This window comes from Mycoplasma sp. 1890, assembly GCF_053851615.1.
This window is the reverse complement of record NZ_JBSQAZ010000007.1, coordinates 1-41,147: the sequence shown is the minus strand read 5'-3', so window position 1 is coordinate 41,147 and position 41,147 is coordinate 1. Positions and strand designations below refer to the sequence as shown.

Annotated in this window: 23 protein-coding genes and 6 tRNA genes; 8 read left to right on the top strand and 21 right to left on the bottom strand. The window is 28.0% G+C overall.

The features are described 5' to 3' along the window. Window positions 1–660: 660 nt before the first annotated feature. The 5 genes from ACWXVO_RS01960 to ACWXVO_RS01940 all read right to left on the bottom strand — a co-directional run bounded on the left by ACWXVO_RS01960 (window position 661) and on the right by ACWXVO_RS01940 (window position 7,682). Entirely contained in the window at window positions 661–3,798 is a 3,138-nt protein-coding gene (locus ACWXVO_RS01960; RefSeq protein ID WP_456002259.1) for a hypothetical protein, read from the bottom strand. A gap of 269 nt (window positions 3,799–4,067) precedes the next feature. After that, complete coding sequence (gene ftsZ, locus ACWXVO_RS01955) at window positions 4,068–5,201, bottom strand: cell division protein FtsZ (protein ID WP_455966233.1); 1,134 nt, start codon at window positions 5,199–5,201, stop codon at window positions 4,068–4,070. Between the two features lie 67 nt (window positions 5,202–5,268). Continuing rightward, the gene (locus ACWXVO_RS01950; RefSeq protein ID WP_456002256.1) at window positions 5,269–6,330 is read right to left on the bottom strand and encodes a hypothetical protein; all 1,062 of its coding nucleotides are present in this window, start codon (window positions 6,328–6,330) and stop codon (window positions 5,269–5,271) included. A 3-nt stretch (window positions 6,331–6,333) separates the two neighbouring features. Further along, a complete protein-coding gene (rsmH, locus tag ACWXVO_RS01945; RefSeq protein WP_456002262.1) occupies window positions 6,334–7,245 on the bottom strand; it encodes a 16S rRNA (cytosine(1402)-N(4))-methyltransferase RsmH in 912 nt (303 codons plus the stop codon). Continuing rightward, entirely contained in the window at window positions 7,242–7,682 is a 441-nt protein-coding gene (locus ACWXVO_RS01940) for a division/cell wall cluster transcriptional repressor MraZ (RefSeq protein WP_456002253.1), read from the bottom strand. The genes rsmH and ACWXVO_RS01940 overlap by 4 nt, the downstream gene beginning before the upstream one ends. Before the next feature lie 171 nt (window positions 7,683–7,853). Here ACWXVO_RS01940 and ACWXVO_RS01935 point away from each other — a divergent pair. The 4 genes from ACWXVO_RS01935 (at window position 7,854) to ACWXVO_RS01920 (ending at window position 8,271) form a co-directional block, all read left to right on the top strand. Then, window positions 7,854–7,929 (top strand) — tRNA-Thr (locus ACWXVO_RS01935). 108 nt (window positions 7,930–8,037) lie between these two features. Next, a tRNA-Asn gene (locus ACWXVO_RS01930) sits at window positions 8,038–8,112 on the top strand. Between the two features lie 4 nt (window positions 8,113–8,116). Beyond that, window positions 8,117–8,192 (top strand) — tRNA-Glu (locus ACWXVO_RS01925). Between the two features lie 3 nt (window positions 8,193–8,195). Continuing rightward, window positions 8,196–8,271: transfer RNA gene (locus ACWXVO_RS01920), tRNA-Val, on the top strand. 67 nt (window positions 8,272–8,338) lie between these two features. Here the strand turns inward: ACWXVO_RS01920 and ACWXVO_RS01915 are convergent. The 3 genes from ACWXVO_RS01915 to ACWXVO_RS01905 form a co-directional block, all read right to left on the bottom strand. Then, complete coding sequence (locus ACWXVO_RS01915; protein ID WP_456002250.1) at window positions 8,339–8,560, bottom strand: hypothetical protein; 222 nt, start codon at window positions 8,558–8,560, stop codon at window positions 8,339–8,341. A 114-nt stretch (window positions 8,561–8,674) separates the two neighbouring features. Beyond that, window positions 8,675–8,758 (bottom strand) — tRNA-Leu (locus ACWXVO_RS01910). Between the two features lie 5 nt (window positions 8,759–8,763). After that, a tRNA-Thr gene (locus tag ACWXVO_RS01905) sits at window positions 8,764–8,839 on the bottom strand. A gap of 348 nt (window positions 8,840–9,187) precedes the next feature. On the opposite strand from ACWXVO_RS01905, the gene truB reads away from it, so the two are divergent. Genes truB through ACWXVO_RS01890 form a run of 3 tightly spaced genes read left to right on the top strand, consistent with a single transcriptional unit; the run spans window position 9,188 to window position 11,757 of the window. Further along, on the top strand, window positions 9,188–10,039 hold the full coding sequence (gene truB / locus ACWXVO_RS01900) for a tRNA pseudouridine(55) synthase TruB (RefSeq protein WP_456002247.1): 852 nt from the start codon (window positions 9,188–9,190) through the stop codon (window positions 10,037–10,039). Window positions 10,040–10,048: 9 nt separating this feature from the next. Beyond that, a complete protein-coding gene (locus tag ACWXVO_RS01895; protein ID WP_438340862.1) occupies window positions 10,049–10,855 on the top strand; it encodes a YcsE-related riboflavin metabolism phosphatase in 807 nt (268 codons plus the stop codon). Window positions 10,856–10,908: 53 nt separating this feature from the next. Then, window positions 10,909–11,757, top strand: coding sequence for an FAD synthase (locus ACWXVO_RS01890; protein ID WP_456002244.1), 849 nt, complete (start codon window positions 10,909–10,911; stop codon window positions 11,755–11,757). Between the two features lie 313 nt (window positions 11,758–12,070). Here the strand turns inward: ACWXVO_RS01890 and ACWXVO_RS01885 are convergent, their stop codons facing one another. From ACWXVO_RS01885 to ACWXVO_RS01825, 13 genes are all read right to left on the bottom strand, one after another. Beyond that, window positions 12,071–14,707, bottom strand: a complete 2,637-nt coding sequence (locus ACWXVO_RS01885) for a DEAD/DEAH box helicase family protein (RefSeq protein ID WP_456002241.1) — start codon at window positions 14,705–14,707, stop codon at window positions 12,071–12,073. After that, window positions 14,700–16,337 carry a DNA methyltransferase gene (locus ACWXVO_RS01880; protein ID WP_456002238.1) on the bottom strand — a complete coding sequence of 546 codons (1,638 nt, stop codon included), beginning with the start codon at window positions 16,335–16,337 and terminating at the stop codon, window positions 14,700–14,702. Before ACWXVO_RS01880 ends, ACWXVO_RS01885 begins: the two co-directional genes overlap by 8 nt. Window positions 16,338–16,831: 494 nt before the next feature. Next, complete coding sequence (locus ACWXVO_RS01875) at window positions 16,832–20,530, bottom strand: hypothetical protein (RefSeq protein WP_456002235.1); 3,699 nt, start codon at window positions 20,528–20,530, stop codon at window positions 16,832–16,834. A 193-nt stretch (window positions 20,531–20,723) separates the two neighbouring features. Then, on the bottom strand, window positions 20,724–24,320 hold the full coding sequence (locus tag ACWXVO_RS01870; RefSeq protein ID WP_456002232.1) for a hypothetical protein: 3,597 nt from the start codon (window positions 24,318–24,320) through the stop codon (window positions 20,724–20,726). 356 nt (window positions 24,321–24,676) lie between these two features. Then, a complete protein-coding gene (locus ACWXVO_RS01865) occupies window positions 24,677–28,432 on the bottom strand; it encodes a hypothetical protein (RefSeq protein ID WP_456002229.1) in 3,756 nt (1,251 codons plus the stop codon). A 384-nt stretch (window positions 28,433–28,816) separates the two neighbouring features. After that, window positions 28,817–29,545, bottom strand: coding sequence for a triose-phosphate isomerase (tpiA, locus tag ACWXVO_RS01860; protein ID WP_455966253.1), 729 nt, complete (start codon window positions 29,543–29,545; stop codon window positions 28,817–28,819). 45 nt (window positions 29,546–29,590) lie between these two features. Next, complete coding sequence (locus ACWXVO_RS01855; RefSeq protein ID WP_438340871.1) at window positions 29,591–30,097, bottom strand: hypothetical protein; 507 nt, start codon at window positions 30,095–30,097, stop codon at window positions 29,591–29,593. Window positions 30,098–30,193: 96 nt separating this feature from the next. Next, window positions 30,194–32,701 (bottom strand): ATP-binding cassette domain-containing protein, encoded by a 2,508-nt coding sequence (locus tag ACWXVO_RS01850; protein ID WP_456002226.1) that lies wholly within the window; start codon window positions 32,699–32,701, stop codon window positions 30,194–30,196. Beyond that, window positions 32,691–33,821, bottom strand: coding sequence for an oligopeptide/dipeptide ABC transporter ATP-binding protein (locus ACWXVO_RS01845; protein WP_438340873.1), 1,131 nt, complete (start codon window positions 33,819–33,821; stop codon window positions 32,691–32,693). Before ACWXVO_RS01845 ends, ACWXVO_RS01850 begins: the two co-directional genes overlap by 11 nt. Window positions 33,822–33,823: 2 nt before the next feature. Then, the gene (locus ACWXVO_RS01840) at window positions 33,824–35,125 is read right to left on the bottom strand and encodes an ABC transporter permease (protein ID WP_456002223.1); all 1,302 of its coding nucleotides are present in this window, start codon (window positions 35,123–35,125) and stop codon (window positions 33,824–33,826) included. Between the two features lie 25 nt (window positions 35,126–35,150). Beyond that, window positions 35,151–36,284 (bottom strand): ABC transporter permease subunit, encoded by a 1,134-nt coding sequence (locus tag ACWXVO_RS01835; RefSeq protein ID WP_438340875.1) that lies wholly within the window; start codon window positions 36,282–36,284, stop codon window positions 35,151–35,153. A gap of 8 nt (window positions 36,285–36,292) precedes the next feature. Further along, complete coding sequence (locus ACWXVO_RS01830) at window positions 36,293–39,094, bottom strand: OppA family ABC transporter substrate-binding lipoprotein (protein WP_456002220.1); 2,802 nt, start codon at window positions 39,092–39,094, stop codon at window positions 36,293–36,295. A 392-nt stretch (window positions 39,095–39,486) separates the two neighbouring features. Next, complete coding sequence (locus tag ACWXVO_RS01825) at window positions 39,487–39,684, bottom strand: hypothetical protein (protein ID WP_455994913.1); 198 nt, start codon at window positions 39,682–39,684, stop codon at window positions 39,487–39,489. A gap of 320 nt (window positions 39,685–40,004) precedes the next feature. On the opposite strand from ACWXVO_RS01825, the gene ACWXVO_RS01820 reads away from it, so the two are divergent. Continuing rightward, entirely contained in the window at window positions 40,005–40,553 is a 549-nt protein-coding gene (locus ACWXVO_RS01820) for a deoxycytidylate deaminase (protein ID WP_444705162.1), read from the top strand. Window positions 40,554–41,147: the final 594 nt, after the last annotated feature.

Sequence of the window (41,147 nt, the reverse complement as noted above, 5' to 3'; positions counted from 1 at the left end):
ATATAGTAAAATAATTATAGCTGACGCTAATATGCACCTTTAAATTTACAAGAACGTATGCCATAACATATTATTTTAGCTTTACTACGAATTTGCTATTATCAAAAACATATGCAAAAATAAAGGTATCATTATCATTAACTTGTTCGTCAAATAATTATATTTATGAGAATTTTACAATTAAAATTAACTTAAAAAATGAGATAATGTTGTTTCCAATTTAAGGCATCTCTTTAATCAGACTCAATTTCTCAGTAGACACAAATGATAAATAACAAAAAAATAACCAAACATCAGATACAAAAATTTTTTCAATTATTTTGTTGTTTGGTTATTTTTATATAATAAATTTAAATTTGCGTAATTACCATTCTCAAATCTCTTAATAAAAAGTAGGCTAGAAATTAATTTACACAAAAAATTCTTACACTTCCTTATTAAAAGGATTTAAATTATGTTCTTTATTTTTATACTTAAATGGAGGGCATAGGAAAGCAAGATTACTTATGCTACCTTTTTTATTTTTTTAAAAAATCAAGCTTTAAGTTAAAGTTTATTTATTTTTTTAAGCTAAACGGTACTTCTTAACTTCTGAAAAATTTATTAATCTAATAGCATTTAATATTCCTTAATGAATTCATGAAATGTTTATGCATTATTTTATTCCTTCTTTATTTTTTGAAGTTCTTTTTCTTTAACAGATACATTCTCTTCATCTGATTTTAATTCTTTTTCATTTTTTAGAATTTGTTTTTTTATATTATCACTTTCACTAAGAATATTTTTAATACTTAAATCAACATCGTTTATTGTTTTAATTATTTCTTGATTAAGACTATAAATATCATTAAATTTATTTTTTGCTTTCTCTAATTTTTGCTGTTTTAGATTAATTTCAATAGCTATTTTTTCTAATTCCTTTTGTGCTTCTTTGAGTTTATATTTTTCATTATTTAGTTTCAGTAAAGCAGCGTCATTTTTTTGCTTAGCATTTTCATATTCTTTTTGTTTTTTATTTGTTAAATTATTATTATTATTATTATTATTATTTGTTTTATTGATAGCTTTTTCAATATCTTGCAGTTTTTTTATTATTCGCTCTACTTCTTTAGTTTTTTGGCCTACATTTTCAAATAAACTTTGAACTTTATGATTAGCACTATTTAATTCATGCTGAACTTTTTGCAATTCTATATTATTCTTGTTAGCTTTTTGAACAGATTCATTTTTATTAGCAGCTAGCAGTTCATGTCTTTTATTTAAATCACTTAATTCGTTACTTTTTTGATTTAACACATCAGTTTTTAAAGAAATATCATTGTTAATACTTTCAAGCGCCTTCATTAATCTCTTATTATTCATAAAAGAATTTTGCTTTTGCACTTCAACATTACTTTTACTTTTCTCATTTTTAGCTACTTCTTTTTGCTTTTCATCCACAATTTTTTTTGCGTCCCTTAGGCTTTGTTCCAATGCAGCTAAAATATCATTAGAACTATTTAATGCATTATTAGCATCTTGAATCTCTTGATTTTTTGTTATTCATTTTTCCTTAGTTAATCTTAAATTGTTTTCTGCATCTTTTCTACGTTTTTTAGCTTCAGTGGCTTCTACTCTTGCCAATTGTAATAATTCAAACTTATCATTCTTTTGCTTCTCTTTGATTGCTACATTAGCATCAGCTTCTTTTAGTTTCTTTTCAGATTGGGCTTTTCTTTCAATATTTTCGTCTTTTTCTTTAGTTAACTCCAACAGTCTTTTCTCTGCTTGTAATATTTTTCCATCAAAATCTCAATATTCTTTTACTACTGGCACAATTTCCTTTTCGAGTTTTTTATTTTTTTCTTCCCATTCTGCCAATTCTTTTTGTGCCATTTTATAATCTTTCTCAATACTACTCTTTTCGGATTGAAGTCGATCAATTATCTCTCAAATTCTATCCTCCGCCGCAACTCCTCCATCACCAATACCAGTATCAGATCCATTGGCCTCAGCAATTCTATCTAATGTTTTATGATAATCACTTATATTTTTATTATATGAATCAATTAGTTTCTTATTTTTTTCAACCAATTCAGATACTTCTCCGATCTTGATTCTCATAGATGTACGATTATTTCCTAGTTCAACTAGGTTATTTTCTAATAATTTTTTTTGATTAGTAAATTCAGCTATATCTAATTTTTTTTGTTTTATTTCTTCTAAATTTTGCTTAATTCTTTTTTCGATATTTATAGAACTTTCAGCAGCACCATCTTTAAGATCATTTGCGAGTTTTAAATTTTGTTTCAAAATTTCATATTCAATGTTTAACTGGTTAGCATAACGATCTTTATCGATTTCATCATTTTTAATATCAGCAATTAATTTTTCTATTTTCTTAATGGTTCCATCAACTAATTTTATTTCATTACCTAGTTTATTAATCTCTTCATTTTTTTGCTTTTTATTTTTTTTAATTTCATCTAATTGTGTTTGTAAGTTATTTTGTGTATCTTGAGCCTGTTTCAATAATCTTTTTGATTCTTCCAATTCATTATTTATTTGATTAAAATTTTGCTCTTTTTCTTGATATTCACGTTTAGAATTTTCAATTTGTTTTAAGATGTTTTTTTGATTGTCCTTTGCTTTTACTAGATTATTATTTGCTTTCTCTAATTCTTTAAAAATACGACCTGCGTCAATGGAAATTTCTTCTTCAAGTCTACTTGCTTCTTGAACTTGATTGTTTAGTTCAATATTTGTAGAAATAAGACTATTCAGTTTTTGAGTTGTCTCACTTACTTCCTGCTTTGCATCATTAAGTTGTTTATTTGCTTGATCTAGTTGTTTTTGAGCATTATTTAATTCATTATTTATTCTATTTTTATCACTATTAAGAGCAATTATAGTATTATTAGCTTTTTCTGATTCTTTTTTAGCTTCTTCTAATTCCTTAGTTTTCTTTGCTAAATCATTATCTATATCAATAGCATTAGAAGTTGAAGATTCAACGCTTTCTTGAGCATTTTTAACCTTATTTTTAGCTTTTTCTAGTTTCCTATTTGCTTCATTTAATTCTTTGGTTAGTTTATCTAACTCATTATTCGCATAAATAACGCTATTTTCTAATTCTTGTTTATTTTGCTCCGCATCTTTTTTTGATTTTTCAAGCGCTTTTATTTTTTCTTTAATAAGTTGAAGTTGTTTTTCCAAAGCTTCCTTATTTTCCCTGGTTTTATTTAGTTTTTCATTAGCTTTGTTTAATTCTTCTGTCTTAGAAATTACATTTCTGTTTTTTAATAAATCATTTTGCTTTGCTTTCTCTAGTTCGCTGTTTGTTTTATCTAATTCATCTTGTGAATATTTTTGCTCAGCTTTTAAGGTTTTAAATTGATGAATAAAAACAATTTTATTATTATAAACCATCTGGAATTCATAATCAGTATTAGGAGATAACGGTTTCTCATTATTTAGCCCAAAATGCATATTTTCGCTATTTTTTCCGACTGTGTGAGACTTTCTAACTATTTCATATGGTGTTTTTTTGGCATAAAACAAAACTAAAAATGTTCTATCCATATTATCATTTTCATCAATATTTTTTAAATTAAACACTGCTGAGTTTGAAGCAATTTTCTGGTCCTTTATTTTTAAACCTTTAATATCATTTGCACCATTAACTCTATTTTTATTGGCATTTAAGAAATAATAAGCAACCAAAGCGCCTGTTGCAACAATTGATAACGAAAGGGATAAAGCTAAAATAATGTTGCCACGTCTTTTCTTTTTTTGTTTGTTTTCACTGGTATTTTCCATAAATTTATACTCTTTCTTTTTTTAAGCTATCGTTTTCAAATATTTTTCAATTTTTATAGGTTATATGTTACATTTTTTTTTTTTTTTTTTTCGCAAAGTTGCTTATTTTGTAAGGCTATCATTATTTATAATAATGATAAAATTTGTATATGTTTTAGTTTATTTATGCAATATATTCATGCTTTCTAACCCTGGGTAATAAAAAAGAGGCAACTGCCTCTCTCTAAAATAATTTACTTTTAAAACAGGAATTCTTACATCTTCTTACTTTAAAATTTATTGTAAATAATTTCATTGCTTTCATCATCATTTGAATATTTATTATTCAAATGGGATTTAGATTTAGATGAATCAAAACCTGAAATTGTCAAATATTCTTGTGTATCATCATCTGTATGATTTTCGATTTCACTATTTGTGAGTTTAAAATCATTTTCTTCTTTATTGTTGGTTCTATTTATTCCTGTAGCAATTACAGATACATAAATTTCACCAAGTTTTTCTGCTTCTTCATTAGCAGGAGAACCAACGCCAAATATAACATCAATATTTTCGCCAGCAACATTCTTTAAAACATCAATTGCGGCTTCAAAATCATTGATAGTACTATTTCTTGATGACGAAAAATAAACTATTGCTTTAGTGATACCTTTTATATTACTTTCTAAAATAGGACTGCTTATCGCATTATGCATTGCTTTCTGCGCCGCATTTTCACCAGTTGATTGTCCGATTCCTACAATGGTTTCACCACTGTTTTTAATTAACGTTTCTAGGTCGGCTAAGTCTAAATTAATCAAACCAGGTACAGCTATAATATCGACAACAGTTCTAATAAATTGCTTAACAATATTATCTGCAACCTTAAAAGCATCCTTAAAAGAAATTTCGCCAAAAGATTCTTTTAATTTATCATTTGAAATAATAATATAAGAATCTACATTTTTCTTTAATTCTTCAATCCCTTGGAGTGCAATCTGACTTCGCTTTTTTCCTTCAAATGAAAAGGGTGTAGTTACAATTGCTATTACCAAAGAATTTTGTTCTTTAGCTAATTTGGCAATCACGGGGGCTGCTCCAGTACCGGTGCCGCCACCCATCCCAGCAGTAATAACTACTAGGCTAGCATTTTTTATCTTTTCCTTTATTTCATGTGTTGAATGCTCGGCAGCTTGTCTTCCAATTTCTGGATTAGCACCAGCCCCGATACCTTTTTTATCACCTAATTGTAGTGTTAGTGATTTATCAAATTTATCTAGAATTTGTCTATCTGTATTTGCAACAACAAATTCTAATCCATCAATTTTTGTATCAAGAAGACTTTGAATACTATTATTTCCACCACCACCAACACCGATAACCTTAATATTAGCAACGGAATTGAAATTTTCAAATTCTGGCATGGCAGTACTCCTTACTTTTTTTCTACTTTATCTTTAATTTAACTAAATTATATAAATAAAATTGAGTTTATTTTTTGTAATTAAAAGAATATCCTTTTTCCTCTCGTTTATTTACGTCTAAAATAAATAATTCAGAGGTTATAGTCATTTCTTTAATAGTATTTTGTCTTTTGTTAACAAGATTAATAATTCCCATCATTTCATAACTAATAACATCAATTGCGCAATAAGCTTTGTCTGATAAATAACTTAAAATTTTAAAGTTTTTAAACGTTTTTATGGTTTCTAGGAATTTGCTATTACTTACATTAAAATTAACTTTTATATTAATATCTTTTATATTTTTTAAAAAAGATTCAACATAATCATTAATTTTTTTTAAATAATATCCCAGAACTTTTTTAAATAATAAATTATTGCCAGAATTTAAGTTACATTGCCATAAATTAAATTTAGTATAAGCTATTTTTTTGGTAGTTTTCAATTGTTTAGCAATGAATTCAATTAAATAATCTATTCCTAAATTAACATTTTTTTTAATTATAACTACATCATTTTTTAAAACATCTAATTTCAAGCTGTAATCATCTAAATAAATTTGGGTAGCTATTCCAGAATCTCTTTGTTGATTAAAATAAATATTTTTAAGAAATTCATAGTCATAAATTTTTAAAATATTTAGGTTATTTTTCTTAAATAGATTAAAAATGTTTTTAGCAACATTTCATTCTAAAAGATTAAGACTTATTAATCGATTGTTATTATCATTATTTAGATATGAGTAATCAAATAAGTAATTACTATTTGATTTTTCTAAGTAGTATAGTTTCTTAGCTAATTCATAATTAGTTAGCTTTTGATTACTTTTATTAGAAATTATTTTCTTATTAATTTTCAAAAAAGGTGAATCTTGAATAATTACAACAACATTTTTTATTGTCAAAGATATGGTTGCTTCAATTTCTTTTTTAGTTTTGCAAATAAATGAATCTAACTCAAATAGGTTAAAAATTGTGCTACTAATGCTTCTTTTATAAATCAAAATATTTCCAAAAGAATTTTGCTCTATAACCTCAACAGAAAAACTGCTGACCTCAAATTTGTATGCTATAATAACACTTTTCTTCATAAATTAACCTATTTTTGTTATCACTCTCATTTTTGCGCTACGTGATCTTTTATTATTCTCAAATTCGCTTTGAGAAGGAAAAATAATTTTTTGTTTTCACTTTAATTCAGTCTGAACTGGCAATCTTTTTAATTTAGGATCTACATAATTTAAATTTTGAAAGAATCTTTTGACTTTTGCATCTTCCTTGCTATGAAAGGTTATAATAGCTAACTTGCCGTTAACATTTAATAAATCTATAACCTGATTTAGCAAATCATCTAATGCATTTAATTCATCATTAACCGCAATCCTTAAAGCTTGAAATACAGCCTTCGATGGATTCTTTTGTCTAACAATTTTGGCTGGTAATGCTTTTTTAATAATTTCATTTAATTCAAAAGAAGTACTAATTGGTCTATTTTTAACAATTGATTTCGCAACTATTCTTGCTAGCTTTACATCACCATAATCGTATAAAATTTGTGCAATTTTATCTTCTTCTCACTCATTGACTATTATATGTGCATTAAGTTCTGCATCCAAATCCATTCTCATATCCAGTTTTGTATCCTGTGAATATGAAAAACCTCTTCTAGCATCATCTAGTTGTGGACTAGATACACCTAAATCAACTAAGATTCCATCAACTTTTTCAATATTAAGTTTCGCTAATTCTTCTTTCAAGAATCTAAAATCACTCTTAACTAATATAAAAAGGTCACTCACTAATTTTAATTTTTGTTCGGAATCACGTATTGCTTCAATATCTTTATCAAAGCAAATAAGTCTCCCGTTACCTTGGTCTTTTATTTTTTTTAAAATTTCAACACTATGTCCAGCTCTTCCTAAAGTTAAATCAAGATAAATCCCATTTGGCTTAATGTCTAATGAGTTAACTACTTCATTTAGCAAAACAGGAATATGTTTTTCTATAATTTAACCCCTTGTTCAAATAATTTCTGAGCTAGATTATTAATGTCAATTTCATCTTCGAAATATCTTTCTTTTGCATCATAAACTTCTTTTGCAAAAAGTTCACAGGTGTTTCCTGATCCGATGAAGACAACATCCTTTTTGATAGTGGTTTTAAAAGCTAAATGTTTCGGAATAATAATACGATTTGACTTATCTGGCACAACTAATTCTGTATTTGCAAAGATAAATCTACTTAATTCTCTCAAATCTCTATTAAGCAAATTATTATCCTCAAGTTTAGATTTTAGTTTTCCAAACTCAACCTTATCTCTCAAAACTAATTGTTTGTCAAAACCAATTGTGATAAAAAATTCTTTTCCTAAATCATTAAGTATTTTAGGTGGAATGACAACTCTTAACTTGTCATCTAAGCTTCGCTCGTATTTACCATACATTTCCACTTCCTCCCACTATCAACCAAATTTTACTATTTTTATAAACTATTTTTTGAAAAAAGTATTTTTTTAATAAAAAGCGACAAATTTATATTTTTTAAAATTGACAAATGAATAATTAATAATTTAGAAAATTACTTTTTTACTAAAATTTGCTAAAATAATTTACATGCTGGTTTAGCTCAGATGGTAGAGCAACTGATTCGTAATCAGTGGGTCGGGGGTTCGATACCTCTAACCAGCACCATAATTGCCGATAATACGAGATATGATGGTGCTTATATAAATAAATTAAAAATTTTTATTAAGAAATATTTTTTTAGGTTATAATAATTAAGCATTTACTTATATGAGTGCCGACTTAGCTCAGCGGTAGAGCAGCTGGCTGTTAACCAGTTGGTCGTTGGTTCAATCCCAATAGTCGGCGCCAGTATGGCCCTATGGTGAAGTGGTTAACACATATGGTTTTCATCCATACATGCGTGGGTTCGAGTCCCGCTAGGGTCACCATTTGGAGAATTAGCTCAGTTGGGAGAGCATCGCCCTTACAAGGCGAGGGTCGTGGGTTCGAGCCCCTCATTCTCCACCATTTGTAAATCACCAATAAAAAATGCCTTCACGGCATTTTTTATATGCTTTTTTTGTTATCCACTAATTTAGGTGCATAACAAATAAACCAACATAATAAGATTTTTAACTATAAAAAAGTAATTACGATTACCGCAATGAATTATCATATATGAAATAATTGCATCAATATAAAAATCACAAGCACCCAAACTAACTGCTTTAAAATTCAATTTATGTTCTAAATTCTTAAGGGCTTTATATTGGCTGCCAATACCTGAAAACATTTCAAATAATTTTATTTTCCTCATAACATATTAAGTTTAGCGCGCAATTTGAATTATATTAATTATTTTTTCATTATAAAATTTAAAATAAAAAAAGAAAGGCATTTATAACCTTTCTAAACAACATATTTAATGATATGGTGCGCGAGGAGGGACTTGAACCCTCACGCCGGAAGCATTAGTGCCTAAAACTAACGTGTCTGCCAATTTCACCACTCGCGCATATATGGTGCCGTTTATAGGACTTGAACCTACGACCTACTGATTACAAGTCAGTTGCTCTGCCAACTGAGCTAAAACGGCTTACTTATTTAATGCTATATTATTATATATAATTTTTTTGTTATTTAATAAAAAAAGTAGCATATATTATAATTTTTTGAAATATGATTCAAAACACCTATTTTTATTTTATACACTTTTATAAATTAGTAAATTAGTGTTTTTTATAAAATAAGGAGATATTTTTTAACTAGCAAATCAAGTAAAACTTGCCTCATGATAAATATGGTAATCTTCGTTAATACATAAATCTAACACTTAATTTAAAAACTAAGAAGATAAAGCTTTTAATATTCAGTTATCTCATCAATAACCCCTTCAATTGATTAAATAATTTAAAAATGATATAATAAATTACATTGAGGAAAAATGTTTTTTAAGATTAATAAAAAAAGAGGAGAATCAAGTTTTTTTGCAATTAAAAAATTTGCAAAAGAACATAATATTAAAAAGATTGGTCATAGCGGTACTCTTGATCCGTTAGCCCAAGGTCTTTTAATAGTTGCTAGTGATGATGATACAAAAGTTTTGCCATGACTTATTAATGATACAAAACAGTATTTTGTTGAAGCTTCACTTCATTGCTCTTCTAAAAGTTATGATGAAGGTGAAGAAGTTATTTTTTTAAAAAATAAAAAAATGATTACCAAGGAGCAATTAGAAAATGCGCTAAAACATTTTAAAAATCAAACCAAACAAATTCCTCCAGTTTTTTCGGCCAAAAAAATAAATGGACAAAGAAGTTATGATTTAGCTAGAAAAAACATAGATTTTTCATTAGCAGAATGTAATATTAAAATACACAACTTGGAGTTAATAGATTTTAACTATCAAAAACAATCATTCATCATTAGGACAAAAGTATCAAAAGGAACTTACATAAGGTCATTAATTCATGATATTGGAACATTTCTTGAAACGGATGCTGTTGTAAATATTTTAAAGCGAGAGAAAATTGGGAATATCAAATTAAATGAAAGTCTCGATTTTGAGCAAATCAATAACATAAACTCTCTTTTTAGAGTAAAATTATATACACTTACACATTTTGAAGTGAAATTAATAAAGTCAAAATCGGTTTTTTTCGATAGATTTAAAAACTTTAACGGAAAAGGCCTTTTTACATTTAATAATCAAATAATTGGTTGAGGACAAATAAATAACGGTTTCATAACCTTCGACAAGGTTTTATTCAACCGTATATTTTCATTGCCTAGTTAAGAGGTTAAAATGAATAACAAGTACAAGATGGTTGTGTTTGATATAGACGGTACATTGCTACCATTCGGCATAGATGAACTTTCTCTAAGAATGAAAGAAATGTTTCGCAAATTAAAAGATGCAGGTTATATTAATGTGCTTTGTTCAGGACGTGATATTTTTACAGTCGGAAAACAAATACATAATCCATATGTTGATTATTTTATTGGTGCAAATGGAACATTTATTTTAGATTTAAAAACTAATGAATACATATTTGAACAAACTATTGATTATAATGATTTTGTAAAGTTCAGATTATTTGCTAATGAAAGAAAGATACCATTTTCATTTGTAGGATATAAATGGGGCTATTATAATGATTTATTTAATCTAAATCACTGATTCTATCTACCTTATAAAGATAAATTTATATCAGAAAAAGAATTCGAAACAAAAAATGATAAAAACTATCTAATCACTGTTAGCACAAATAATCCCGAATATTGATCTAAGCAACTTAATATTTTATTCGAACACCATAATATGAATATGTGAGTTTTAGCAACATGACCTGGGGGAATATTTCTTTCAGCTAAAGGCATTACCAAGGCCGTGGGTCTAGAAGTATTGGGCAAACTGTTGGATATTAAGCCAAGTGAAATGGTTGCATTTGGTGATTCTGAAAATGACATTGAGATGCTAAAACTAGTTGGTTTAGGGATAGCTATGGGAAATGGAGAAGATACCACTAAAGATGTTGCTAATGAAATATGTTTACCTGTTACTGAAGATGGACCATATTTCAAACTAAAAGAAAAAGGATTTTACGAGTAATCGTAAAATTTTTATTTATTTTTAAAATTATTAATTAAAGTAAAATTATTAATATGAAAATTTTTGAATGAAATTTTAAACAAATTTTTGAAATAAATAATGACCTAATTATGGTTTTAGGCAGTTTTGAAACTCTTCATCTAGGACACTATGAATTAATCAAAATTGCAAAGGACCTAAAAAATTCAGGGGCAAATTACAAATTAGCAATTATGCTATTTAACCAACCATATAAAAAGTCGAAAATACACGAAAACAAGGCCTTTCAAGTCCAAACAAGACTATATACATTATTTAATTTAGGATTCGATTTCGTATTTTTAGTTGATGTTAATGAAGATACAATGAATGTTTCACATTATGACTTTTGCAATAATTTAAAAAATAATAACGTTAAATATGTTGTATGCGGTAATGATTTTTATTTTGGCTTTCGTAGAAGTGGCGATGTTAATTACCTTAAAAAAAATTTTGAAGTCTATACAGCAAACGAACGAAAGATTAATAAAAGAAAAATTTCCTCAACATTAATAAATGAATTAATTGATGAAGGCAACATTTCGGCAATAAATAATCTACTTATTGAAAAATATGCTTTTATTACCAATTTTGATAAATTTCATTTTAAATATCCTGAAAATATCAAAAAAATTAAATCAGGAATTTATATTACAAACGTTATAATTAATGATATAGAATATCACGGTTTAGTTAAAATTGGCATAAAAAATGATGAAGGTTTTGATAATGTTGCCTATCTTTTAGATCTTGATATAATTCCAAGCAAGTATCAAGAAATATTTGTCGAGTTTGAAGCATTAATAAGATATATCAGTCTTAATCATGAAAATAAAATTCAAGACAGCGATATACAAATTGCCAAAAAATGATTTGCTAAATAAATTAAATTTGGATACTGTGGATAATTTTGTATAAATCAGTCTCAAACTTATTTTGAAGGTAGTATAGAAATTTTGTGTAAATTTATCTCTGGCTTACTTTTTTTAGTAAAAGATTTGAGATTAGCAATTACGAAAATCTAAATTTATTATGCAAAAAACAACCAAACAACATGACAAAATTGGAGAATTTTTCTTCCAAATATGTTGTTTGGTGGTACTGTAGATAATTTGGTGTAAAAATCTTCTGTTAAATATTTGCTATTTAGTGATCTCTACACAAAATTATCTACGATAGCATTTTAAAGCACGAGTGCTATAGACTTTCAATAAAATCATCAAATTTTTGACTAAATTCGGTGGTTTTTAATTTATTGAAAAAAGGCATACCAATAACTCTTCAATTACCATTATTTGGCATAAGATTGATGTCACTGTTTATCAAGCTCAATAAATTCGCTTTCCAATTATCATGTTCGATTAGATGTGTACCTTTAGGTTCAACAAATACTTGCGAATTTATTTTATTGGTTTTGAAATAAAGAAGAAAATCAGGTTCAAAACGATCACCACTATCAAAATCATAAAGTGCAAGATCACTAAAACGTTCATTTCTAACTAAATAGAATTCAATATTTTTGTTTTCAAGTCGCTTTGCATAGTTATCACTAAATCATTTGACAAATTCTTTTTCTTCACTTGTTCCATAATTATCATTAAAAACATATCATTTTTTAGAACTAAGATCCATTCTAAGTTTTTTGCTTGCTTTACTTTGAGGGTTACCATTTCCGTCTTCATCCTCAACATTAGCAACATATATTAATTTATCTTCAATAACATCTTTAAGATATTTAGGACGTAGAACTTTTTCACCTACACTTGCATCTTTGAGTGAATAAAGATAATTTTCAATTTGTTTAAATGCATCCATAACAGCACTAAAAATATCTCTTCCACTTATTTTTGCTTTAGAGCTATTAGACCAGAAGTTGATTTTAACATTTGAACCTAGATAATCAGATGAAGTTAAAAATTCTTGAAGTGATTTAAGATTAGAGAACTTAGATTTTAGAAAATCAAACTTCAGTGTTTCAAAATAAAGCGCACAGCCCTCAAGAATGTGATATTCAACTTCCTCAAGATTAAGATGATAAACAATTTTAAGTTCTTCTATTTCATTATCTGATTGTGTGTCTAAATCAAAAAGTTTTTCCTCATTAGCCTTAATTTGTTTAACTTTAAAATCAATAGTTTTAGTAAAATTAACTTTATCTTGCTCGCTTGGCATACTATTTTGTTTTGGAACTCTTTTGTTAGTTCAAACTAAAGCATTTTGAAAAAATTCTGAATTTTTAAATTCTTCTTTAAGTTTAATTTCAACTACTTTACCATTATCATCATCAATAAGACCAGTTTGTTTAAGTGTATTTTGAAGGTCATTGATATAGCGTGAATCGTTTTTGCAGTGGTAATAAAGAGTTTCGAGAACACGATATTTATTGCTTAAGTCTGCATCGAATTTTCGTTTGTTTCGATTTTGTTCATCATTGTTATACACAAAAGGACAATAACGGGCTCCACGTCCAATTAATTGAGCTTCTTTAATTGTATACTTGTTGGTTTTTACACGTGTATTTTCTTGACGTTCATCATGTAGTCTAACAATGTCAAAAAGGTTAAGTACATCTCAACCCTCATTTAGTTGATCAACTACAAAAATACCTCGCAAGACATTGTCTTTATCTTCTAACGTATTGAGCAACACTTGCATTTGTGCATCAATTGCACTTTCAGTGGATGAGTTAATAATGACTAGTGTTTGCTCACGAAAACTTTCTTTGAGTAGATTAACTAATAATTGATAGTCTTGATGTCCTAAATTTTTAAAGTAACTAAGACTTTGCTTCATAATTGGAATATTAATAGTTTCAAGAGCCAATATGTCTTCAATGCTTAGTTTTTGAATTTTTTGCTTGAACTCTTCAAAAAATTTTTTACTTTCTGCAATGCTTTTTGACTTAAATAAAACCACTGGTTTTATTTCTAAGCCTAAATCATTAAAAAGCATATGACGATATTCACTCATAATTAATGCTATAAGCGATCTTTGTCAATATGTTGTCTCAGAACTTATGTTTTGAAAGTTTTTGGTTCATTTTTCGTCTCTAAAAGTTTTGAGTGGATAGTCAAAAATCAGTTTGTCTATGTATTTTTTGTTAATATCTTCATCATTAAGACCTGCAGTTGCGCTAAATTCAAGTAGAAGCGATTCAGGATGTTTATTATATAAACTAATTACAGTGTTTTCCCAAGAAGGTTCTTCAAATATTTCGGGTTTTTGTACTTTACTTTTGGCTTTTGTGCTTGCATTTAGGTGATGAGATTCATCACTGATGAATACTACTTTTTGATTGCTAAAATCATATTCACTCATAGCATTTTCGCGTGGACTAATAATGTCATTATGTAATTTTTGAATGGTTGTAAAACATATATTAATTGAGTCTTTATCAATGTTTGAAGCTTGAAAATTATCAACAATATTGATTTTTATTGTTTTATTGAAGCATTTTAAAGGCGAAGCAAATAAATATTTTGAACTTGCTGGATTTGCAAAGTTTTCTTTAGTTTTTTCAAGAATATTGGTTTGTGATACAAAGAAAATAAAGTTTCTATAACCTTGTTGATATAAAAACAGAATTAAAGCAGCCATTATTACTGTCTTTCCACTCCCTGTTGCCATTTGGAATAGGTTGTGTATTTTATCTTGAGTACGTAATTTTGTATTACCTTCATCAAGATAATACAAAATAAATGACTGAATTGCTCTAGTTTGGTAATCTCTCAATTTAATTTTAGGATTTAGTCCATTTACAATAAATGTGTCAAGGTCTTTAGGTGGAAAATAATCTAATATATTTTTTAATTTATCAGCTAAATTATTATTCATTCTCTGCCTCATAAAACGATTTGCTAAATTGCTTGTCAGTTTCACTAATTTCATATGACTCATCATCTATTTGAGAATAATTTACATACAATTTGTTTTTGTTAATTATTGAAATAAGACGAGCTTTTTTCTCATCAAGACTAAGTGAATCAAAAGTACTTAAGCTAGATTCAATTTCTGCTTTACTTAAATAAGGAATTATGTCATTAGAATTTAGTATTTGGTCTTTAACACAAACAATGTCTTTGCTAGTTGCTTTTTTTACCAAATCCACTCATTTTTGTGTATTTTGGGCTAATTCGCAGTACACAAATGAACCGCCTCCTTGTCAGCCTACTAACTGAGATATTCCGCCTTGTTCACCATCAATAACTTTTTTAAGCCTTGCTAGCGTGATGTCTTCGATATAGTCCATTTGCTCAATACCAATATATTGTCGATTCATTTTGTGTGCTACAGCAGCGGTTGTTCCTGAACCAAGAAAGAAATCTAGAATAATATCACCCTCATTTGTAGTAGCATCAAGGAGTTTTTTTATCAATTCTTCAGGTTTTTGACCCGCACCAAAACCTACACTTTGTTTTGCTCCTACGATCCAATCCATTGAATAAATCCCATTTTCCTTTGCTTTTATAATGCTTGAAGTCATTATTTTAGAACCTGAACTTGATAATTCAAATGTATAGGTAGGTTTATAAAAAATTTTACTACGCACCTTACAGAAATGGTAGATTGTTTCATGAACACGAGGCCATATAGTGCTAGTCGCTTTATACCCAAAAGGTTTTCCGCTTTCTCATATTAACTCTTTAAAATAATCAAATCCCAAACTTCTAATCAAAATATCTAAATATGACTTCATATTTTCGTCTATACTTATAAAAATACTTCCATCATCCCTTAATAATTTTTTGGCTAGCTCTAATCTGTTCTTCATAAAGACAAGTCATGTTGAATTGTTAAATTTATCATTGTAATTAAATGAATCATTGCCAGTGTTGTAAGGCGGATCGATATAGATACATTTAACTTTTCCTTCATATCTCTTTAATATAGAGCTTAATGCTATAAGATTATTCCCTTTAATGATAAGATTATCTTTTTTATTAAATAATATGTTTTGTTCAACTCCTTGTGAGCTATAGCGTTTTGCATTAACTAGGGCTTTAGGATCAAGAAGTCTGTTAATATCATCAAGCCCAAGAGTTTCATTGAGCATAACTTCACTACATTTCTGGTCGTCTTTGTCTTGATTGCCAACTAAAACACAATCTTTGAAGGGAAATGAAAGTACAACATCGTTGCTTTCGTCAAGAAAGTGTCCATTGTTATCAACTAGGCCAATGCGATTTTTAAAAGAAGTAAAACTATCAGGCATAAAGTCTTTTAGGTTGATAAAATCTATGAATTTTTTGTCATTAAAAATTCAGATGTCTTTAACCTTAACAAAGAAATTTTTGCGTATTAATTCATTAGAATAAAGAATCTCCAAAAGATCGCTATCATGATTATTAACTGCAGCAAAAATATTACCTAATAAAAGCTTATTTTGTTCAGAAGAATAATACTTATTATTATCTTTAAGTATATCTAATAAACATTGAGTTAATGACGTGATTTTTGGTTCCATATTAGTCCTTTCTTTGCGGTTTTTTTGCAAAAACTATAATTAAATTTCTTATCTTGTTCACTTATGTTATGGGAAGTAAAAAACTATAATTTTGTTTGAATTATATAAAAATTTTATCTAAGTTAAGGTGATATTGTTAAGAAATACAACAAAATTTTATAGACATTAGCAAGTATTTTATTACTATTCATAAATACAACAGCAGTTGTTCCTAATTGAGAATCTGTTTTTAATTAATTACAAATTATTTTTGAAAAAGAAAATTAAATAATTAAAATAACCAAACAACATATTTGGAAGAAAATTTATCCAATTTTGTCATGTTGTTCGGTTGTTTTTTTGCCTAATAAATTTAGATTTGTGCGATCGCTATTCTCAAATCTCTTACTCAAAAAGTAAGCAGGAGATAAATTTACACAAAATTTACTACACTACCGTGGATTATTTATTTTGAAAACTAAAAACCTAAAATGTTTATTAAAAATATATGATTATTAATGTTTCATATTAAGAGATTCTAGCAATCCATTAGCTTTTGAAGCCTCTTTTTTAGCCCTATCAAGTTCTTCGATTTTACTATTTGAAATAGATTCTTTTTGTTTAATTTCCTTATTTGATTGAGAAATCTTCTTATTTAATTCCAAATCCTCTAATAAAGCATTCTGAAGATTATTATTCGTTGTGTTAATCATAGAATCTGCTTCCTTATTTTTTTGGATTGCTTCTTCATTATCTAAAATCGCTTTTTCAAGTTGTTTTTGCTTTTGATGCAAATCATGAGTTTTATTTTCAAATTCTTTATCAACATCTTTTATTTGGCCTTGAATATTATTCTTTTCAAATAAAGAATCATTATTTGATTTCTTAGCATTTTCATAATCTAATTGCTTCTGAGCTAATAAATCAGTTTTATTTTTTACATCTTGATTAGCTAAATTAACCTTATTTTTAGCATTGTCCTTAAGGCTATTAGCATGAAGTATTGCTTGATTTAATTCACTTAAACTATTATTTTTATCTTCCAATTCTTTCTTTTTTTCTTCTAAATTAGTATTTAAATTTATAAGATCTTGCTCTGTTTTCGCCTTATTTTGCGATGCTTGTTCAATCAATTTAGCATTATTTTTTAATTCATTATTTTTATCAGCAACTTCTTTACTTTTATTATTTGTGTTTTCAAGTTCTTGTTGGTACTTTTGATTAGCCAGAGTTATATTATTAAGTGACTCTTGCAATTTATTATGAATCTCGGTTTGTTTTTGAATTAACGCTTGATGATTTTTTTGCGACTCTTGATGCTTAGCATTTGCACCTTCTAAAGCCTTTGTTTTTTTATTGACATCTTCTTGTTTCATGCTAGCTTCTTCATTCGCACTTTGCAATTTCTTTTCCAAATCTGTCTTGCTTTTTAGCGTTTTTTGGATTTGCTTATTAGCGTCATCAACAGCACCTTGCTTTTGAGATACTAAAGCTGTCTCATTATTAACCTTTTGTTTTAATTCATTTAATTTTTCTTGTAAGAAAGACTCTTTGTTTTTAGCCTGTTGCAATAATTTTTGAGCGCTCTGAAGTTGCTTATCTTTATCATCTTGTTCTTGTTTAGCTGATTGCAATCGATGTTCTGCCTCTTTTTTAGCCTGGCGCGCTTGTTCTGCCTCAACACGTGCAACTTCTAATTGACTAAATTTTTGTTTAATTTTTTCTTCCTTATCCCTTACGGACTTTATTGCTGTATTTTGTTTCTGTTCAGATTGAGATTTTAGCTGCTCATTGTTAGATTTAGATTCTTCTAGCATCCTTTTATCATTTGTTTTCTTGGTAATATCAGCTTCAATTTCTGAAATTTTTTGCGAAGCTTCACCAATTAGATGTTGTTGCTGGTTTATCTGGTCTTCATATTTCTCGAGAGAACTAGTTAAAATAGTTGTATTTTTATTAATTTCAGCAATTTTATTATGAATAGCATTTTCATTATTCTCTTGCTTATCATATTCGCCTTCAGCATCCAACCATTTTCTTTTAGCTTCTTGTTCTTCTCTTAAAGCTTCATTATATAGAGATTCTTTATGTTGCCTAATAAAATATTCATCTCTACCTCTTTTTGAATTATTTCAATCTTTTCCTTTTTGCTCTGCGTCAGCCTTTTTTTGTAAATAAGCTTGATATGCCTTTTGTTTTTTATCTTCCAATGATTTCTTATTTATTAATATCTTTTCCAGTTCTTTTTCTTCTTTGTTACGCTTATCATCTTCAAAACCAATTATTGTTTTTAAATTTTCATAACCATGTTTCAATTCATTGAGTTTTTTATTATGATTTTCTTTAATGCCCTCTTGCTCTACTTTCATCCTATTAGCTTGGTCAATATCTTTTTGCTTTTGTGCTAAATCTATAATTGTTTTTTCAAGATCTCTATTTCTTCTATCGACTTCGCTTGTTGCGCTATCCTTTAGACCTTGAAGCCTTTTTAGTTCTTGCTTTAATATTTCATACTCATTATTCAATTGATTAGCATATTGGTCTTTATCAGTCTCATTTTTTGATGCGCTATCAAGCTCTTTTTGAAATTTATTTCTATCATTTTCTGCATCGGTTTTTGCTTTGTTTTTCTGCACTAAATCATCATTTTTTTGCTTAGTGTTTCTTATCGCTTCTTCTAGCTGAGCCTCAATTTCTCGGTTTTCAGATGTGGCTTGTGCTAATGATTTTTTAGCTTCTTCTAATTCCTTGGTTTTTTGATTTAAATTTTGTTGTTTTTGCTCATAATCAAAATTGGATTTTTTTATTTGTTCAGCAATACTGCTTTGAGTTTCTTTTACCTTTGACAATTCAGAATTTGCATCTTGCAAATCTTTAGAAATACGAGCTATATCATTAATATTCTCTTTTTCTAATTCATTAGCTTGTTGTACTTCGTTATTTAGTCTTATATTTTTGTTGGTAAGGTCTTCAGCTTTTTGTCTAGCATCATTTGCTTCTTTTTGTATATCTGCAAGTTTTTGATTTGCTAAAGCTAATTGTTGCTTAGCGTTGTTTAACTCATTATTGATTCGGGTTTTGTCAGTATCAAGAGTATTAAGAATTCTATTTATCTCTGCAACTTCATTTTGCATACGATTTATTTCTTTTTCAGATTCATTTTTAGCCCTTAATGCACTATTATATTCATCTGTTTTTGAATTAAGATCCTTAATTTTTTTATTGATATTTTCCTCTTGTTGTTCAAATTCAGAATTAGCACTGTTTTGGGCATTTATCGCATCTTGCAATGCTTTTTTTGCTTCATCTAACTCTTTGGCTTTTTTAGCTAAATCATCAGATTTTAGAATAGCATCTTTATTAACGCTATCATGATCTGAATTAGCCTTATCTTTTTTATTTTTTGCCTCTTCTAGGGCTTTTTTTGCTTCTTCAAGTTCTTTGGTTAAACGCTCAACTTCTTTAGTGGTGGAAATTACATTATTATTTGTTAGTAGCTTATTTTGTTCGGCTGCTTTTTTTTGTTTTTCAAATTCCTTAATTTTTTCCTTAATACTTTGTAATTGTTTTTCCAATTCATCTTTAGATTTTTTGGCTTCTTCTAGTTTCTTATTCGCTTCACTTAGCTCGTTGGTTTTGGAAATAACATCATCATTTTTTAATAAAGCATTTTTCTTAGCTTGCTCTAGATCTTGTAATGCCTTTTCTCTAGCTTTTTTAGCTTCTTCTAGATCTTTATTTGCTTTATCAAGTTCTGCCTGCTTGTCTTTTTCCTCTAGCTTCAAAGTTTTAAAGTGATGAATTAAAACTGTTTCACCATTATAAATCATCTGAAACTCATAATCAGTATCTGGATATAAAGGTTTTTCATTATTAATCCCAAACGACATAGATTTTTCTTCTTTATTAATAACATGAGTCTTTCTTTGCACATTATAAGGAGTTTTTTTAGCATAAAATAAAACTGAAAAAGAACGGTTAGTGTCATCATTTTTATCAATATTTTTTAAATGAAAGATCGCTGAGTTTGCAGTAATTTTCTGGTCTTTTATTTCCAAAGCCAAAAGGCTTTTTTTATCATGCTTATTTTTGTTTGTAAGATAAAAGGCTGCAATAGCTCCGGTTGTAATTGATGCTGCCAATAAAGCTGATGTTAATAAAATAACATTACGTTTTTTTCTTTTTACTTTGTTTTCTTCTACATTTTTATTCATAATTTCTTATACCTCTCTTTGATAAAATTAGCTTTTGTAAAATGCCCAAGATTTTTCAAGAAAATATTAACATTTTTTTTTTTTTTTTGCAAACTTGCTACCAGTGTTTATGTATCATTATGAAATAATGATAAAAAGAGGCTATATGCCGCCTCTTTTTATCATGTTTTAAAAAAATTGCTATCTTTTTAATTTATTCAAATCTTTTTTTTAATTCATCCAGCTTATTTGTTATTTGCAAAATTTCTTGATTTTTCTTATTAACTTCCTTATTAATTTTATTTAACTCTTGGTGTGTCTCATCCTTGATTTTTGATAATTGCTTAATCGAATTAACCATTTGATCTATGTTTTTTTCATTCTTTGTTTTTTGATTATTAAGGTCTTTTAATTTCTGTGCTAATATCGATAAGGAATTTTCTTTTTCCTTTTGTTGTTTTTCATAGTTAGCAATATTTTTAGACTCCTCATCTAATTGCTTTTTAATAATTTCTTTTGAAAACTGCGATGCTTGTGTTTCTTGCAAAAGAAGATTTTTATCATTTATTTTAGCTTCAACGTTCTTTTTTTGTAAACTAATGTTCTTATTTTGCTCTTCAATTTGATGTTGAACTTTTGAAATATCTTCCTTAGCTTTTTTGATTAACTCATTTAAGAGAGGAATTTCATCATTAGCTTTTTTTAATTCTTTCATTCTATTCATTAGTTCATTTTCTAGTTCGAGCAATTTATTATCAATAACAGCCTTTGCTTCTTTAGCTTCCTTAAATTCATCATCTTTTTGTTTAACATCTTTTATTTTTTGGGTAACTTTATCATTTTCTTGAGTTAATTTTTCTCCTTTTTCTTTTCTTAGTTCTTCAGCTTGTTTTTTATCTTCTAGTAATTTTTGCAGTAGCATTTCTGCATCTTTTTTCTTTTGTGCTACAGCTGCCATTTTTTGTTTGACATCATCTAATTCATTGGTTTTTTGTTCTAATGATTCTCTTTTTTGCTTAATTTCTTCTTCTAAATTACTTAGATTATTTTGAATATTGCTTTCAGTTGTAAGGTTTTGTTGATTTTTTTGCTCTGCTGCATCTACTTCTTGTTGATTCGTTTGCACATTGCTTCTATTTTGTTCCACTTTTGCATTTGCATCATCATGTTTTTTCTTAGCTTGTTCACTTTTAGTTTTTGTCTCTTCTAATGCTTGCATTGCTTCAGAAATTTCATTTGATTTTTGATTTAAATCACTAGTTTTTTGTGCAATTGTTGTTGAAATGGAAGATAATTGACCATCAACATTTTGCTTTTTGTTTTTTACAGCATCAAATATTGTTTGAGCATCATTTTTAGCACGTTCTGCCTCAGCCATTTCCTTTGTTTTTTGTGCAAGTGATTCTTTTAGTTTTTTTAGTTCTTGTTGCAAATTAGTTTTTTGCTGATTGAGACTTTCTATTTCTTCTTCAATTTTTTGTTTCTTTTGTGTTTCTTGTTCAATATTTTGCTGTATTTTTTTATTATTCTCATTTAATTTTTGTATTTTAGATTCAACATCTTGAACCTTACTTGTAGCGCTTTTAAATGAATCATTAACTTCATTCTTTTTATTTGTTAATTCTTCTTTAGTTTTTTGAAGCCCATTTAATTGCGATTCTTTTTGCGAAACTTGTGTTTCTTTAGTTTTTATTTCTTCATTAGCTTGTTCATAAGCTTTATTTGCTTGCTCTTTTGATGATTTGGCTTCTTGCCACTCTTCTTCTGCTTTTTTAAATAATTTTTCTTTTTGGGCTAGTTCTTGGGCTGCTTGCTCTTGGGCTTTTTTATTATCATCTAAGGCATTTCTAGCACCTTTTTCTTGCTTTTTGAGTTTTCCCAATTCTTTTTCAAGGTAAGCTGCTTCTTGTTTTTTTGATTCTAGTCGGCTCTCTAAATGATCTCGTTCATATTCATCATCTGCATCATAAATTTCTAGTTCTAATTCTTTTATTTCAACTTCTATTTGATTTAGTTCATGTGTTTTACGGTTTATCTCAAAATATAATCTTTGATGTTCATCGAGCGATTCACGATATTTTTTATCAATATTGGATTTTTTAGATTCGGCTTCTTTCTTAACTTTATTGGCCTCTTCTTTTGCTTTTTGTTTCGATTTTAATTCTTCAGTTTTCTTATCTAAATCATCTTTGGCATTTTTGGCTTTTTCTTTTGCGCTTTGTAATTCGGCCTCAAGCGTTGATTTTTGCTGTGTTGTAGTATCAACATTTTTTGAAGCCTGCTCTAATTCTGATTCAATTTTGCGCTTTGAATTTTCAACTTCCATTAAGTTTTGCTTTTCTTTTTCTAGTTCCGCTTGAGCTTGTGCTAATTCAGAATTGTTTGTATTTCTTTCTGCTTCTTTGTCTTGTATATTTTTAATGGCGTTAGTTAATTGCTGCTGATTTTGTTCTTCTTGTTGCTTAATTTGCTGATTTTTTAATTCTTCTTGCTGTATTTTTTCGCTTAATTGTGCATGTTGTTTATTGATTTCTTCTAAAGAATCTTTTTTATTTTCTAATTCAATACTTGCATTATTTCCTTCTTCAACTAGCTTATCAAACTCCTTTTGCAGCCTATCTTTTTCTTGCTTAGCTTTTTGTATTTCTTCTTGAATTGCTTGTTTTTCATTGCTTTTTTGAGTCAAATCAGATTCTTTTAACTTGGCATTTGTTTTTGCGCTTTCAAATTCATCTTTGGCTTTTTGTTGATTTTCTAATGCAATATCCAATGATTTCTTAGCCATATCTAAATTCTTAGCTTTTTGTGCCAATTCATTTGCACTTTGTTGTGAATTTTTCTTTGCTTCTTCTAACTTTTGTATCGCTTCTTTTTGTTTTTCTAATGCAGCTTGCAATTCATTTGTTGCAACATCGACTGCTTCTTGTTTAATGCTTGCCTCACTAGACTTTTTTTCTAGTTCTTTTGTTAATTGCTCTATAAGTGCTTCAGCATCGCTTATTTGTTTGCTTAGAGAATCTATTTTATTTTCTACTTCTTGATAATTTAATTGAGCTTCTTTTTGTTTTTGCTTTAATTTTTCAAGCTCATCTTTTAAAGCTGCTAGTTCTTGCTGTTTTCCTGAAAGATTTTTGTTAGCCTTGTCTTGTTCTTCAGTGACTTGTTTTATATTTTCTTTTACTGTTTGTATGACTTGATTGGCGCTATCTTTTATACGCTTTTGTGACTCTAAATCATTCATTTTTGTTTGGACATCAGCTTGTAATCTGCTTAACTCTTCTTGAAGTAACTTGTTTTGATTCTTAGTTTGCTCTAAGTCCTTTTTAGCTTCCTCTAATTCCTTAGTTTTTAATGCTAATTTCTTAGCTTTTTCTTCAAAAACTTGTTCTGCTTTTTTAAAATCCGATATGGTTTTTTCGTGCTGCGATTTTAGATTATCTAGTTGTTTTTTTATTTCTTCTAAAATCCGACTATGTTCTAAAACTTCTTTTTCTTTTTTTATAGTCTCATTTTCTATTTGCTTTAATTTATCCTGAGATTCCGCATTTAAAGCCTCAAAATTTTCAATATTTTTATTTATTTCATTAATTTTTTTGTTTAATATTTTTTTCTTATTTTTTAGCTTTAACAGCATGTTTTTAGCAAGAGAAAATTCTCTTTCCTTCTGCTCAATAACCTTTTTATTTAAAGATTGCAAATTAGAGCTATCTTGTTTTTTGCTTATACTATAAACAAAAACAGAACCAGCTGCCACAACTAAAGCAGACGATAATGATAAACACAATGCTAAGGTAATTTTCTTTTTTTTCATTACAATACCACCTATAAAAATGCTTTATTTTAATGTATATATAAATTATTTAATATAAAAATAAACTAGCCTAATATCGGTTTTTAATCAAAACAATATATATATATATATATATAGTAAGACATATACTAAAAAACAGATAATAAATGGTACTTTATACTCATTTTTTATGCTTTTCTTGCGCTTTTTTTAGGATTAGTGCTAATAAATTATTTAATTATCGCCTTATCTATTTTTTGTTTTATTTTGTATTTTTTCTTATTTTGCATGTTTTAACATGTCATATATTAAGATAAATAAAAAAGTAAAACAAGAAACTCCTAAATGAAATTGGTTGTTTTACTTAAAAATATTTTTTATCTTGTTTGGGTGGCTTTTAGTAAATCTTGTTTAGCAGCTTCTAGACTCTCGGTTTTTTCTGCGACATCCTGAATTTTTTGACTAACTTCACTAGTAAGTTTATCTAATTCTTTTTGTGCTAATTCTTTATTTTTTAGTTCTTGCTGAATTTTAGTACCAAAATTATTGATTTTTGATTCGGCTTCTGCTTTTTGATTTTTAATATATTCTAATTCTTTATTTATTTCAGTTATTAAATTTGTTTTAGATTCAACATCATTTTGTTGTTTCTCTATTTTTTTATTTGCATCATCTAGCAGTTTTTCCTTCATTTCCTTAGGAAATTGAACGGCTTGTTTTTCTTGCAATGCAACATTTACAGCATTTTGCTTTTCTTGAATATTTTTTTCTTGTTGGGAAATGTTTTTACTTATATTTTCAATTTCTTGGGGTGCGTTAGCAATTGTTTCGCTAGCTTTTGCTATAGCCTCTTTTATTTCTTTTATTTGTTTATTTGTATTACTTAAATTACTATTAGCATCATTAAATTTTTGAATTGCTTCATTATGTTTTTGATCAGCAATATCTTTAGCTTCCTTTGCCTTAGATTCAATGCTTTTAACTTGATTTACTGCCTCGATTTTTGAATCAACTTCCTTAGTCTTTTCATCTAATTTCATTTTGGCTCTACTTGCATTTTCTTGTGCTTGCATTCTTTTGTTAGAAAGATCAGCTTTAGCAATTTCTAAATCAGCCTCCGCAGCTTGTTTTTCTTCATTAGCTTCCTTATTTTCTTGTTGCGCAGTTTTTAAATCATTTGTTGCTTGCTCCAAGTTTCTTGTTTTTTGTTGGAAATTATGATCAGATTCATCAAAGGTTTTCTGGGCTTCATTTTTCTTTTGAACTAAGTCTTGATTATTTTTTTCAGATTCATTTTTAGCTAATTGTTTTTCCTCAAATTCCTTTGTTTTTTGAGCTAAATCAGTTAATGCATTAGTTTCTCTTTTTGTGGATTCTTCATTTCTAGTTTTTGCTGCTTCAAGCGCTTCTTTATCTTTAGAAATAATATTTTTTTGTAGGTTTATATTGCTTTTTGTTTGAGCAATCTCAGTTGTTAATTCTTCTAATCTTTCGAAATAGCTATCCTTTTGTTGCTTAATTTGTTGATAAGCGCCTTCGGCTACACTAGATGCTTCCTCTTTTTGAGCCTTTTCTTCTGATTTTGATTTAAATTCTGGTTCAATTTTGGCTTTTTCAGCTTCGGCTTCTGTTTTCTTAAGATTAGCTTCATCCAAGGTTTGTTGCGCTTTTGCTTTATTTTCATTTGCATCAGCTAAATCTTTTTCAGCTTGCTTGATTAGTTTATTAGTTTGCTCTATTTCTTCATTTTTAGCATCAATTTCATTTTTAGCTTGCTCAATAGCCGTATCAGCATCATTTTGAGCCTTTAATAGAGCCTCAACCTCCGCTTGAAGTGTATTTGTTTCAGCGAGAGTAACTCTAGCTTTTTCTTCCGTAGTTTTCAAAGTATCTAAAACAGAATTATACTTAGCACTTGCCTCACTTTTGGCATTGTTATAGCTTTCTAATTCAGCTTCTAGACGTCTTAATAATTCATCCTTCTCTGCTATTTGTGCTTTAGCATTTTCTAGTTCTTGTTTTTTAGTATTAACAGATTCCTGTGTTTTGACTTTTTGTTTTTCTAAATTATCCTTGTTAGTCTTTTTATTATTTCTTTCTCGCTCTTTATTGCTTAATTTAGTCCTTGTGGGATTAAAAGTTTTTCTAAGATAATTATGAGCTTCTACATCGAGTTTATGATATTCTTCATAACTTACTTTTCTATTATCATACTTTGCCTTTAGATCAATAAGCATTCCAAAAAGTCTATCTTTCTCTTTTTCTACCTTATTAAATTCCACTTTAGCCTCTTGGGCTTCTTTTTCGGCTTTTTCATATTCAGCATTTGCACTAGTAATTTTATCTTCTAATTTAACTAATTCATCTTCTAAAACTAGAATTTCCTGGGCTAATGTATTTTTGTTTTGCTTAGCTTCCTGCTTTGCTTGCATTGCTTCACTCTTAGAAGTTTCTTTTTGGCTTAATTCTAAAATTCTTTGATCTAGTTCGCTTTTAGCTTCGTTCTCATTATTTCTTTTTTCTGCCAATTGTTCTTCAATCTCGGTTTTTTCTTGCAGTTTAGACTGGTATTTAGCATCCAATTGCGGAAATTTTTGCTTTGCATCATCCGATATTTTTTGGTCTTGTTTTTGTTTATTTTTAATTTCTTCTAATGAACGCTGTATTTCGGTTATTTTATTTTTTAATTCTTGAATTTCAACTGGTTTAGTTTGTGGAGCATTTGTAGCATCTTCTATTTTCTTCAAGGCTTCTAATCTTTGTTGCTCTATTTCGGCAACTTTTTGTTGTGCTTGTTCAAATTGTTGAGCCACTTGTGCATATTCTTTTAAAACTTGTTCTAACTCATCTTTCTTTTCTTCAAATTCAACTTGCGCCTCTCGCTCTTGCATTTGGAGATCATCAAATTTTTGGCGTAAATCGCTTTGATTATTTTCAAGAACTTCTTTTTCTTTTTCAAGTCTATTTTTTTCTTCTTCGTTTTGGGCTAATTCTATTGTTTTTTGATCTAGATTTTGTTTTGCATCAACTATCTCTTGTTTAGCATTTTGTAATTCTTGTTGTGCTTCTAACAAGGCTTGATTAGCATTGTTAAATGATTCTGTCTTTTGTTTTAAATCTTCATCGCTTATCGACAAGTGTTTTTTTGCTTCATCTAGTTGCATTAAAACAGTGTTGTGAGGTTCTCTAATTTTTTCTATATCATTAGATAAATTATTTACTTCTTCTGTTTTTAAAGTAATCGTATTGTCAGTTTCTTTGATTTTTTTAACAGCTTCTTCAATGCGTTTTTCATTATTTGCAACTGCTTCTGATAATCCATCTAATTTTTGCTTAGCTAACATATATTCATCAGAAAGTTGATTTTGCTGCGTTTTTAATTGATCTAATTCGCTTGTTATGCTATCTAGATCTTTCTTTTTTGATTCATACTCAGTAGAAACCTTACTTGCCTTATCCGAAGCATTTTTCTTCTCATCAGTAGCATCTTGAATAGCTTGCATTAATTGTGGTAAGGATTGTTCCTTTTGAATTAATTCCCCTGATTTTTGTTGACTTAAAATTTTGGCATCTTCCAATTGCTTATATGCTAATTCTTTCTTTGTTTTTGCTTCTTTTAATAACTTATTAGCTTCTTCTAATTGCGCTGTTTTTAAATTAAAATTTTCTAATTTTTCATCAAAAAGTTTTTTGGCGCTATTAAAGTCAGATTGAATTTTTTTCTGCTCTTGTTTAGCATCTTCTAACTTAGTCCTCGCCATCGCTAAAGCACTATTAGAAGTGCTAAGTTCTGCTTCCTTGCTAACTAAATTTAAACTAGTTTGGTCTATCTTATCTTGGATATCTTGATTTGAAGATTGAATATTTTTAATATTTCTTTCAATATCGCTAATTTTCTTACTCAATTCTTTTTGTTTATCTTGCGCTTTTGTTAACTTATCTTTTGCAGATTCTAATTGTGCTTGCTTTTGATTAACAAGTTTTGTTTTTTCGGCAATCAATAAATCTCTTTGAAGCCTTATTTGATTGCTTTTTTTAATCGACGTATAAGTTATTGCTGTTGCTCCAGCAATAACTAAGCTAGCTGACAATGTTAAACACAATGCCAACACTAGTTTTTTTCTTTTCATCATAATTATTCCTTTATAAAATATTTCATCAAGACATATATAACATTATGCTTTTTATGACTAAAATCAATGTTTTTTATATTAAATACAATAATTTATATATGCACTTATATTGTATAGAGCGCGAGAAAAAAATTATAATATTTCCTAAATATTTTTAATAGTAACCAATTTTAATAACATATTTTTTATAAGTTTATGTCTTTATATTATAAGAGATTCATACATCAACAAAATTAAAAAACAACTTAAAATAAGTTGAATTTTAATTTTCTTAAATTACATTTTTTGATTTTGTAAATAGTTATGCTTCTTAAAATTGTCTTGCTTCATAATTTATGGCTCTAAGTAAAAGAAAATAAAATTTATATGCTAAAAGTCGTTATTTTATTTAATTTTTAATGCTAGCGATACAAAATCATTTGCATTTAGCGAACCCTTTCCAACAAGATATCCGCTCAAATTCTTTACTTGTTCCAATCTTTCTATACTATTAAAACAAACAGAGCCACCATATAAAACAGGAACATTTTTATCTAATTCATTGTGAATAAAATTTACAACATTTTGGATATGTTCGACCTTTGGAATAATTCCATTGCCAATACAATAAACAGGCTCATATGAAATAATTAAATTATTATAATCACTAATGCCTTTTAGGGCGCTTTGGATTTGCTTTTGTAAAACATCAAACGTACGGCCAGTTTCGAATTCGTTTATCGATTCCCCGATACATAATATAGTTTTAATATTAGTTTTTTTAAGATGCAATATTTTTTGGTTGATTAATTCATCAGTTTCGCTAAATAATAATCTTCTTTCACTATGTCCGATAATTACAAAATCAACATTTGCTTCAATTGCCACATTAAGCGATACTTCACCAGTATAAGCACCATTTAATTCATGGAATATATTTTGCAATCCAAATAAATAACTACGCTGAGGATTATTATAAGCTATATATGTGCTATCAAATGAAGGGGCAATGCCAATCTTAATGTTATTTAATTGGGCTTTATTTTCATCTATGAGATAATCAAGAGCATCGATATAAGATTCGACATCTAAAAAAGTTTTATTCATCTTAAAATTTCCGATTAAATATTTCATAAAAATTCCTTCTTTTGTTTTTTAATTTATTATTAATTAAAATTCTTATAAATGTATTGCTAGCATACCAATAACTAGTGTAAGGGAGGAAATGCCGATAATGAGATATGAAGCCAAGTTAGTTGACCCTAAAATATTTTTGTTCTTGCTTTTTTTTGCTTGTTCGATATTATAAGCATTTCTTTCACTATTTAAAATCTTATCTTTTTCAAATTGATTCATACCAGAATAATATTTAGCCTTAGCACGCATGTTAATGCGATAATTATGATAAAAGCTTAATATCGGCGAGGCCAATCCTTTACCAAATCCGCTACGAGAAATTAAGACCAATAAGCCAATACCCATAACAGTTACACAACCAACACTAATTGCATTAGACCATGTTATTTTTACAGAACTCTGCTTTTTTAAAAAACCTGTTAATAATATCATTAAAATCATTAAAAAAATTGAAATAAAAAAATAAATAATATTACCTAGTGTTCAGCTTCGTGATCAATAACTTCCAGATTTTCTATATTGACTTTTTCTATAATTTTTTTTCTTCATATCTGTTCTCTTTAATTACTAATTATACTTAATTAATTATAATTAAAACAGATAAAAAAACATTAGACAATATTATTCGTCTAATGTTTAATTAAACTATTTTTTAACTCATTTTGCAATTTGTTCTTTTGTTCCATATATTCAATGTTCTTTATCAACTTGATAATTAATTGGCATATTTGGAAACTGTTGCTCATAAATATAATCAATATTAAATGAAACATTTTGAAACTTTTCATTAGCATTTGATATTTTGGGAATTGCCTTAAATAAATTAATTGTATATGGGTGTAAAGGATTATTATAAATAGCTTCCGTTTTACCACTTTCTACAATCTTGCCTAAATGCATAATTTGCACATTATCTGCAACATATTCAATCATACTCAAATCATGGGCAATAAATATTAAACCAATATTTTTTCTAATACATAAATCTTTTAACAAATTAACAACTTGCGCCTGAATAGAAATGTCAAGAGAAGCAATTGGTTCATCGGCAACAATAACTTTTGGTTCAGTAATCAATGCACGAGCAATAACAATACGTTGTAATTGTCCGCCACTAAATTCATGTGGATAGCGATATGCAAATTGTTTTAATAAACCAACATCTTCAAGAGAACGATAAATAATCATTTTATACAATAATTCTGAAATTAAATATTTAGCAAATGGAAATGAAAACTTATAATCATAAAGATTAAATCTTTTAGACCATTTCGTATGATGAACGTCAACATTTTCGCTATTTTTCTTATTAAGATTTAATTCAACTCATTTATAGTCAATGCCAAGCAATAGATAAATACGCTTAATGTCTTTTCTTAAATAATCTCTTTCGATATTAAATGATTTTAACGTATCCTCTTTCAAGGCAATATCAGAGTTATACATTTTAACAACAGTATCTTTATCTTTTTTGATAGCCTGAATTTTTTCAAGAATCCTTTTGATATCTTTATTTGTTTTAAAAATATTTAGGTCATTAGGTTTTGCTTTTAGTGATTCTTTTAATACGTTATATTTCTCGGTTAGAGAATTAATTTTAGTATCATAAAGATTTTTAACATATTTTATGAATTCAAATTTATGTTTTTTGTATAAATCATTGCAAATAGTTTGATCAGCCACTAAACGTTGATACTCTGCCTTTTCAATTTGGATTTGTTGATACAAGTCATCAATAATTTTCTTATAACTTACTAAGAAGTTAGAGCGACCTTGCAAATACAGTTCTTTGGCCTCTTTAAGTTTTTTATGCGCTTGTGACAATTCTTGATGTGAATATTGTGGAACTTGTTTTAGCGCTATTCTTTGCTTTAAAGTAGATATTTGTGAATTTAATTGTTCTAACTCATCGCGAAAGTTTTGCTCATTTCTATTGGAAATTTCAGTATATTTAGAAAAATCAAACTTAAAATTTTCTTTTAATGTTTGCTTAATTTGCGCTAACATTATCTTTGAATACTCAATTTTTTCTAGATATGTATTATAAAAGTTCAAAACATAACTTTCAAGCTCTTTAACCAATTGTTTTATATCTTCATAATGTAAAAACGTTAAACATTTTTTTAATGAATTCAAGGTCATCACTCTTGCTTTGAATAGATATTCATTTTTTAAATTATACAAATAGAAATCTAAATCAGTAGACATTAGTCGGGCAATATTCACTAAGCCTCTTTCATTTTTATTTTCCACACAGAAGTTACTAAACGTATTTTTAGAAATATAAATTTGATGTTTATGCTCTTTTATTAGTTGTTTTTTCTTAGCAAGAAGATATTCCAATTCCTTCATATCATCATATTGTTCGCAAGATAAACAACTTAATTTACTAATTTTCTTAAATTCTTCTTGTGCTTTTCGATATGCTAATTCTTCCTTAGATAATTCTTCGCGACGGTATTTAGATTGCATTTCATAATAGAAATTTATCAACGACGAAGCGTTTGAATACATATTATTAATAATCAAACTTTCCATTCTTTGTTTTTCTTCTAGGTAAGCATAAAACAACGAAAAGTTATCTTCACGGCTCAATTCCTCATCTAATTTAAAATCAGCGAATGCCTTTTTTCATTTTGAAAAGAAAGGATTAGCAAGGCGATTAATTTCTTGATAATTTTGAAGTTCTAGCTTCATGGCTTGAATTTGAAATGTATATTTAAATGTTTTTTTGACTTCTAACCAATCTTTGAAAATATCATTTATTTTAGTTTTCATTATACCGTTGACTAATAACGGTTCTCTTAGGATTGTATAAATATTTTGTTGACTATTTAAAGAAGCATGAGGATCTTGAAAAATCATTTGAACGTTTTTACGTAGATATTTTTTAAGCGATAGGCTAATATGCTTACCTGAAATTATTTTATCTTCTAGTCGCACAAATCCATTATAATCATCATAAAGTCTTAATATTGTTCTACCAACAGTTGTCTTCCCTGAACCAGACTCACCAATAAGACCAACAATTTCTCCTTCATGAAGATCAAAAGATACACCATCAACAGCTTTATTAATGATACCTTGACTAACAAAATATTTTTTAAGATTATCAATTGATAATATAACTTTTCTTTCTTCTTTATTTTTCATTTTGAAATGCCTTTTTAAATAATTCTAAACGATTTTGTAGATCTTTTGTGAGTTCAACCTTTGGTGCTTCAGGACTTAATAATCAAGTAGCGGCTGAGTGTGTTTCGGTTATTGGGATTAAAGGAGGTTCTTTGATAAAATCAATTTCAAGAGCGTAATCATTACGAGGAGCAAAAGGGTCACCAACAGGAAGGTTAGCCATATCTGGTGGCGTTCCTTTAATGTTATACAATTTTTCCTCTTTTGATTCAGGAATAGCAGATATTAAAGCTCATGTGTATGGGTGGGCGGGTTGTGTAAAAATTTCTTCTTTCGAACCTTTTTCAACAATTCTTCCGGCATACATAACATAAATATAATCGCAGAATTTCGCAATGACGGAAATGTTATGGCTAATTAAAATAATGGAAATCCCCATTTTTTGTCTAATTTCTTCAAATAAAGCGAGAACACTAGCCTGAACAGTAGGATCAAGAGCAGTAGTTGGTTCATCAGCAATAATTAAATCTGGTTTAAGAGCAACTACCATAGTAATAACAATTCTTTGTTTCATACCACCTGACAGTGTATGAGGATAAGCACTAAAAATCTTTTCGACATCCCTTAAACCAAATGTTTTTAATAAACCTAATAAATAGGATTTTTTTTCAGTATATGTTTTAGCACTTCACTCAGTATTATTATTAAGTGCATCTAATAATTGTTTTCCAATGGTGCGAGTTGGGTTTAGCGATGTTAAGGGGTCTTGAGGAATATATCCAATTTTTTGACCTCGAACAATTTGCCAATATTTTTCTTTTTTAAAAATGTTGCTTAGTTCCAAATCACCAATTTGGATTTTATCAGCACTTATAATTCCATTCTCATTAACATTAATTAACGTTTTTGATGTTACTGATTTGCCAGAGCCTGATTCACCAACTAATCCTACAATTTGCCCACGCTTAACATCCAAGTCAACACCACGAACAATATGAATAGTTTTTTTTCTGCCTGCTGGAAAACTTACATGTAAATTTCTTACTTCTAACAATTTATCATCTTCCATTATTTCTTGCGATTGAAATCTAGAATATAAATATGATCGCTTTTGAGTAGTTTGTTTTTTAATTTGTGACATAATTATTTTCTCTTTCCCTTAGTTATTACTCTAGGATCAAGGGCATCATGAATACCGAGAGCCATAAAGTTTAGCGATAATGATAGTAATAATAATATTAATGTCGGAAGTAGAATTACTCATACGTTTTCACTAGCTTCTGAAGCAGATTCAATTAAGATCTGACCTAAGTTAGTATCATTCCCAGATTTAAAGAAACCAAGAAATGCCAATGATGCAACTCATAAAACTACACTTGGGACATTTTTAACAAATGAGTTAGCAATTTTCCCAATAATTGCAGGCAAGGCGTGAACAAATATTTGTCTTGAGGCAGAAGCACCTATTGCTTTTGAGGCTGTTATATATTCCTCGTTTTTAACGGTTATTATGTATAACCTTGTTAAACCCACAAACAATGGCCATCCAGCAATAGACATAGCTAAAATCAAGGAAATTTGGTTTGTCCCAAAGATTCCGACAAATATAAGAATCCAAATAATTGTTGGTGGAGCATTAAAAATATTAATTATTCTCATAATGATTGTATCAATTAATTTACCTGCATAAAAACCAAGGACCGCACCTAAAGTGATGCCAAACACAGCTTGAATTATTGTGGTAATAATAGCAATTTCAATCCCTCTCCATGTTGCATATCACGTTGTAACTCATATATCATAACCAGTTGAAGAGGTTCCTAAAATGGTTTTTAATGTAGGAACTTGCGGTATTAAAACCTTAGTTACATATTCATCAGTTAGTAAAACTCCGTTAGGTCTTGAGTTAATTAAACCATTCAGAACTCACGCTTTAAATAAATGATAAGCATTATAGTGAATAAATAATTGACCTTGATCATTAGTGTCAATGGTTGTTGAATTTGTAAAGAATGCAAATCAATTATTTCATTCAACTTCTTGTCCTAATTCCTTTCCATGACTAACAACATAATTATAGAATTTATAAATCTGATCGTCGGGTGTTATAGCTTTAGTTACAAAAGGTGAATATGCCGGCGGCAACGAGTTAATAAAATCATAACCATTAATTGGTTTGTTGGGGGTATAATTTGTGACTAGACTTGATGGAATTAATAATGATGCCAGTAATATAAACAAAAACACAATTAGCGAAACAACAACAATTGGGTTTGAAAAGAATCTTTTTATAATTTCAATAGCCATTTTTTTAGGGCGCCCTGCTATTGAGGAGGTTTGAACCTTATCACTTTCAGAAACAAAACCGAACTTTCTAGATAGTTCAGAACTTATTTTGTATTTTTTGTTAAATTCTTTAATCTGAGATTGTAAATTATCTTCCATATTTAACGTTCTAACCTACCTTTCATTATGGATTTTGAGACATAGAATTATGGTTTTGTTGATTCAATGCCCTTTTTGCATATAGATCTTTTTCAAGTTTCTTTCTTTCTAAAAATGCTTTAAAAAATAGCCAATAATTTTTCTTATTTTGTGCAGAATATGTAATTTTTGGATCTAATACAGCAAACATTACATCTACAAATATCTCAGCAGCTAATCCAATTCCAGTAAAGAATATCGTTGAAAACATAATAATATTAATTTCTCCAGTTGGAAATGAATTAGCAATAACAGTACTTGTTCCTGGAACATCTCAGTATCTTTCAATAATAATTGAACCAGACAATAGCCCAAGGAATGAGCCAAATAATAAGCTAAATAATGGAATCGAAATATTTCTTAATACATACTTAAAAAATATTTGAGTAGCCTTCAATCCTTTGGTTTTCGCTATTAAAACATAATTAGATGTTAATACAGTAATTACTTGATTTCTTGTATAACTAACATATACAGCCATTGAAGTTAAGGTAATAATTAACACAGGCGGTAGATATGATACAAATAATTTACCGAATGTTGGTTCAAGAGCGTCTCTCGGAACTACGGTTGGAATACCAATTTTTAGTGAAATGGTAATTAATATCGGAGCTAAAACAAATGAAGGAATTGCTACAAATAATAGAACAAATAAATTAGCGCCAGAGTCAAATAATTTTCCCCTTTTATAACCGGCAAAAACACCAATAGTTATACCGCTAATTGAGCTAATAATAAATGCAGGAAGAGTAATTCTAATCGAATATTTTAATGGGGTAAAAAATAATAATTGTATGTTAGTATATTCAGAAGGATTTGGATTATTTTCTTTATTAATAATAAATCCAAAATCACCACGAAAGATATTTCCGATATAGCGGAAATATCTTACGATGATAGGAATGGGCGTACCATCTTCATATCTAAGCCCAAAAGCTATTTCATTGTCATATGTAAGTTGCTCAATTGAGAGCTTATTTTTAGGATTTTGAAATAGTTTTTCAACTATTGCTTTAACCGGACTTTGCCCAAAAGCGCTGACAAGTGTATATACAACAAAAGTTATAATAAACAATGTCAGGAGTGCAAATAATATTCTTTGACGTATATATCTAAACATTGTATAAATTAGTTTTTAATCTTTCAATCTACATATAGATCGACACCAGGATTTGTTGAATCAGGTACGACAAATTTTTTCTCGACTAATGCTCTACCAAATTCGTTCTTTTGTTTAAAAATTGCATATGTGAATCCAATATTAAAGAATGATGTAAATTGTTCCATTAACTCAATTGCTTGTTCATTAGTATGTTTTGCAATATATTGTAATCAAAATGCTGCTGTTCATGCATAAGCATCTGTTCCATGCTTGCCATCATGTGATGTTCAAGGGATTGCTTTTTTATTGCTATCTCTTTTTAGAAAATAGTGTTCTTTCCCGTTTTCAGTTCTTTTTTCAAAGGTAACAGAGGTAGTATATGGTAGGTATTGTCCCTTATATTTGTTTTCAACTAAATGAAGATCCGCAAACGGTACTGAACCAATTCACTTATGTGGTCCATCTTCGTTAGCATATTCAACCATATCCTTTGCAAGTTGATAAATTTTTGGATAATTTTCTTTTATTAATTTGTTTTTATCACCCGAATCATTTGCTGCTATTCAAGTTAATGTCGGAACTAGGTTTGCGCTAAATGAAAGGCCATCATATCCTGAACCGATTGAGTCGTAGTCGTATGATCACGAAACAGTTTCTGATCCATTTGATCCTCTTGATCTAAAATTATCAAATCTAGGATCATCTTTATTATCAGTGTAATATATTGATAATTTTAATTTTGGATGTAATTGTGAAAATGTTTCTTGAATACTTTCAAATGCTGTTTTATATCCCTTAGGTATATTTACAAATGGAAAGGCATATTTAAACTCAATATCTTGGTCTTTATATTCAGGAAATTCTTTATAAAAATTATCAATTAATTTATTTAGTTCTTCTTTAATTTGTTCAAAACCGGCAGATTCAAGTTTTTGTGATCTCGTTCCATTCTTTTTAAATAACACTTCTTCATTTTCGCTAGGACTTATTTCTTTGCCTATTGTGCCAAAATCAATTTTTCCAGACTTATCTGCCTTTAGAGCAAATAAAGAGTTTATTCTGTCTCTGACATCATTTGGAGTTCTGAATTTTGATGATTGTTGGTCACTACCGCCAATTGGTGAACCATCTGCAACTTTTGCTATTCATGCCGATGACTGAGAACTGGTTGCTTGCGAAGCAAACTCATCTCAATTAATTGCAGCATTTATTAAAGTTCTAAAAATTAATCCACGACCAGATATAAATTCACTTGGATCATTTAAACCCTTTGATAGCTCGTCTCTTGTTGCTCCATAAACTAATTTGGCAAAAGCATCATTGAATTCATAGAAACTATTATTTTGCCCTTGAGGAAGTGCTCTAATAAATGGTTGTGCAACGTTTCTATAAAATGGTCTATTTGTATTTACAACTTGAATGTAACGCAATCCAAATTTATTACCATCTCTCAAAATTTCATCTTGTTGTGCTTTATTTAATTGACTAAATGCAATTTGCGAAACGCTACCTTCTTTGTACTTATTAAAAATTCTGTCTGCAAATGTTTCTGCCGCAACGTTTTGATTATATATAAACACTATTTGCTCAATAGTATCAGGACTATTCACAAATTTTTGATCATAGTAATTCTTATTTTTCTTAAGAATTAACTCCTGTCCTTTTTGAGGCGATATATAATATGCGCCATTATATAAAGTGTTTTTTAAACTTACTCCATATCAATAGGCTCCAACCTTATATACTATAGAATTTTTATCTAATTTTTTAATCTTATCTTCAAATTTTTTGGTTTCACCATTTTGCAAACCGTTATAGTTATATACTGGCAATTGCTCTGTTTGATTCTTTTCATCAATATATTGCGAAGGAGCTGGCTGAAAGGTATAATCTCTCAATATTAACTTATTAAAGAACTCTGTAAATTCTGGATCATCATGATTAGAAATTTTTTCAAATGTTACAGCATCATCTAATCCTACTTTTTGTATAAATTCTTTTTCTACAGAAAACTTCTTATGATCAATACCGAAAAGACTGAATAAATAATCATTTGAATACTCCTCTTTATCAGTAAAGGCTGATGAAGAAGCATCTGATAAAACTTTGGCTGCCTCTTTATCAAGTTCCTCAGAACCACCATTTTTATCTCTGAATGATTGACTGACAGAAAGTGTTCTTAATCACGAGTAATAAAAATCTTTTGCATTAACTTCATATTTCGTCTTTTTACCCGTTTCGTCAACTCAAAAAACACCTTTTCGAATAATAAATTGAACTTTAGTAGCTGATTTTAATTTATTATCAAAGTTAAAACTGTTGATAGATTTTTGATTATTAGATTTTAATTCTACTGAAGCAGAAGTGTAATATTTAACTCCGTCTTTTTCGCCATTAGGCTCTGTCATGATATCAGCATCATCGGAATCAAATGTTGTTATAGAACCATTTTTATCTGTTATAACAACTGCAGAAGCCATTGCTAATGCCTTTTTTGTTCAAGTTGGAGTTGTGATATATTGAGCAGTTCCAATTATTTTACCACTTTGATCCTTTTTGACTTTGTTAGTTAAAACTGGTTCTCCGATATTTTCAATGCGAACCAAACCAGCTGAAGTTTGTTGTGTCGTTGCGACACTTACATATCCACCATATGATCTTGAAGCATCATATACAAATGCTTGCCCTGTATAAGGTGAGTTATATTCAAACACGTATTTATGAACTTTACCGCTTTGTGAGTTGTTGCTGCAGCTTGCTAAAAGCAGGGGCACTGAAGCACTAAGTAAAGGTAAAGAAGCTAATAATATTTTGTTTGCTTTTTTCATTTTAATCTCCATTTTTTATAATTCCATAAAAGTCATTAAGGTGTTATTGTATTTAAAAAATTATTATCTAGTTATATAAAATGACTTATATAAAATTACAAAATAATTATAAATTATTTTTAATCTTTTGTTAGGTTTTGCTCTTAAAGAGGCGCATTTTCTCTTGTCTTTCAATGTGACTTTTTTAATACATTTTTGATTGATTTTTATTACTTTTTTATTGAAATTATTTAAATCTGGGTTTTATTAAGAAAATGCTAAAAGATACTTTTTTATTAAGAAAATTCTTATGTTTATTGAGTAATTATGTACCTCTAAAATCCATAATCTTAGGACGGTAAATAATGTTAAAATATGAAAAATCTATATTATTCTTTTTAATTTTAATCTTATTAATTATGATATTTAAATGTATAAGTTGCATTACAAATTCCTCCAAGAATAATATTTTTATTTCACGAATTCATAGAATTCATCTTAATAATACCCTTGTTGAAATTAATAATTTCAATAGCAAAAAATGCAGCTATTATAGCTGTGAACATACTAGAAATTTGATAATTTTCATTTATTTTTTTTATGTCCATCATTTTTTTCCTAACATTAATTATTTTAACAACATTTAAAATTTTTTTGCAAAAAAATATAATACTTTTTAAATTTATTTATAAAAATCGACTTAGTTTTAGTAGTTTTATTAATATAAAAAATAAAATAAAAAAATAAAGCAATATTAGATATTTTTGATATAATTTTTTTAATTCAACTTGTTATGGCTAATTATTTAGCATAATGAATTGGATTAACATAGTTAATGTCTTATCCGAGCTTTTTTGCTTATTTCACTAAATAATTTAGATCAGGGTCTGCGGAGTCTGATTTTTTAAAATTGTGATAAAATTTTACTATTATGAATTCAAAGACAAAAAATATTATTTTTAACGAACATAAAGACAATATTAAATGAGACATATATTTTATGTCCTTAGCCAAATTAAGTGCATTTAGATCTAAGGACCCAACAACAAAAGTAGGGGCCTGTATTGTAAGCCCAAATAATTATGTCATTTCATTAGGTTACAATGGAATGCCAACTAGTTTTAATAACACCGAGGTTGATAATGACCTAGCCTTTCCATGGAATCGACCAAGTTGTTCTGATGATGTGCTACATTCAAAATATACATATGTTGTTCATGCTGAAGCAAATGCTATAATTAATGCTAATCTAACTAATTCTAAAATTGAACCAGGTTCAGCAATTTATGTTACACATTCGCCATGCTATAACTGTGCAAAATTAATTGTCCAATCAAAAATATCGAAAGTTTATTATGCTAGTGAATATAAACCGGAAGCAGATGATTTTAAAGCTAGCCTAAAAATATTTAGCACCTTTGGTGTTGAATTTATAAAAATAAAAAATGATTTTGATATTGATTTTAAAATAAAGAAATAATTTTTTATTTAATTTAAATTTTTAGGTCTTAAAAATAAATTTAATATCATATGTTTGATAAATATTTTTAAACTATAAAAATGTTGCAATTTGACTAAGAATTAACATTTTTTTAATAAAAAATTAGAAAAAAATAGCTCTATTTTAGGAATTTCATAAGAAATTATCTTATTTTTTTTCATCTACTTTAAAATCAAAATAATTTCTTATGAAATAAATAAGAAAAATTATCAAGCAGGTCTTGATAATTTTAATTATTTTGTTATAGTTTCTCCACATGATTGGGAGCCAAAAAGAGTTGCTAGATTTATAAATATCGATGAATATTTTATTAAATCAAACATAAAAAAATCAATTTAAACTTGTTTTAGTTATAAAAACCACTAAAATTTAAGTTAAAAAAAGAATAAAGCCATCATTAAATTAAAAAAAATTCCCACTTTTTGGGGAAAAATTAAACAACTAAAAATATAAAAAAAATTGCCTATATTTATGGCAAGCTTTTTTTGTTCCCTGAAAACTGAATATCGACTTTTTTGTTTTAGATAACTTCTATAGAATCACTATTAAACCAATCAATTTATTAGTACTGGT